The organism is Streptomyces sp. NPDC048584, from assembly GCF_043199595.1.
In the GTDB taxonomy this organism is placed as follows: Bacteria; Actinomycetota; Actinomycetes; order Streptomycetales; family Streptomycetaceae; genus Streptomyces; species Streptomyces edwardsiae.
Genome location: NZ_JBICWF010000002.1, coordinates 469,578 through 525,824, shown reverse-complemented (window position 1 = coordinate 525,824; position 56,247 = coordinate 469,578). Strand labels below are relative to the sequence as shown.

Here is a 56,247-nt window from a genome sequence, read left to right as displayed (position 1 = left end):
CTGGCCGTCGACCTGCGTGATGACGTCGCCGGCCTTGATCCCGGCCTTGGCGCCGGGGCCGCCGGTGCTGACCGGGGGCCCGCCGTCACTGCCCTTGGCGGCGACTCGGGCGCCGTCGCCGCCGTACTCCATGTCGAGGGTGATGCCGATCACCGGGTGGGACGCCTTCCCCGTGTTGATCAGCTCCTCGGCGACGCGCTTGCCCTGGTTGATGGGGATGGCGAAGCCGAGCCCTATGGAACCGGCCTGACCGCCCTCCGGGTCGGCGCCGCCCGCGGCGGAGCGGATGGCCGAGTTGATGCCGATCACATGGGCCTTGGCGTCGAGCAGGGGGCCGCCGGAGTTGCCGGGGTTGATCGGCGCGTCGGTCTGCAGGGCGTCGACGTACGACACGTCGCTGCCGTCGCCCTTCTCGCCGCCGGCCGTGATGGGCCGCTCACGGGCGCTGATGATGCCGGAGGTGACCGTGCCGGCCAGGTCGAAGGGGGCGCCGATGGCGACGACGGGGTCGCCGACGCGCACGTTGTCGGAGTTGCCGAGCGGCAGGGGGGTGAGGCCGCTGACGCCCTTCACCTTGACGACGGCCAGGTCGTAGCCGCTGTCCCGGCCCACGACGGTGGCTTCGGCGGTGTCTCCGCTGTTGAAGGTGACGGTGATCTCGCCGCGGTCGCCGGCGGGTTCGACGACGTGGTTGTTGGTGAGGATGTGGCCGCGGCCGTCGAGCACGAACCCGGTGCCGGTGCCGGCCTCGTCGGCGCCGCTGACATGCAGGGTGACGACGCTGGGCAGGGCCTGTGCGGCGATTCCGGCGACGCTGCCGGGGTCACGCGCGACGTCCTCCTTCCCGGCCTGCGGCAGTTCTACGGTGTCGACGCCGCCGTTGCGCTCCAGATAGGTGCCGATGGCCCCGCCGACACCGCCGGAGACGAGCGCGAGCACGAGCGCGGCCCCGATGAGCACCCGCCGTCCCCGGCGCCGCCGCTGCTTCTCACCGACGAGGGCGGGCTCGGCCTGCTGCAACGGCGCGGCGGCGGCAGCCGCCCAGGGGTCGTAACGCCCCCAGGGATCGGCGTCCGGGCGCGCCTGCGCGGGGATGTGGGGCGCCGTGGGGGCGCCGGGGGGTACCGCGTCCGGGTGCGGGAGGGGGGCAGGGGCGGGGGCCGGGGCCGCACCATGCGGAGCTTTGACCAGGTCCGGGGCGGGCACCGGCGGCACGCCGTGCGCCGGGGCTGGGACTGGGGTCGTGGGCGCGCCGTGTGTCAGGGCGCCGTCCTGCCGCGGTGCGGTGGCCGACTCCGGGGCGGGCACCGGAGGCACGCCGTACGCCGGGTTCGGGGCGGGCTCCGGGGCCGCACCCTGCTGTGGCGCCGCACCGTGTGCCAGGGCGGCACCCCGCTCTGGCGTCGCGGTCGGGTCCGGGACGGGTACGGGGGGTGTGGTGCCCTGGGGTGGCGTCTCCGGGGCCGTGGGAGGGGCCGCTACGGCCATTCCGTGCGCCGGTGTCGTCGCCGGGTGCTGCACGGGCGGCGCGGGCGCCCAGGGGCCCGGCTCACCGTACGGCGGGGTGCTGTAGGGATCCGGGTCGTGCAGCGGCCCACGCCGTTCACCGACGGGCCCCGTCGGCGCGTCGGAGACCCGCGCCCCGGAACCCGCGGGCGCGGGCTCGGCGGGGCACTGGGGCGTGTCGGAACCGTGGGTGGGGGTGCCGGGTGGCACGGGACCGGTGGGCTCCTGGGGACGGTCGAGTTCGTAGTCGCCCTCGTCGGCGGGCCCGGTGGCCCGGTCGCGGGCCGGGTGGGCCAGTTCGAAGTCGCCGTCGGGTCCCTGCGGACGCGTCGTCGGCTCCTCCCCCGATGAGCCCGGCTTCCCCTCGTTCATGCTCTCCCCACGGCTGGACACGGCGGTGGCCGCACCCGGCTGGGCCGGGGCGCGCCCCCTGGATTCAATCAGGTTCGCGCGCCCCTGCGCACTGGACGGCTCAGCGGGATGTCGCCGTGGGTGCCGGTGTGGTGCCGGCGGTGACGAGGCCGGGCTCCTCGAGACCGGCGGAGAGGGCCCACGCGGTCAGCGTGAGCGGCGGGGTCGAGGCGAGCGGCCGTATCAGCGGGGACAAGGCCGTCGCACCTCCCGTCACCGGCGTGCCCGTCGTGGGGTGGTGCTCCGTCGGCGCCGGGTTTCCGGGCAGCAGCGGGGCCGAGACCATGACCGGGGCGGCCGGGGCGTCCGCGAGCGCGCTCTGCCCCGTCAGCTGCCCCAGCAGCGGACCCGCGCCGCGCCGCCGCTGGGAGTCGGGCAGCGCGGCCCCCGTCCCCTGCGTACGCGTCGGCGTGACATTGCTGCCCTTGCCCGCGCCGCGCGCCTCCGCGTCGGCGGGCGTGACCGTGGTCACCCCGCCGAGCGCGATCGCGGCCAGCGACACCGCCCCGGCGGCGACGAACGCGAACCGCAGCCCGCGGGAGGACGGCCGGTCGGTGTCATGGCGGCTGACGTCATGGGCGGCGAAGCCGCCGCCGCCCGCCGCGGACGCCGGCTCGTGCCGCCGGACGGGCGTGTACGCGAACTCGAAGCGCTCGCCGCGCCGGGCCCCGAAGACCCCGAAACCACCGCCGAGCCGCCCCGGCGTGCCGCCCGGCAGTCCTCCGCCGCTCAGCGGGGAGCCGCCGTCGCCGAGGTCTCCCCCGGCCGGCAGGCCCTGGAGACGGGCCAGGAAGCTCTCGGAGGGCGGCGGGGGCGCCGCCTCCGCGAACACGTTCTTCAGCCGGCGCTGCGCGTCCACCTCCGTCTTGCACTTCGCGCAGGTGGCGACATGCGCCAGTACGCGCTCACGCGCGTCATGACCGAGCTCCCCGTCCACCAGGGCGGAGAGTCGGTCTCCCAGGTGCTGCTCTGCGAGGCGTCCCTCGGACGACTTCGGCTGTGAACCGCTCACGCGCTCGCGCCCCCTCCTCCCAGTGCGGGAACACGCGGCACGAAGGAGCGGCGCTCCGCGCGCGCCTGCGGCGAGCGGTGCGCGAGGGCCTTGCGCAGCTGGGAACGGCCCCGGTGGATCCGGGACCGGACGGTGCCGAGCTTGACGCCCAGGGTGGCCGCGATCTCCTCGTACGACAGTCCTTCGATGTCGCACAGGACGACGGCGGCACGGAACTCCGGGGCGAGGGTGTCGAGGGCCTGCTGGACGTCCGCGTCGAAGTGGGCGTCGTTGAAGACCTGCTGGGGCGAGGGCTCCTTGCTGGGCAGCCGCTCGGCGGCGTCCTCACCGAGCGCGTCGAAGCGGATGCGCTGCTTCCTGCGGACCATGTCCAGGAACAGGTTGGTGGTGATGCGGTGCAGCCAGCCCTCGAAGGTGCCCGGCGTGTACGTCGACAGGGAGCGGAAGACACGGACGAAGACCTCCTGGGTGAGGTCCTCCGCGTCGTGCTGGTTGCCGGTGAGGCGGTACGCGAGCCGGTAGACCCGGCCGCTGTGCATGCTGACGATCTCCTCCCAGGTGGGCGGAGTCCACGCCTGCCCGTCCGCGTCGCTGGAGAAGGTCGCGGTCTGGGCCGGGTCGCCGGCGCGGTGATGGTCAGCAGCGGTGTCGTTCACAAATTTCGGCCTGCCCGCCGATCCGAGGAAGCGCCGCAGCACTCCTCCGCGATCCACAGGCGCAGCCGCACCTCCCCTATCGGCTCTGGTGGTGTCCAGTGGAGCCCCTACCATAGCCACCTCGCCCGTTAGCTCCGGATAAGCGGTTTTACGAGAATTTGATCTGGGCTGCCACGGCTCGTACGGCTGCGTCAGCACTTGCTCGGCGTCCTCGTCCACTACCTGCCCCCCGTCATGGCACACGCCACTTCCTCATCCCTTGGAACGACCGGTCCCATCAGCAGGTTCCCGGCGCCAACGGATACAGTCACGCCCAGGCATCCACGGGGACAGGAGAGGGTCATTACCGCCAACCGGCAGACGAGCTGGGCGTTCGCCGACGCCTATGTCGCCGAGGACGAAGCACTGCACTGGGCCCGTGACCGGGCCCGTGACGCGGGGCTGCGCTCGGTGTCGCCCGGCACGGGCGCGGCGCTGCGGCTGCTCGCCGCGAGCGTGGACGCCAAGGCGGTCGCGGAGATCGGCACCGGCTGCGGCGTCTCCGGGATCCATCTGCTGCACGGGATGCGGCCGGACGGGGTACTGACCACGGTCGACCAGGAGCCGGAGCACCAGCAGTCGGCCCGCCAGGCCTTCCGTGACGCCGGTTTCGCCGGCAACCGGGCCCGCTTCATCCCCGGCAGCGCGCTGGACGTCCTGCCCCGTCTCGCGGACGCCGGCTACGACCTGGTGTTCTGCGACGGCGACCGGCAGGAGTACCAGGACTATCTCGCCGAATCGTTGCGGCTGCTGCGCCCGGGAGGCCTGGTCGCCTTCGAAGGCGTCTTCGCGAACGGCCGCACGGTGGACTCGGGGCCGCAGCCCACGGAGGTGCTGCGCCTGCGGGAGCTGGTGCGGGCCGTACGCGAGAGCACGGAACTGGTGTCGTCGCTGCTGCCGGTGGGAGACGGGCTCCTCTGCGCCGTCAAGCGCTGACCCGCGTACCCGTCCCTCGCCCCGCGCCCGTACGGGAAACAGCCGCCCCGGCACCGCGTGCGGCACCGGGGCGGCTGAAAGGGTATGGTCGCTTGCGCGTCAGCCGACGACCTTCTTGAGGGCGTCGCCGAGCGCGTCGGCCTCGTCCGGGGTCAGCTCGACGACGAGCCGACCGCCGCCTTCGAGCGGAACGCGCATGACGATGCCCCGCCCCTCCTTGGTCACCTCGAGCGGGCCATCACCCGTCCGCGGCTTCATGGCCGCCATGCTCGTTCCCCTTCCTGAAACCCGGCTAAACCGTCAGAGCCGACGGCCCACTGAAGGGCACCTGCGGTCCTTGAAGCAGGACACACGCCACCGGCATCGAACACATTGCTTCCAGGCCATTATCCCGCATGGCGGGACCCGATGACCAACATCGGTCGGCATCGCTTGGGCAACGCGCGCGAGCAAAACCACCCAATTCGGCGATGTGACTGCGATACTGCGCCGCCCCACGGACTCCCGGCGGTCGGAAACCCGCGGAAATTGTTTGACGCAGGTCACACACCGGTCACCCGCCACGGCCGGTGATCTCCGTCATGCTGTCTGCCAGACGGGGACGTACTCGCCGGTACGTCCCGAGCCGCCGTACGGAGGGATACGCCATGGCCGACACCGTGCTCTACGAGGTGGGCGACGGACTCGCGACGATCACGCTGAACCGCCCGGAGGCGATGAACGCGCTGAACGTCGCGGCGAAGGCCGCCCTGCGGGACGCACTCCGGTCCGCCGCGGACGACGACGCCGTACGGGCCGTGCTGCTGACCGCGGCCGGGGACCGGGCGTTCTGTGTCGGGCAGGACCTCAAGGAGCACATCGGGCTGCTGGCCGCCGACCGGGAGAGCGGTGCGGGGCAGACGATGAGCACGGTGCGCGAGCACTACAACCCGATCGTGAAGGCGATCGCCGGGGCCGCCAAGCCGGTGGTCGCGGCGGTGAACGGGGTCGCGGCGGGCGCCGGCTTCGGGTTCGCGCTGGCCGCGGACTACCGGATCGTCGCGGAGACGGCCGCGTTCAACACCTCGTTCGCCGGGGTGGCGCTGACCGCGGACTCCGGGATCTCCTGGACGCTGCCGCGCGTGATCGGCGCCGGGCGGGCCATGGATCTGCTGCTGTTCCCGCGCAACGTCCCGGCGCAGGAGGCGTACGAGCTGGGGATCGCGAACCGGGTGGTTCCGGCGGCGGAGCTGCGGGCGGAGGCGGAGAAGGTGGCGCGGGCGCTGGCCCAGGGGCCGACGGTGGCGTACGCGGCGTTGAAGGAGTCCGTCGCGTACGGGCTGAGCCGCTCGCTGGAGGAGGCGCTGGAGAAGGAGGACGAGCTGCAGACCCGGGCGGGGTCCTCCGAGGACCATGTGATCGCGGTCGAGGCGTTCGTAAAGAAGGCGACGCCCCGGTTTGTGGGCCGTTGAACCGGGGACTGGATCGCCGTCGCGGGGTGCGGGTGCGTCGTGATTCCTCGCGCCCCGCGGCGGAGCCGCTAACCGACCGGGCCCCGCGCCCCTGACGGCGCGTTTCTTGCCCCGCAGGTTTCCAGGTGGTCGTTGACCAGGCCGCAGGCCTGCATCAGTGCGTAGGCCGTTGTCGGGCCCACGAAGCGCAGGCCTCGCTTTTTGAGGGCCTTCGACAGCGTTGTCGACTCCGGGGTCACCGCCGGGACGTCGGCGATGGTCTTCGGGACCGGGCGACCGTCCGGGTCCGGGGCGTGGGACCAGATCAGGGTGTCCAGGTCGCCGGGTGCCCAAGTGGCCAGTTCGCGGGCGTTGGCGAGCGTGGCGTCGATCTTGGCGCGGTTGCGGATGATGCCCGTGTCGGCCAGCAGGCGTTCGCGGTCGGTGTCGGTGAACTTCGCGACCTCGGCGATCTTGAAGCCGGCGAAGGCGGCCCGGAAGCCGGGGCGGCGCCGCAGGATGGTGATCCAGGACAGCCCGGACTGGAACGCCTCCAGGCTGAGGCGCTCGAAGAGCGCGTCGTCGCCGTGGACCGGGCGGCCCCACTCCTCGTCGTGGTACGTCACATAGTCCGGGGTGGACAGCGCCCACGGGCAGCGCGGGACGCCGTCCGGGCCGGCCGCCGCTCCCTTGTTCACAGGTGCCCGTCCTCCGGGTGCGCGGCCGGCTTGTCCATGGAGAGGTGCGCCGCGGCGGCACGCGCGCCGGCCAGCGCGGACTCCAGGTCGGCGATCCGGGCGTCGCGCTCGGACAGCTCCGCGCCCAGCCTGCCGAGCGCGTCGTCCACCTCGGCCATGCGGTAACCGCGGGCGGCGAGCGGGAAGCGCAGTCCGTCCACGTCCGCGCGGCTGACCGGCCGGTCCGGCGGCAGGGCGTCCCAGAGCCGCTCGGGCGCGGCCTCGGGCAGCGGGCCGTTCTCGCCGCCGCTCACCACGGCGAGCGTCACCGCGGTGACCACGACGGCGAGCGCGACGACCAGGAACAGGAACATAACCATCGCCGGGGCCCCCACGGTCGGATGAGTCGGTGTCGGATCGGTCGGAGTCGGATGTGTGGCTCCGATCGTGCCATGCGAGTCTGACAGGCGAGGCCGCCGGGCGTGTCACGGGCGGCTCAGGACGGGATCGTACGAGGAAGAGGTCACAGGGGATGCTCAGGCTGGGCAAGCGGGAATTCGGGCCGCAGGAGCGGGTGATCATGGCGATCGTGAACCGGACCCCGGACTCCTTCTACGACCAGGGCGCCACGTTCCGCGACGAGCCCGCGCTCACGCGTGTGGAGCAGGCGGTGGCGGACGGCGCCGCGATCATCGACATCGGCGGCGTGAAGGCCGGTCCCGGCGAGGAGGTCACCGCCGAGGAGGAGGCGCGGCGGACCGTCGGTTTCGTCGCCGAGGTGCGACGGCGCTTCCCGGACGTCGTGATCAGCGTGGACACCTGGCGGCACGATGTCGGCGAGGCGGTGTGCGAGGCGGGCGCGGACGTCCTGAACGACGCGTGGGGCGGGGTCGACCCACGGCTGGCGGAGGTCGCCGCGCGGTACGGCGCGGGGCTGGTGTGCACCCACGCGGGCGGGGCGCGACCGCGGACCCGGCCGCACCGGGTGTCGTACGACGATGTCATGGCGGACATTCTTCGGGTGACCGTGGGGCTGGCCGAGCGGGCGGTGTCGCTGGGGGTGCCGCGGGAGTCGGTGATGATCGATCCGGGGCATGACTTCGGGAAGAACACGCGGCACAGTCTGGAGGCGACTCGGCGGTTGGGGGAGATGGTGTCCACGGGGTGGCCGGTGTTGGTGTCCTTGTCCAACAAGGACTTCGTGGGGGAGAGCCTGGACCGGCCGGTCAAGGAGCGGGTGGTGGGGACGCTGGCCACGACCGCGGTGTCCGCGTGGCTGGGGGCGCGGGTGTATCGGGTGCATGAGGTTGCCGAGACCCGGCAGGTGTTGGACATGGTGTCCGCGATCGCCGGGGAGCGGGGGCCGGCTGTGGGGCGCAGGGGGCTGGCGTAAGGGTTCTGTCGCCCCCGCCGCCCCTTCCCGTTCCCGTCCCCGGGGGGCTCCCGCCCCCCGGACACCCCGGCCTTGGAAGAACCCTTAGCGGCCCGCCTCCTTCGAGACCAGGGCCACTGCCTCGTCCACGTCGTCCGTGACGTGGAAGAGGAGGAGGTCCTTCTCGGCCGCCTTGCCCTGGGCGATGACCGTGTGGCGGAGCCAGTCGACCAGGCCGCCCCAGTAGTCCGTGCCGAACAGGACGATGGGGAACTGGGTGACCTTCTGGGTCTGGACCAGGGTCAGGGCCTCGAAGAGTTCGTCCAGGGTGCCCAGTCCGCCGGGCAGGACCACGAAGCCCTGCGCGTACTTCACGAACATCATCTTGCGGACGAAGAAGTACCGGAAGTTCAGGCCGATGTCGACATAGCGGTTCAGCCCCTGCTCGAACGGCAGCTCGATGCCCAGGCCGACCGAGAGGCCCTCCGCCTCCAGCGCGCCCTTGTTGGCCGCCTCCATGGCGCCGGGGCCGCCGCCGGTGATCACCGCGAAGCCCGCCTCGACCAGTCCCCGGCCGAGCTCGACCCCCGCCGCGTACTCCGGGGAGTCCACCGGCGTCCGCGCCGAGCCGAAGACGCTGATCGCGGGCGGGAGTTCGGCGAGTGTGCCGAAGCCCTCGATGAACTCCGACTGGATGCGCAGCACCCGCCACGGGTCCGTGTGCACCCAGTCCGTGGGCGCGCGCTCGTCCAGCAACCGCTGGTCGGTGGTGCTCGCCTGCACCTGGCCCCGCCGGCGGAGGACCGGCCCGAGCCGCTGTTCGTCCGGCGGCTGCTTCTTCCCCACGGGGTTACCGGTAGCCATGTGCGCTCCCTCCGTCGTGCCAGTCGTTCCACCTCAGCGTAGATCCACTCGGGTTACGTACGAGGGACCTCAGCATGTCCGGCACACAGCGGCCCAAACCCGGCGCGCGTCACGCCGTCAGCCAGGAGCGCAGCCGCTCCTCCCCCGCGAGGATCTTCGCCGTGTCCACGCGTTCGTCCCGCCTGTGCGCCAAGTGCGGGTTGCCGGGGCCGTAGTTGACCGCCGGGATGCCGAGTGACGAGAAGCGGGAGACGTCCGTCCAGCCGTACTTGGGCTGCGGGGTGCCGCCGACCGCCTCGATGAAGGCCGCCGCGGCCGGGTGGGACAGGCCGGGCAGCGCCGCGCCGCTGTGGTCGTCGACGACGAACTCCGTCACCCCGCAGTCCGCGAAGACCTCGCGGACATGGGCCAGGGCCTCCTCCTCGCCACGGTCCGGCGCGTAGCGGAAGTTGACGGTGACGACGCACTCGTCGGGGATGACGTTGCCGGCCACTCCCCCGGTGATGCCGACCGCGTTCAGGCCCTCGCGGTACTCCAGGCCGTCGATCACCGGGTAGCGGGGCTCGTAGGCGGCGAGGCGGGCGAGGATCGGGGCGGCGGCGTGGATCGCGTTGGCGCCCATCCAGCCGCGCGCGGAGTGGGCGCGCTCGCCGGCCGTCTTCAGCAGCACCCGCAGGGTGCCCTGGCAGCCGCCCTCCACCTGGCCGTCGGAGGGTTCCAGCAGCACCGCGAAGTCGCCCTCCAGCCACTCGGGGTGGGCCTCGGCGACGTGTCCCAGCCCGTTGAGGTCGGCGGCGACCTCCTCGTTGTCGTAGAAGACGAACGTCAGGTCGCGGTTGGGGGCCGGGACCGTGGCCGCGATGCGCAGCTGGACGGCGACCCCGGACTTCATGTCACAGGTGCCGCAGCCCCAGAGCACCCCGTCGGCGTCGAGCCGGGAGGGCACGTTGTCCGCGATCGGCACGGTGTCGATGTGGCCGGCCAGGATCACCCGTTCGTCCCGCCCCAGTTCCGTACGGGCGACGACGTTGTTGCCGAACCGGTCGACCGTGAGGTGCGGCAGGGCGCGCAGCGCGCCCTCGATCGCGTCCGCGAGCAGCTTCTCGGTGCCGCTGACGGAGGGGAAGTCGACGAGCCGCGCGGTCAGGCGCGCGGCGTCCAGCGTGAGGTCAAGCGGGGTGTCGGCCATGGCGTCGACCCTAGCGCGCCGGTTCGCGGGTCACTCTTCACACCCGGCACACAGGGAACCGTACTCTCCAGTACCTTGTAGGCGTGCCAGAGCCGTCCCTCACTCCTCAGCGCAGACGTCGCGGCCGCCTTCTCCGTTGCGGGGCGGCCTTCGTCGTATTGTCCGCGGTCGCCGGATACCTGGTGGTGCAGTACGTCACCGGGGGTACCGGCGGGCCGGACTGCAAGGTCGTCTCCGGGAAGGGGGACGGCGCCACGTACGCGTTCACACCCGAGCAGGCGGTGAACGCGGCGACGATCACCGCGGTGGGCACCGCGCGCGAACTGCCCGAGCGGGCCGTGACGATCGCGCTGGCGACCGCGCTGCAGGAGTCGGCGCTGCGCAACATCGACTACGGCGACCGTGACTCGCTGGGCCTGTTCCAGCAGCGTCCCTCCCAGGGGTGGGGCACGCCGAAGGAGATCATGGACCCGGCGTACGCCGCGGAGAAGTTCTACGAGCATCTCGAGGAGGTTCCCGGCTACACCCGGCTGCCGCTCACCGTCGCGGCGCAGAAGGTGCAGCGCAGCGGGTTCCCTCAGGCGTACGCCAAGCACGAGCCGGACGCGGCGCTGCTGGCGGCCGCCCTCACGGGGCGTTCGGCGGCCACGCTGACCTGCGCGGGGCGGCCCGCTGCGACGCCGCCGTCGGGGGCCGACGCGGTACGGGCCGCGCTGGCGCGGGACTTCGGGCGGGACGCGCTGGAGCCGGCGGGGGCGGAGGTGGGGGGTACGCCGTCGCCGTCGCCGTCCGTTTCGGCCTCGGTGGACGCTTCGGCGGGGGTCGTGCGGGTTCCGGTCGCCGATGTCGAGGGCGCCGGCTCCGGGGCGCGGGGGTGGCAGTTGGCGCACTGGGCCGTGGCCAACGCGTCCGAGCTGCACATAAAGCGGGTGTCGTACGCGGGGCGGGAGTGGACCGCCGGGAACACCGACAGTCAGTGGCGGCCGACGGACGGGAAGAACCCTTCGGGTTCGGGGCGTGGCGCGGAGGTCGTCACGATCACGACGAAGCCGTAGGGGTGTGCGGGGGTGATCGTGCAGGGGTGCGGGGTGTCACCCGCAGGGGTTGTACGCGGCCGATAATGCGACGCATTGCCAACTCTTTGCGTTGCCTCGCCGCAACCTTCTCGGTGATCGAGCGGTAGTCACTGCGTCAGCGTCCTCTGCCGTCGAAGGAGCACCATGTCCCTCCCCCTGACCCGTCGGATCGCCCGTGCCGCGCTGCTCGTCGCTGCGGGAGCGGCCGCCGGGGTCGGTGCGGCCGGTACCGCGAGCGCGGCGCCGGCGCTGCCGGCTGCGCCCAACCTCGGCGGGGTGACCGCGCTGGACGGGTCCGCCGTGGACGATGTCGCCCAGTCCACGGGTGCGGCGTCGAAGGTGGCGCCGGTCGGCAAGACCGTGAAGAAGACGGCGGGTTCCCTCACGAAGGGTGCGCCTGTGAAGGGGCTGCCGGTGGGCTGAGGCCCTTGCTCTACGGCGACGGGGTCTGGGGTGCTCCCCCAGGCCCCGTCGCCGTTCCTACATGGGTGCGGTGGCCGTGGGTTGACCGGTTGCCCGGCGTTGGTGGCTGTGCCCACCCGTTCCGCCCTGCGGAACGACTGCCCACAGCCGGGCGGGGTGGCGTGGCTGCCCGCAGCCGGGCGGGGTGGCTGAGTGCAGCCGGGCGGGGTGGCGTGGCTGCCCACAGCCGGGCGGGGTGGGCGGGCGCAGCCGGGCGCGGTGGCTTGGCTGCCCACAGCCGGGCGGGGTGGCTTGGCTGCCCACAGCCGGGCGGCGTGGCGTGGCTGCCCACAGCCGGGCGGGCGGCACAGCCCGGCTGTGGGCCGGGCGCGGGGCCGGGGTGGGGGCTGCCGGGGGTGGGTCAGGGGGTCAGGCGGGTTACCGCCGCCTGGACTCGTTCGTCCGTGGCTGTCAGGGCCACTCTTACGAAGTTCGCGCCCGCGGGGCCGTAGAAGTCGCCCGGGGCGGCCAGGATGCCCAGGGCGGCCAGGTGGGCGACCGTCGTCCAGCAGGACTCGTCCCTCGTGGCCCAGAGGTAGAGGCTGGCCTCGCTGTGCTCGATGCGGAAGCCGTGGGCGAGGAGAGCCTGGCGCAGGGCCGTGCGGCGGGCCGCGTAGCGCTCCCGCTGGACGCGGACGTGCTCGTCGTCGCCGAGGGCCGCGACCACCGCCGCCTGTGTCGGCGCGGAGGTCATCATCCCGCCGTGCTTGCGGATCTGCAGCAGCGGACCGAGCACCGCCGGGTCACCGGCCAGGAACGCGGCACGGTAACCGGCGAGGTTGGACCGCTTGGACAGCGAGTGCACCGAGACGATGCCGTCGTACGAGCCGCCGTTGACGTCGGGGTGCAGCACCGAGACCGGGTCGGCCTCCCAGCCCAGCTCGAGGTAGCACTCGTCGGAGAAGACGAGCACCCCGTGCTCACGCGCCCACGCGACGATCCGCGTCAGCTCCTCCTTGGACAGCACCCGGCCCGTCGGGTTGGACGGCGAGTTCAGCCAGAGCAGTTTCAGACCGGCCGGGTCCAGCTCGGTCGGATCGTCGTACGCGACATGATCCGCGCGGGCGAGGCGCGCGCCGACCTCGTAGGTCGGGTAGGCGAGGCGCGGGAAGGCGACCCTGTCGCCGGGACCGAGCCCGAGCTGGGTGGGGAGCCAGGCGACGAGTTCCTTGGAGCCGACGACCGGCAGGACGTGGTGGTGCGTGACCCCGCGGGCGCCCAGCCGGCGCTCCACCCAGCGGGTGAGCGCGTCGCGCAGTTCCGGCGTGCCCCAGACCGTGGGATAGCCCGGCGAGTCCGCCGCGGCGATCAGGGCCTTCTGGACCGGCTCGGGCACCGGGTCGACGGGCGTGCCGACCGAGAGGTCGACGATGCCGTCGGGGTGCGCCGCGGCCGTCTTCTTGTACGGCTCCAGCTTGTCCCAGGGGAAGGCGGGCAGCCGGTCGGAGACTGCGGACACGTACGGGCTCACTTTCTGGTCCGGCAAACGCCTCGGTCCCGTACGTCGATCGGGAGGATCGGGCCGTACGGGACCGAGGCGGCGCGTCGTTGCGGGGCCGCTTCTCGCGGAACGGCTACGCCTGCGGCGGCAGTGCGGCGATGAACGGGTGGTCCCGCTCGATCAGCCCCAGCTTGCTGGCGCCGCCGGGCGAGCCGAGCTCGTCGAAGAACTCGACGTTCGCCTTGTAGTAGTCCTTCCACTCCTCCGGAGTGTCGTCCTCGTAGAAGATCGCCTCGACCGGGCAGACCGGCTCACAGGCACCACAGTCGACGCATTCGTCCGGGTGGATGTACAAGGACCGCTGGCCCTCGTAGATGCAGTCGACCGGGCACTCCTCGATGCACGCCTTGTCCTTCACGTCGACACAAGGCTGCGCGATGACGTAGGTCACGCTGTCGTTCCTCCTCGATAGGGCGCTGGCGGGCCTCCTCAGGCTCCGCCGCCTGGCGCGCGGGAGCGCGGCGTCGTCGATGCCCGCCCCTAGTATCTCCGTTCTTGGGCATGATCCGAACAGGAGGGGTGAACTGACCTGTGGAAATCTCTGCCGCCGGACGCATCGAGGTCCGTATCACCACTGCTGACGTGGGAAAACGGGTCTCCGTACGGAGCTTGATCGAACATGGTCCCTCGGGTGAGAAGTTCACCGACACGGTCGGCGTTCTCACATCATGGGACGACGGTGTGCTGCGGATCACAAGGAGGAACGGCGAGGGTGTCCGTATTCCGGAGTCCGCGCTGGTCGCGGGCAAGGTGGTCCCGTCGGCTCCGGCGCGGCGCCGAGGTCCGGCGGCCTCGTACGAGGAGCTGGCGCGGGTCTCCGCGCGGGCGTGGCGGCCGGTGGAGAGCGAGCGGCTCGGCGACTGGGAGCTGCGGGCGGCCGGCGGGTTCACCCGGCGGGCCAACTCCGTCCTGCCGCTCGGTGACCCGGGCGTGCCGCTGGACGAGGCGCTGACGGCCGTACGCGACTGGTACACGGCGCGCGGGCTGCCCGCCTACGTGCAGACCGCGACCGGCGCCGAGGGGACGCAGGAGCGGCTCTGTGCGGAGCTGGAGCGGCGGGGCTGGGTGCGCGAGGTGACCGCCGAGCTGTGGACGGGCGGGCTGGCCCCGGTCGCCGACCTCGGCGCGGAGCCGTCCGGGGTGACGCTGTCACGGGAGGCCGACGAGGCGTGGCTGGCGCGGTACCAGCGCAAGGGCGTGGGCGAGGTGGCGCTGCGGGTGCTGGGATGGGGGTCCCCCCGCTCGAGCGAAGCCGAGAGTGGGGGAGGACCCTCGGTGTGGTTCGCCACCGTGCCGGGCGACGACGGTACGGGCGCGCCGGCCGCGATCGGGCGGTGTGTCGTGGACGGGCGGTGGGCCGGGTTCGCGGCGGTCGAGGTCGATCCGGCGCTGCGGCGGCGGGGGCTGGCGACCACCGTGATGGCGGCGCTGGCCCGGCGGGCGCTGGAGGAGGGTGCTTCGGCGGCGTGGCTGCAGGTGGAGGAGGACAACGCGGGGGCGCGGGCGCTGTACACGCGCCTGGGGTTCGCCGCGCACCACGCGTATCACCACCACCGCGCTCCGGAATCGTCCGCTCCGGCAGGTGAGGCGGCGCTGTGAGCGGGCACGAACCGGGTATGCGCGCGCCGCACCCCCCGCCGCCCGAGCGCTCCGCCGAACTGCGCCGGCGGTTCGCCGAGGAGGCCCGCTGCGAGCGGCCGGACCTGACCACGCTGTGCCTGCTGATCGGGGCGGTGGCGGACGGCTCGCTGGACGAGGCGGGCATGGACGCGGTGGAGGTGGAGCTGGACCGGCTGGCCGGTGAGCTGCCCTACCGGCCGGGTTCGCCGCGCGCGTGGGCGCTGGCGCTGCGGGATCTGCTGGGTGAGCGGTACGGGTTCGGTGGCGTGTCCGATGACTATCAGCGGCTGGAGTCGTCGCTGCTGCACGAGGTCGTACGGCGTCGGCGGGGGCTGCCGATCCTGCTGTCGGTGGTGTGGATGGAGGTGGCCCGGCGTGCGGGGGCGCCGGTGTACGGCGTCGCGCTGCCGGGGCATTTCGTCGTCGGGGTCGGGGAGGTGGAGGCGCAGGTGCTGGCCGATCCCTTCGGCGGGGGGCGGGTGCTGACCGGGGCCGACGCGTCTGTGCTGGTCGCGGGGGCTACGGGGGTGCCGTTGGACGCGTCTTCGCTGGCGCCGGCGGGGGTGCTGGACGTGGTGTCGCGGGTGCTGAACAACGTGCGGGCGTGGGCGGAGGCCCGGCCCGAGGAGTCGGGGGTGGGGTTGTGGGCGCTGGATCTGTCGTTGCTGTTGCCCTCGCATCCTGCGCGGTTGCGGTACGAGCGGGCGGTTCTGCTGGTGCGGCGGGGGGAGTTCCTGGCGGGGGCCGGGGAGTTGGAGGCGTACGCGGAGGTGGTGGGGGCGGTGGACGCGGTCGCCGGGGAGCGGGTGCGGGGTGAGGCTCTGGCCGCCCGGGCCATGTTGAACTGAGGGGTTCGCCGCCGCGGGCGAAGGGCTGAACGTCCGCTGCGGTGGCCGGGGGGTGGTGCGCCGCTCGGCGCCCACGAGGCGCCGCCTGCGCCCACCCGTGCCGCCCCAGCGGCACTGCTGCCCGCAGAGGGCGGGCCCGCGGGGCGGGCACTGCCAGCCGTAGAGAGCGCGGCGGGTGTGCTGGGCGCACAGGGCGGGACCGCGGGGCGGGCACTGCCAGCCGTAGAGAGCGCGGCGGGTGTGCTGGGCGCAGAAGGCGGGGCGGGTGCTGCTGAGCGCGAAGGGGGCACCCGGTGCTGGGTGCCCCCTGTACGTGTTGGTACCGGTCAGCTGGGGTCGGTGTCGATCACTGCCAGGCGGTCGGTCTTGTCGACCAGGGCGAGGCGGAGTGCACCGTAGACGTCCTGCGGCGTCACGGCCGTCTTCTTGCCGTTGCCGCGGACGATGAGGACGCCGTCGAAGGCCTGGCCGTACAGCTCCTTCAAGGCCTTCAGGTCGGGCTTCTCGACCAGTTTGCCGTTGACGGCCTGGACGCCGAGGAACTTCCAGAGGGAGTTCTCCGGGCTCATCGGGACGGAGTGCGCCGCGTCGGTCTGCACGGTCACGATGCCGGACATCGCCGGTTCGGCGAACTCCTTCATCATCCGGTCGACCTCGGCCTTGGTGACCTTCGGCTGCTGGTCGGCCGTCGGGACGTTCACCGTGGCGGGCTTGCCGGTCTCGACCTGGGTGCGGTACGCCGCCGTCACCACGTCGGTCGCGTTGGCGACGTCGATGCCCTGGCCGCCCTTGGGGTAGACCGGGACGGCCTTGCCGGACTTGAAGGTGATCGAGCCCTCGGTCACCGAGCCGGCGCCGCCGGCGGCGTCCTCCAGGGCGGCCTGCAGCTTCTCCTCGTCGACGGGCATCTCGGGCTCGACGACCCGCTCGTTGCCGATGAGGGAGCCGATGACGTTGACCGGGTTGTAGTCGCTGGTGGCGGCCTTGCCGACGGTGGCGTCGGTGTCGAACTGCAGGCCCGCCTTGTCCGGGTCCAGCTCTACGGTCCTGCCGTCGACGGACAGCTTCAGCGGCTGGCCCAGCCGCTTCCCGAGGGCGTCGTCGAGCTTGTTCACCGCCTGGTCGCGGGTGCTGCCGCCGATGTCGACGCCGAGCACGGTGGTGCCCTTGGGCACGTCGGAACGGTTCATCAGCAGACCGGCGCCGTAGGCGACACCGGCGAGGAAGACGACGCAGCCGCAGAACAGGACGAGTTTGTTGCGGCCCTTCTTCTTCGCCGGCTTCGAGGAGTTCGCCGGGGGCGGGGACACGGGCTCGGGCAGCTTGGGGGGCGTGTGCGTCCGCGGGCCGTCGGCCGGGGAGCCGGGGGCGTTGAAGTCCGCGCCCGGCGGGATGACCGGGATGCCGCTGGTGACGGTGTGCCCGGAGACGTTGTCGTGGCGCGGCCCGTACCCCGGGGCGCCCGGTTCGGCGAGCTTCTGCGGGGTGAGGATGGCCGTGTCGTCGCTCAGACCGCCGCCGGGGATGCCGGGGACCGCCTGGCCGCCGGGGCGGCCGGGAGCGCCGGGGCCCCTGCCCGCGCCGGGGGCGACCGGGCTCGAGCCGGTCGCGGGTCCGGCGGTCGGGCCCGAGGGGCCCGGCCGGCCGGGGATGGGGGGCGGAGGGGTCCGTCCGGGCCGTCCGTCGCGGCCGCCGGGAGCCTCGTCGGTGAAGTACGGCAGATCGTCGCGGCGCGGCTCACCGCCGGGCGCGGCGCCCGGACGGCCGCCGTTGCCCGCCGGGCCGCCGGCCAGCGCCTCGGTCACGTCGAAGGAGCCCGTACCGCCGCCGTGCCCGGGGGCCACGGGCCCGCCGGTCGCACCGGTCGCGCCGGTGGGTCCCTTCGTGCCGCCGGGGAGGGCGCCGCCCGGCGCTCCCATGGAGCCGGCCACGCCACCGGGGCGTCCGGCGCCCGGCCGCGCGCCACCGGACGCGCCGGCGGGAGCGGAGGGAGCGGCGGGGAGTTGCGGGGGACCGCCCGCGGCGGCACCCGAACCGCCCGCCGCACCCGTGCCGTTGGCCGGGGCGCCGGGCTGACCGCCCTTGCCCGCACCCGACTTGCGCGGCGCGAACCAGTCGCTGGCCGGCTTCTCCTCGGGCGTCCGCGGGGCGGCCGGAGCGGGGGGCTCGGCCGCGGCGGCGGGCGGGGCGGGAGACGGGGCCGGCGCCGGAGCCTCGGGCTCCGCGGCTCTCTTGCTCTCCGCGCTGTTGTCCGCGTCCGCGACGGGCTTGCGCACGACGACCGGCGGAATGGGCCTGGATCCCGGGATGTTGATGCGGATCCGCGTCGTCAGCGTGGTCTCGGTCTTGCGTTCCTCCGGCCGCGCGGCCGGACGGCCCGCGTCCGTACCCTCGTCCGGAATCGCCGGAATCCCGTAGGGCGGGGTGCCCGACGGGTAGGCGGCTCCGCCGCGCCCGTTGGGCCCGGAGGACGGAGTGTCAGTTTCACGACTCAAGGCAGGTTCTCCCGGTTGGCTCCGCCGCCCGTCACGACCTCACGGTGGGAGTCCTCCCAGCTCGGGCGAAGCCGAGGGTTCGAGGGAGGCTCGGCGGCGCGCACCACCTTACTGGCCATATCCGGCCCGCATCCCAGTACCGCCGGGGAAACCCACACCGGACCCGCACGCCCGGCCCATGGCGAAGTGGTACGTCACTTGCCAAGTCGGGCGGGAGCGCCGTCCGGTTGCCTCGCGGAGGCAAGCGTGGCACAGATCACAGCCACGGCGATGCCGCCGAGGAGGAAGAGATAGGAGCCGCCTCCCGCGGCGAACAGGAAATCGCCTTCCGGGCGGCTGGCGGTGAGCAGGATGACGACGAGCACCCACCCGCCCGCGGCCCAGGCACCCCCGGCCCGGCTGCGCAGGACCCGGGTGGCGCCCAGCACCAGCCCGGCCTCACCGGCGAGGGCGAGCAGCAGCCCGCCGGGGAACCAGGCCGGCTGCACCAGCGCCCCGGCCACCCCCACCACGGCGCCGAGCAGGAAGAACGCCAGGCAGGCGACGACGCGCCCGGCGGACGGCGGCCGCAGCGGCTGGGCGAGCGCGGAGGACGACCGGCCGCTCACGACGCCTCCCCGACCCCGGCGAACAGATCGTTCTCCCGCTCTTGGGGGCGTTCGCCGCGTACCAGCTCGTAGTACTCGGTGGTGAAGAGCGGCTGGGCGAGATCGTTGGAGAGCACGAAGTACGGTTCGGCCACGGTGACCTGGGTGGCGTGCGCCGCCATGGCGGCGGCCTTGGCGGCGGCGTGGGCGGTGCCGTCGATCGCGGTGGTGACGCGCCCGTCGTCGACGACCCCGGGTACGTCGTCGAGGACGCCCGCCTTCTCGAACGGCAGCCCGGCGAGGTCCGCGTCGAGCCGCGCGAACGCCTCCTCGCCGACGGACCGGGGCACACGGTTCCAGTAGACCTTGGGAATGTCCCACCCCCGCCCGGCGGCGAGCTCGACGGCTCGCATGGCGACGCGGTGGGCCTGGATGTGGTCGGGGTGCCCGTAGCCCCCGTTCTCGTCGTAGGTGACGAGCACCTGGGGCCGGGTCTCGAGGATCACCTCGACGAGTGCCCCGGCGGCCTGATCGACGTCGGCCTGCCAGAAGCATCCGGGGTCGTCGTTGTCGGACAGTCCCATCATTCCGGAGTCGCAGTACCGCCCGGCCCCGCCGAGCAGCCGGAAGTCCTCGACCCCGAGCGCCCGCATGGCGTCCCTCAGCTCCCCGAGCCGGTGCCCGCCGAGAGCGGCCCCGCTCAGATGCCGCAGCTCCGCCGGAATGACCTCCCCCCGCTCACCGAGCGTGCAGGTGACCAGCGTCACATGGGCACCCTCGGCGGCGTACCGGGCCATGGTAGCGCCGTTGTTGATCGACTCGTCGTCCGGGTGCGCGTGCACCAGCAGCATCCGTCGGTCGGGCAGTTCCGTCATGGGGTTCACCCTATGAGGCGGCGTCCTCGTCCCGGTAACGCGGAAGACCGTCCACAGCCGTGTACGCCGACCGCGGCCGCTCCTCTCAGCGGACTCACAGGCGGCACCGAGCCGGGTCATGGATTACGGCGTCAAGCTGACCCCGGATCGGCGACGGCGCCCCGCTCCTCCCGGACCCGGCGCGGACCCCGCACCACGAGTCACCCCACTGACGGAAGGCACCCGATGCGCAAGCCGAAAGCCCAGCAGACACCCGACGGCCCCGCCTACCAGGGCCGCCTGCTTCCGAACCCCGCGGAGGAGGTCGTGGACCAGGGACTCGGCTTCGACCTGGGCACCCTGTCCCGACGGCGGGCTCTGTCCTTCCTCGGAGGGGTCGGCGGCATGGCGGCGCTGGCGGCGTGCGGCTCGGGCTCCAGCGGCACGGGGAAGGCCACCGCCTCCGCCTCGTCCGGCCTCACCGAGATCCCCGACGAGACCAACGGCCCCTACCCCGCGGACGGCACCAACGGGGTCAACGTCCTGGACAAGGACGGCATCGTCCGGCAGGACATCCGCTCGAGCTTCGGCGACTCGACGACGACCGCCCCGGGCATCCCGCTCACCCTCGAACTCACGGTGCTGGACATCGTGGGCGACGGCAAGCCGCTCGTCGGCGCGGCCGTCTACGCCTGGCAGTGCGACCGGGACGGCAACTACTCCCTGTACTCCAGCGCCATCGAGAACGAGAACTACCTGCGCGGCGTACAGGTCGCCGACGACGACGGCCGGGTGAGGTTCGTCAGCGTCTTCCCCGCCTGCTATCCGGGCCGCTGGCCGCACGTGCACTTCGAGGTCTACCCCGACCTCGACTCCATCACCGACTACGACAAGCGCCTGTCGACGTCTCAGCTGGCCTTCCCGAAGGACGTCTGCGACACCGTCTTCGCCACCGGCGGGTACGAGTCCTCCGTCGAGAACCTCTCGAAGCTGACCCTCAAGACCGACAACGTCTTCGGCGACGACGGCGGCGTCCACCAGCTCGCCACGACGAGCGGCTCGGCGAGAACCGGCTACACGGCGAAGCTAACCGTCCCCATCGACACCGGCACCGAGCCCACCGGCGGCAACGCTCCCGGCGGCGGCGGTCAGCCCCCGAGCGGAGCCCCGACCGACGGCCCCCCGCCCGGCTCCGGGCCCACGGGCAGCCCGGACAGCTGAGAGACCAGCCGTCCGCCCACAGCGGCGGCGGCTGTCAGGGGCTGCCGGGGCCGGCGGCCGCCAGGGCCTCCGCAGCCACCTGCCGCAGTGCACGGGTGGTGATCCAGCGGTTCTTCCCGCCGCCCAGGTACCCCACGGCACGGCCCACCCAGTCCGGGTCGCCGAGCAGATGGAGCTTCCCCTCGGTGGTGAGCAGCCGCAGCAGGTACTCCAGCCGCAGCGCGTCCACCGCCCGGTACGGGCGCGTGTGCTGGTCGAAGCGCAACTGGTGGTCTTCGTACGGGTGACGCAGTGTCGTGTGCAGCCAGCCGCCGTCGCGGGTGGCGACCATGCCCCTCAGCGTGTAGCGGCCTCTGCTGTTCGTGTCCCAGGAGTGCTTGCCCCAGGTGATCCAGATGCCGTTCATGATCCGGGACCACGGGATCAACTGCCCCTCGGAGTCCGGCTTGTGCTGGTAGAGCCCGTCCGGGCGGAACTCCACCCAGTGGGTGTCAGGCCGCGTGGCGTCCCCGACTCCCCAGCGACCGTCGGTCAGTTCCAACGGCCCCAGACATGTGCTGTCCTCCACCATGCGGTCAGTGAATCACGCACCCTGCGAACTCCCGCTGGATCGACTGATGACAGCGTCCGTACCGCCCGCCGTCGCGACAGCTTGAATGATCCCGCCGCGACCGCGACGCCGAATTCGCTCCCTTCCAGGGTCATGTCCCTGACGGGCCGGTCTCCGTCGCACTGTCGCCCCGGTAGAGCGGGAGGCCGTTCGTGGAGATGGTCCACTCGCCGATGGTGACTTCCTCGCCGTAGACGAAATCCTTGCGCACCGCGTAGCGAGGGCCTTCGGGGGTGGCGTGGATGTCGGAGAAGACGGCACCGGTGCCGGTGCGGGGATCGAAGATCGCGTAAACCGGCACTCCCATCAACGGATAGTCCCCCGTCTTGCCCACCCAGTCGTTCTCCGGGTTCGACCTGGACACGACCTCGATGGCGGCGATGAGTGTCCGGGGATCGAAGCTCCCCGGCACCTCCATGTCCGTCCACGCGATCACCATCACATCGGGGCGTCGCATGATGCCCTCGTACTCGTCCTCGACATCGGGCTCCCCCGTGTGAGCGACGACCTCCTCCGGCATCACCTTCTCAAGGCGTTTACGCAGATGCAGGGTGGTCAGCTCGTGCGGGCCGATGGGCGCCGTCATGTCGTGGACGATCCCTTTCGTGGTGATCTCGAACTTGCCCGGGACCGTGTCGGTGTCGTCCAACGACTGAACGACGTCCCGCATGGCCCGGTAAACGTGGGAGCCGCCCCGCCGCGCGTCGTGGGGTGCGATGGTCATGGCGCTCGCTCCTCGTCGTCTGTGCCCAGGGGCAAGGATCGTCACGTTCATGCTAGGCGGCCTCCGGGATGTCGGTCCGGCAGGCGCGGCAGCGGCCCGGGTGAGGGGCGCGGAAGGCGCGGTCGCAGCCGTCGCATTCCTGCACGGAGAGTCGGGGGCGCGCGGGTGGCGGCGGGGCGGCCGGCTCACGGCCGTACGGGGCCGGGGGCGGGAGCTGGGCGGCCAGGCGGTGCGCCAGGAACGCGGCGGGGCGTCGTACGCCGTCGGGCGGCAGGTCGGCGGTCAGGGCACGGCGTACGGCCGCGGGGCTGACGCCACGCTCCAGCCAGGCGGCGACACCGGGGGTCAGGTGGGCCGCGTCGGTGGTGGAGAGGAGCAGCTGCGGGCTGTGGCGGTGCAGGCCGGCGAGGAGGTCGGCGGCGGCCTTGAACACCGCGGGGACGGTGCACTCCGGGCGCGGTACGGCGGGGAGGGGTTTGCGGGCGGGTGGCTGCTCGCAGGCGCTCTCGGGCTCGCGCTCGGGCGCTTCGCGGGGTTCCGGTGCGGCCGGGGGCTCGGGGTGGGGGCGGGCCGCCGTCGGCTGGTTGCAGGAGACCGTACGGCTGACGATGCAGCCGGAGGGCGTGCGGTGGCGCTCGCGGCGCAGATAGCCGTGGCGTTCCAGTTCGCGCAGGGCGGCGGCGATACGGGTCGCACCCTCCGGGAACCGCGCGGTCAGGCTCTTGATGTCGGCCGGGGCGCCCTTGGGCAGCGACTGGAGGTGCACACCGAGCCCGATGGCGAGCAGCGAGAGACGGCCGTGCTGGGCGAGGTGGTTGCCGATCACCGTGAAGCGGGCGGTGTGGGGCGAGTTGTCGTGCTGGAGACCGCCGGTGGTGGTGCGGTGGGGGCGGTGCGGGGTGTTGCTGTCCGCGTTTCGGGCCTGTGCGCGCGGGTGCGCGCTAGGGTTCTGGGTATCCATCTGGAAGGTGCTTCTTCCTCGGTGGTCAGGCCCTCGCAGTGGGATTGGCGTTCCCGGCGGGGGCCGACTCATGTCCGCAGTCGTGTGGTCGTTCCTTGCGCTGAGCGTCGGGCCTGCGAGGTCCGAAAATCCAGCCGGAACGGCGATGTTCACCCGCCCGAGTGAGTACGGCCACGGGCGGGAGGGACGGGTTTGGTGGAGGTGCTTTCCCTCGGAGTTCTTTGTCTTTAGTCGCCGCCGTCACCGCAGCGCGAGGACTCGGGTTCCGGTGGAGAGAAGTCCAGTTCGGCCCAGACCGTCTTCCGGGGGAACCGCCCCTCGGTCACTCCCCAGCGATCGGCCAGCGCCTCCACGAGCAGCAGGCCCCGGCCCGACTCCGCCCCCGCGTCCGGCACTTGCGGCACGGGCATCTCGTCACCGCGTGTGTCCGTGACCTCGATACGGAGCGTGGCCCGGACCACGTAGAGCGTGAGCCGGAAACTACGGCCGGGGAGGCGGCCGTGGGTGGCCGCGTTGGCCGCCAGTTCGGCGATGACGTGGCTCGCCCGTTCATGCGGGAGGCCCCAGCTCCGGAGCGTGTCCACGGCGAGCAGCCGGGCCAGGCGGGCACCGCGCGGGGTCGACGACAGCAGCATGCTGAAGTTGCGTACGCCGGCGTGGGGTTCGGGTCCCGACCCGGGTTCGGCGATTCCCTGAGTTTGCTGATTCACATCACCGAGCGTGGTCGACCGGACATACTGTGATGGGTAATTGAGCTGTTACGTAGAGCTACGGTCCAAGGTTCAACCGGTCGTGTCCAGACTGTCGAAGTAGCTCCCGCGAACAGGTCGGAACAGCACGTCGGAGCATCACGGAGGGGCACACATGTCGGTGAGCGACGAGGCGGTGCGGGTCGGGACCGAGACGGACCAGACGGACGAGCCGGGATGGGAGGTCGACCCGGACGACGACTGGGCGCTGGCCGTCGTGGCCACGGTGGGGCGGCAGTTGCGGCTGCGCCGGGAAGCGGCGGGGATGCGGGTAAACGACTTCGCGGTGGCGGCCGGGTACGGGGCGGATCTGGTGTACAAGATCGAGACGGGGAAGCGGATCCCGAGGCCCGAGTACTTGGACACGGCGGACGAGGTGCTGAACGCCGGTGGGCTCATCGCGGCGATGCAGGAGGACGTGAAGAGGGTCCGGTACCCGAAGAAGGTTCGGGATCTCGCACAGTTGGAGGCTCGGGCGGTCGAGCTTCAGCTCTACGATCCGCTGCACGTCCACGGCTTGTTGCAGACGGCAGAGTGCACGCGCGCCCTGCTGTCCATGCGGCGTCCTGCCTATTCGGCGGAAGAAGTGGAGCGCTTCATCGCAGCCCGCGTGGCACGCAAGGCAATCTTTGAGCGGCCCGCATTGCCGGACCTCAGCTTCGTTCTGGAGGAATGGACCCTCCGGCGGCCGCTGGGCGGAAGGGGCGTCCTGCGCAGTCAGCTCGAGCACCTGCTCGACATGGCGCGGTTGTGTAACGTCGAGTTGCAAGTGATGCCGCTCGAACGCTACGAGCACGCCGGAGTGGACGGCAGCATCGAGGTGCTCAAGTTCGACGATGGTTCCGCGGTTGGGCGCTCGCCAGCAGTAGCCAATGGGCGGCCGGTTTCCGACCTGCGGCAGCTCCGCATCCTGGAACTACGGTATGGCATCATCCGGGCTCAGGCGCTTACGCCACGTGAGTCGACGGCCTTTATCGAACAACTGCTGGGGGAGACATGATCCGTAAGACCTCGTCTGAAGACCCCTCCGACCTGGCCTGGTTCAAAAGCAGCTACAGCAGCGGCAGCGAGGGCGACTCCTGCGTCGAAGTAGCAGGAGCCTGGTTCAAGAGCAGCTACAGCGACGGCAACGAAGGCGACTCCTGCGTCGAGATCGCCACCGCCCCCGCCACCGTCCACGTCCGTGACTCCAAGAACCTCGACGGCCCCCGGCTCGCCTTCGCCCCCGCCACCTGGGCCGGGTTCCTGCCGTACGTGGTCGGGGGCTGATCCCGCCGGTCAGCGGGCTGTGATCATAATGCGCGGGTGACCACACCTCCCGTGCCGTTGCCTGCCGAGCGGATACCGCCCGGCACCGCCGACTGGCGGACTTCCGACGCCCAGCGCTGGCTCGCCGCCGTGCCCGCCCGGTGGGCTCATCCCCTGTGGGCGGTCCTGGCGTTGGTGGTCTCCGTCGTGTGGGAGTTGGAGGCGGGTCCCGTCGCCGCCTGTACGTCGGCCGCGCCGTGCGGCACCGACTGGCCGGGCCTCGGGGTGGCCGCCGTGCTCCTGCTGACCCCGTACTGGGTGTGGCGGCAGCCGAGGCTCGCGGTCGTGGGGCTCGCGGTCGGGCTGGTGACGCTCGCCATGGAGGAAGGTTTCAGCACGTTCGGGCGGCCGTCCGCGCTCGCGTTCGCCCTGGTGGTCGCGTTCACCACCGCGGGAACCGTCCACCGGCTCGCCCTCGCCGGACGGCAGCGGTCGCTGGCCGTGGCGGCGGCCGGGCCGGTTGTGCAGCCGCTGCCCGCCGCCGCGCGGACGTTCCGCCGGGGCCGGCTCTCCCTCGTCCTGGCCGCGTTGGCGCTGGCCGGCGCCGGGTTCGGCTTCTGGCAGGCCCAGGAGGTCGTGGAGGCGTACGAGGAACGGGCCGCGGGCGCCACGAAGCTGTCCGGACGGGTCACGGCCCTGGACCCGGGCGACGAGGACGTTGACGTCCTCACGGTGACGGCCGACAGGCGTACCCATCGCTTCGACACCTCGTACCCCGAGGACTTCCCCGTGGGCAGCCGGGTCGACCTCGTCGTGGACGGCGACTGGGCGGTGCTGGTCGCGGAGCCGTACGACGTCTTCGGCTGGGAGATGCTGGTGCTGGGCGGCTCCGTCGCGGGGCTGGCGTTCCTCGCCAACGGCGTGGCCGGGCGGGTGCGTTCGGGAAGGCTGCGACGCGGGCCGCTGCCGGTGCTGCGGGTGCTGGTGCGGGAAGACCCGGAGGACAGCCGCACCTGGGTGTTCGCGGCCGACGACCCGGGGGGCCTCCGGCCGGTCCTGCACTTCCACTCGCTGTACGCCTTCGAGGGCGAGGACGAGACCACGGACGAGGGCGAGGACGACCCCACGGCCGTCGTCGACAGGCTCAAGGAGGTGTTCCAGGGCGGGGCCCCCACCCCGCCGCTGCGGGAGGCCGTCCTGTACGGCGTCCCCTACGCCGGTGCCGAGGTCGCGTTCGTCGCCCGCGACGACGCGGACGACGACGAGGTGGCGGTGGAGTGCAGCGTCAGCGAGGTGAGGCCGGCGGTCGCGGGGTGGAGGAGACACGGGCCGCAACGCGGCCGACGGAAGCGACCGTCGCGGTCCGCCGACGAGGTCGCCGCCGGGATGACGCGCACGGCGGGCCCGCGGGTGTGGCGGGCGCACGGCTTCTCGCGGGCGGTGGGCCTCTTTCTGCTGCTGGTACAGGGCGGCGGCATCTGGGCGTCGCTCGACGACGGGCCGTCGTGGACCTGGCTCGCCCTGGCCGTGGGGGTGCCGTGGCTGGTCACGGCCGTGGCGACCGCGCTCACCTGGCGGATCACCGCCGACCGGGACGGGCTCTGGGTGGCGGGGGCGTGGCGCGTGCGACGGGTCCCGTGGGACGAGATCACGTCCGTACGGCATGCCGACGACAGCATCCGCATCGGCCGGGCCAAGGACTCCTCCATCAAGGTCTCCCCCGCCGGATGGACATGGCTGGAGCGCCGTCTGGGCCACGAGCCGGGCGCGGAGCGCGTCGCCGAGGAGGTACGGGCGCTGTTCCTCCGGCCGGAACTGCGGCCGCAGGAGGAGGCGCCGGTGGGGCGGCAGGGCATACCGGTGGGACCTCCGCTGGCGGCCCTGTCGGTGCTGTGGGGCGCGGCGGTCCTGCTGCTGCTGTGACCAGGGCCCCTCAGACGTCCTGGAGCCGCCGGAACGGCCGGTCCGCCTCCAGTTCGAACGCCAGCTCCAGCAGCGCGCGTTCCGCGCCCGGGCGGGCCGAGAGCATCACGCCGACGGGGAGGCCGGCGGCCGTCGTGGTCGTGGACGGAAGGGCGAGGGACGGGGTGCCCACCACGTTGTTCACCGGGGTGAACGCCACGTAGTTCAGGAGGCGTTCGATCAGGGTGACGTACGGGACCGCCGGGCTCAGGTGGCCCAGCGGCGGGGTGGTGTGGGCCAGCACCGGGGAGAGGATCACGTCCAGGCCCCGGAAGCCGGCCGCGTATGCCTCGCGGGTGCGCTTCAGTCGGCGCAGGACCGTCGGCGTCGTCCGCCACGACCTCACGTACATCTCGCGCAGGCCCCTGCTCAGCCCGTCCATACGGCGGCGGTCGAAATCCGTGCCCAGGGTCCGGCCGGTGACGCCGATCAGGAACGACAGCAGGCCCCAGTAGGTGAGGAAGTCGTCGGTGAAGTGCGGGTCGATGGCGAGGGACACCGGTTCCACGGTGTGGCCGAGCCCGCTCAGCCGTCGGGCCGTCTCCGTCACCGCCTCCCGGGTGTCCGCGTCGGAGGTGACGCCGTTCGGGGAGTCCACCAGGAGGCCGATGCGCAGACGGCGGGCGGCGGGGCCCTCGACCAGGCCGACGGGCGGCAGCTTCGGGTTCCGCCAGTGCCGTTCGGCCGCCGCCAGGAACGCCGCGCTGTCGCGTACCGAGCGGGTGAGGACGCCGTCCGTCACCAGGTCGATGGGCAGTTGACGGCCCTGCGCGTTCGCCACCACCCGGCCGCGGGTCGGCTTCAGGCCCACGAGTCCGCAGCAGGCGGCGGGGATGCGGATCGAACCGCCGCCGTCGTTGGCGTGCGCGATCGGGACCGCGCCCGCGGCGACGAGGGCCGCGCTGCCGCCCGAGGAGCCGCCCGCCGAATGGTCCGTGTGCCACGGGTTGCGGACCGGGTCGGCGTCCTCGTACTCCGTGCTCGGGCTGAAGCCGAACTCGGGCAGCCGGGTCTTGCCGAGCACCGTGACGCCGGTGCTCAGGAACTGGCGGGTGAAGGGGGCGTGCCGCCGGGCGGTGCGGGGCGCGAAGGCGGCGCTGCCGTGGCCGGTGGGCAGGCCCAGGTAGTCGGTGTTGTCCTTGACGAAGGCCGGCACGCCCGACAGCGCGCCGTCGCCGCCGCCGTACGCCGGGGCGTCGAGGTGGACCTGGACCGCGTGCAGCCGGGACTCCACGGCACGGACGCGCGCGGCCGCGTCACGGGCGGCTTCGGCGGCACCGACCTCGCGCCGCCTGATCGCGTCGGCCAGACCGACCGCGTCATGGTCGCCCAGGGCGTCGTCCCGGAAGACGTGCACCCTGGTCCGTACCTCGCTCTGTTCCTCGGAAGTCGTCACCGTCGGCTCCGCCCCTGAACGCGTGGACAAGTACCCGCCATCATTCCCTACCGGCGGGTAACACGCGAGGGGCCGACGCGACGTGGACTCCGGCCGGCTCCCGGGACGTGCCTCGGGGCCCGGCCGGAAGACGGGCCGCTCAGAAGTTGATGCTGCCGATCATCCCCGCAATGTTGGTCGTCAACTCGCTGATCGTGGGCGCCATCGTCGACGAGGCCATGTAGAAGCCGAGCAGCATGCACACCACGGCGTGCCCTGCTTTGAGGCCCGACTTCTTGATCAGCAGGAAGACGATGATCGCCAGCAGCACCACCGCCGAAATCGAAAGTGCCACGGCGGTTCACCTCCAAAGGTCCCAGGGCGCGGGGGTAAGGGGGACGTAGGAACATGGGGGCAGGGAAAGCGACACAGCAGCCAGCAGGTTCATACCCACTATGCGCTAACGATCATAACTATCCGTACGTGCGCATCGATCGGCGCACGGCCGCACAAGGGGGCGCATGGCCAATATGGTCAAGGCATGACGACCGAGACGGACTCCTTCCCCCGACGGCACGCCCGCACCCTCCGCTTCACCCTCGGCGCGCCGCGTTCGTTCAGCGTGGCCCCGGACGGTTCACGTGTCGCGTTCCTGCGCTCCGGTTCCGGTACGGACCGGGCGAATTCGCTGTGGGTCCTCGATACGGAAGGGGGCGGGGAGCGCGTGGCGGCCGACCCGCACGCCCTCCTCGGCGGGGCCCTCGAGAACCTCCCCGCAGAGGAGCGGGCACGCCGCGAGCGCAGCCGTGAGGGCGGTGCCGGCATCGTCGGCTACGCCACCGACGGAGCAGTGGAGTTGGCGTCTTTCGCCTTGTCAGGGCGGCTTTTCACGGCCGAGCTGCGGGCCGGCACGGCGCGTGAACTGCGGGTCCCCGGACCGGTGATCGACCCCCGGCCCTCACCCGACGGGCGGTACGTCGCCTACTTCTCGCGGGGCGCGCTGCGGGTCGTGGAGGCCGAGGGGGCGGGCGAACGCGCCCTCGCCACCCCGGAGTCGGAGAACGTCACCTACGGGCTGGCGGAGTTCATCGCGGCCGAGGAGATGAGCCGCTCGCGGGGCTTCTGGTGGGCCCCGGAGTCGGACCGGCTGCTGGTGGCGCGCGTGGACGACACGCCGGTACGGCGCTGGTGGATCTCCGACCCGGCGCATCCCGACCGGGAGCCGCAGCGGGTGCCGTACCCGGCGGCCGGCACCCCGAACGCGGATGTACGGCTGTTCGTGATCGACCTCGACGGCCATCGCACGGAGGTCTCCTGGGACCGGGCACGGTACCCGTATCTGGCGCGTGTGCACTGGTCAGCGGCGGGTGCGCCGCAGTTGCTCGTACAGGCGCGCGACCAGCGCGGCCAGCTGATCCTGGCGGTGGACCCGGGCTCCGGGGCGACCCGGATGGTGCACGCCGACGAAGATCCAACTTGGCTGGAACTTTTCCCCGGGGTGCCCTGCTGGAGCCCTTCCGGGCAGTTGGTACGGATCGCGGACGAGGGGGGTGCACGACGACTCGCCGTAGGTGAACGACCGCTCACCGGACCGCAGTTGCACATCCGGGCCGTGCTGGACGTCTCCGACGACGATGTGCTGGTCTCGGCGTCGGCGGGCGAGGAGGCGGCCGATCCGGAACTCGGCGAGGTGCACGTCTACCGGGTGAACGAACTCGGCGTGGAGCGGGTCTCGCAGGAGCCCGGCGTACACTCGGCGATCCGCGCCGGGAGCGTGACCGTACTCGTCTCCGCGACCCCGGACCGGCCAGGTTCGCGGGTCCAGGTGCTGCGTGACGGGAAACCGACGGCGACTGTCCCGTCATATGCCGAAGACCCCGGTATGTCCCCTCGCCTGACCTTGGCCCAGGGGGGCGCACGCCAGATTCCGTGCGCCGTGCTTATGCCTCGGGACTACGCCGGTGACACCCTTCTGCCGGTGCTCATGGACCCCTATGGCGGTCCGCACGGCCAGCGGGTGCTCGCCGCCCACAACCCGCATCTCACCTCGCAGTGGTTCGCCGACCAGGGGTTCGCGGTGATCGTCGCGGACGGGCGCGGCACGCCCGGCCGTTCGCCCGCCTGGGAGAAGTCCGTCCGGGACGACCTCGCCGGCATCGTCGTCCAGGACCAGGTGGACGCGCTCCGGGCACTCGCCGCCGACTTCCCGCTCGACCTGGACCGGGTCGCCGTCCGGGGCTGGTCCTTCGGCGGCTACCTGGCGGCCCTCGCCGCGCTGCGCCGCCCCGACGTCTTCCACGCGGCCGTGGTGGGCGCGCCGGTCACCGACCTGCGCCTCTACGACACCCACTACCAGGAGCGTTACATCGGCCACCCGGACGAGCAGCCCGAGGTGTACCGCCGCAACTCCGTCATCGACGACGCGGGCCTCGTGGACGCCGCCGCACCGCACCGCCCGATGATGATCATCCACGGCCTCGCGGACGACAACGTGGTGGTCGCCCACTCTCTGCGGCTGTCCTCCGCCCTGCTGGCGGCCGGCCGCCCGCACGAGGTGCTCCCCCTGTCCGGCGTCACCCACATGACCCCGCAGGAGGAGGTCGCCGAGAACCTCCTCCTGCTCCAACTCGGCTTCCTGAAGCGCTCGCTGGGGCTCGCGGACGGGGACGAGACGCGTTAACGCACACGCAACCCCACGGAAGCGGTACCGATATACGGACACGGCACGCTGATCAGCGTACGGCCGTGCGGGTGCCGTAAACGGGCCGGGGTGCCGCCATGTCACCCCGGCCCGTCGCCGTCCTTCTCCACCGGTCCGCCGCCGCGTCTCTCCCCCGGCCCGTCGCCGTCCTTCTCCACCGGCACGACCTGTTTCTCCGCCGCGAAGTGGCAGGCCGAGTCGTGCGCCGCCGGGCCGCCCGCCTCGTCGAACCAGGCCGGTACCGCGAGCGCCGGCACCTCCAGGGCGCAGCGCTCCTGTGCCTTCCAGCAGCGGGTGCGGAAGCGGCAGCCGGAGGGGATGTTCGTCGGGGACGGGACGTCGCCGGTGAGGATGATCCGCTCGCGGTGCTCCCGCGCCTCGGGGTCCGGTACGGGGACGGCGGAGAGCAGGGCCTGGGTGTACGGGTGCGTGGGGTGTTCGTAGATCTCGGTGTCGGTGCCGGTCTCCACGATCCGGCCGAGGTACATCACCGCGACCCGGTCGGAGATGTGCCGGACGATCGAGAGGTCGTGCGCGATGAACACGTACGCGAGACCGAACTCGCTCTGCAGCCGGTCCATCAGGTTGACGACCTGGGCCTGTACCGACACGTCCAGCGCGGAGACCGGCTCGTCGGCGACGATCACCTCGGGGCGCAGCGCCAGCCCCCGGGCGATGCCGATGCGCTGGCGCTGGCCGCCGGAGAACTGGTGCGGATAGCGGTTGACGTACTCCGGGTTGAGGCCGACGACGTCCAGCAGCTCCTGCACCTTCCGCCGCCGGTCCCCCTTGGGCGCGACCTCGGGGTGGATGTCGTACGGCTCCCCGATGATGTCGCCCACCGTCATACGGGGGTTGAGGGAGGTGTACGGGTCCTGGAACACCATCTGGATGTTGCGGCGTACCGCCTTCAGCGCACGGCCCGAGAGACGGGTGATGTCCTCGCCCTTGTAGCGGATCGAACCGCCCGTCGGACGTTCGAGGTTGACCAGCATCTTCGCGACCGTCGACTTGCCGCAGCCGGACTCTCCGACGATGCCGAGGGTCTCGCCCCGGCCGAGGGCGAAGTCCACGCCGTCGACGGCCCGTACGGCGCCGATCTGCTTGCGGAAGAGGATGCCCTGGGTCAGCGGGTAGTGCTTGACGAGGTCACGGACCTCCAGGATCGGCTCAGCCATTCAGGCACTCCCTCCAGAAGTGGCACGCGCTCCCCCGCGTCGCCGAGACCTCGTACAGCGGCGGCTCGTCGGTGCGGCAGACGTCCCGGGCCAGCGGGCAGCGGGGGTGGAAGGCGCAGCCCGGCGGGATGTGGATGAGGCTGGGCGGCAGGCCCTTGATGGCGTAGAGCTCCTGGCCCTTCTGGTCCAGGCGGGGGATGGAGTCGAGGAGGCCGCGCGTGTACGGGTGGGCCGGCGCCTTGTAGATGTCGTGGACGGGGGCGGACTCGACGATCCGGCCCGCGTACATCACGGCGATGCGGTCGGCGACGTCGGCGACCACGCCCAGGTCGTGGGTGATGAGGATGAGGCCCATGCGCAGCTCGCGCTGGAGTTCCGCGAGCAGTTCCATGACCTGCGCCTGGACGGTGACGTCGAGGGCCGTGGTCGGTTCGTCGGCGATGATCAGGGCCGGTTCCAGGGCCAGCGCCATGGCGATCATGATGCGCTGGCGCATACCGCCGGAGAACTGGTGCGGGTACTGCCTGACCCGCTCCCGCGCGGCCGGGATGCGTACACGGTCCATCAGCTCGACGGCCCTCGCCCGCGCGTCCTTCCGGGACATGCCCCGGTGCACGGTGAACATCTCGGCGAGCTGGTCGCCGACGGAGATGACGGGGTTCAGCGACGACAGCGCGTCCTGGAAGATCATCGCCATCTCGGCGCCGCGGACCTTGCGCCGCTCCTCCTCCTTCAGCTTCAGCAGGTCCCGGCCCTGGAAGATCACCTCGCCGCCGGTGATCCGGCCGGGCGGGATGTCGAGGATGCCCATGACGGCCTGCGCGGTCACCGACTTGCCGGAGCCGGACTCGCCGAGCACGGCGAGGGTCTCGCCCGCGTCGACGCCGTAGCTGACGCCGTTGACGGCCCTGGCGATCCCGTCCCGGGTGCGGAACTCCACGTGCAGGTCGCGCACTTCGAGCAGCACGGCCGCTCACCTCAGCTTCGGGTCGAGGGCGTCGCGCACCGCGTCGCCGAGCATGATGAACGCCAGGACGGTGATCGCGAGCGCCCCGGAGGGCCACAGCAGCGCGTGCGGGGCGTTGCGGACGTACGGGGAGGCGGCGGAGATGTCGATGCCCCAGGAGACGCTGGGCGGCTTCAGACCGACGCCGAGGTACGACAGGGTCGCCTCCAGCGCGATGTAGGTGCCGAGCGCGATGGTCGCGACGACGATGACCGGGGCGACGGCGTTGGGCGCGATGTGCCGCAGCACCAGACGGGAGTTGGAGGCGCCGAGCGCCCGCGCGGCCTGCACGTAGTCGTTCTGTTTGGCGGTGATGACGGCGCCGCGGGCGATGCGGGAGATCTGCGGCCAGCCGAGCAGCACGATGAAGCCGATGACGGGCCAGATGGTGTTGCTGGTGATGACGGAGAGCAGCACCAGTCCGCCGAGGACGACGGGGATCGCGAAGAAGACGTCGGTGATGCGGGACAGGACGGAGTCCGAGACGCCCCCGAAGAAGCCCGCCAGGGCCCCCAGGACGCTCCCGAGGACCGCCACGCCCAGGGTGGCCAGCACGCCGACGGCGACGGACGTACGGGCCCCGTAGACGGTCCGGGTGTAGACGTCGCAGCCCTGGCCGTCGAAGCCGAAGGGATGGCCGGACTGGGAGCCCTCCTGGGCTTTGGACAGGTCGCACTTGAGGGGGCTGCCGGAGGTGATCGCCGAGGGCCACAGGGAGATGAAGACGAGGAAGAGGATGACGAGGCCGGAGAGGATGAAGACGGGGTTGCGGCGCAGGTCGCGCCAGGCGTCGGACCACAGGGAGCGGGGTTTGTCCTCGGGCCCGGCGCCGTCCGGGCCCGGCCGCTTCTCCAGCGTCTCGGCCTCGTCGACGCCCAGGTCCATGGTGCCGCCCATTCCGGTCCCGGCGATGGCCTGTTCCTCTTCGTGGCGTCCGTCAGGCATAGCGGATCCTCGGGTCGAGTACGGCGTAGAGCAGGTCGACGACGAGGTTGGCGACCAGGAAGACCAGGACGAGCACGGTGACGAAACCGACGACGGTCTGGGTGTTCTGCCGCAGGATGCCCTGGTAGAGCTGGTAGCCCACGCCGTGGATGTTGAAGATCCGCTCGGTGACGATGGCGCCGCCCATGAGGAAGCCGATGTCGGCGCCGATGAACGTGACCACCGGGATGAGGGAGTTGCGCAGCAGGTGCCGGACGACCACCCGGCGGCGGGGCAGTCCCTTGGCGATGGCGGTACGGACGTAGTCGGAGCGCCGGTTCTCGGCGATGGAGGTACGGGTCAGCCGGGTGACGTAGGCCAGGGAGACGGAGGCGAGGACCAGGCCGGGCAGGATCAGCTCGTCGAAGGGCGCCTCGGAGGAGACCGAGGGCCGGATCCACCCCCACTTCACGCCGAGCAGCAGTTGCAGCAGCAGGCCGGTGACGAAGGTGGGCACGGAGATGACGACGAGGGTGAGCAGCAGGACGCCGGTGTCGACGGGGCGGCCCCGGCGCAGTCCGGTGACCACGCCGAGGGTGATGCCGATGACGATCTCGAAGAGGATCGCGATGAGAGTGAGCCGGATGGTGACGGGGAACGCCGTCGACATCAGCTCGGTGACCTCCTGGCCGTTGAACGCGGTGCCGAAGTCGCCGGTGAAGACGTTCCCCATGTAGGTCAGGTATTGCTGCCATACGGGCTTGTCGAGACCGAACTCCCGCTCCAGCTGTGCGGCGGTGGCCGGGTCGCAGCGGCGTTCACCGCACAGGCCCGCGATGGGGTCGCCCATCACGTTGACCATGAGGAAGATCAGCAGCGTGGCCCCGATGAACACCGGGATCATCTGGAGCAGCCGCCGGACGACATAGCGCCCCATGGCGGCTCAGCTCACCTTGATCTGGTCGTAGACGGGGACGCTGAAGGGGTTGAGCTTGACGTCGGAGAGCCGGTCCGACCAGCCGGCGCTGCCGTTCTGGTACCAGAGCGGGATGGCGGCCATGTTGTCGCGGACGACCTCCTCGGCCTGCTGGAACAGGCCGATGGCCTTGGGCTGGTCGGTCTCCCGGTTGGCCTGGTCGACGAGGCCGTCGAACTTCTCGTCGGACCATTTGCCGTCGTTGGAGGAGGCGTTGGTGTAGTAGAGCGGCTGCAGGAAGTTCTGGATGAGCGGGTAGTCCATCTGCCAGCCGGCGCGGAAGGGGCCGCTCATCTTCTGCTGGGTGATCTGGTTGCGGAAGTCGGCGAAGGTGCCGACCGGGTTGCCGGTGCAGGCGCGCTCGTTGTCCAGCGCGTTGTTGATGGAGTTGCAGACGGCGTCGACCCATTCACGGTGCGAGCCGGTGTCGGCGTTGTAGGTGATGGTCACCTTGCCGCCGGGCAGCCCGCCGCCCTCCTGGATGAGCTTCTTCGCCTCGTCGGGGTTGAACTCGCAGAACTCGCCGCACAGGCCGTCCTGGAAGCCGCCGTCCTTGCCGAGGACGGGTGAGGTCCAGTCGGTGGCGGGGGTGCGGGTCTTCTGGAAGATCGTGTCGGTGATCTGCCCCCGGTCGATCGCCATCGACAGGCCCTGGCGGACCTTCGCCGAGCCGGACTGGTTCCAGGCGTCGTCGTAGAACGGGAAGGCGAGGGTCTGGATGATGCCGGCGGGGGTGTTGAGGTAGCGGTCGCCGAGGTCGTTCTTGACGTTCTTCAGCTGGGCGGCGGGCACGTCGTCCACCAGGTCGAGGTTGCCGGCCAGCAGATCGGTGTAGGCGGTGTTGTTGTCGGTGTAGACCTTGAGGTCGACGCCGCCGTTCTGCGCCTTGTCGGAGCCCGGGTAGTCGTCCCACTTGCGCAGCGCCATCTGGGAGCCACGGGTGTACGTGTCGACCAGGTAGGGGCCGTTGCCGACGGGCTTCTTCACCCAGGCGTCGTGGTCGTCGAAGAAGGCTTTCGGCAGCGGGGCGAAGGCGTTGTAGCCGAGGGTGTCGGGGAACGTCGAGAACGTCTGGGTGAGCTTGACGGTGAAGGTGAGGTCGCCGGTGACCTTCAGCCCGGACAGGGTGTCCGCGGTCTGCTCGCCGCCGTCCTCGGGGTGGACCTTGTCGTAGCCCTCGATGTAGCCGAAGAAGTACGAGTTGCGCTGGTTGTTCTTCAGACTCGCGCCGTAGTTCCAGGCGTCGACGAAGGACTGGGCGGTGACCTTCTCGCCGTTGCTGAAGGTCCAGCCGTCCTTGACGGTGACGGTGAAGTTCCGCGAGTCGGAGGTCTCGATCTTCTCGGCGAGCATGTCCTTGGCCTCGCCGGTGACGGGGTCGTACCGCTTCAGCCCCCGGAAGATCATGTCGAGGACCTTGCCGCCCTGGACCTCGTTGGTGTTGGCCGGCTCCAGCGGGTTCTGCGGGTCGCCCCAGGAGGCGCTCAGTACGGCACCGGCGTCCCCGCTGCCGCCGTCCCCGCCGCCTCCGCAGGCGGTCGCGGCCAGGGCGACCGCCACCGCGCAGACGGCCCATCCGGCGTGTGTGGCTCCGCGCATGGGTGCCTCCTCGTACGTGTGCTGAGTACGCGCGCTGATCCTTTCCGCCAATATCGGGGCAAGGGGGGTGGCACGCACGTGCACGGCACCTGTACGGGGCGGACTCCAGCCGTTTGCACGAAAACGGCGGCTGCCGTCCACCCCCGTGAGGGGCGGGCGGCAGCCGCCGTGTCCGACGCCGGGTCAGTCCTTCTTCGCGGCGGTCTCCTCCAGGGCCTTCAGCGCCGGGTCGAGGACGACGTCCTCGCCGCGCGCCTCCGTGCTGGGGTCCTCCGGGAAGTGGCAGGCCGTCAGGTGACCCTCACGGTTGCCGGAGATCTGCAGCAGCGGCGGCTCCTCCGTCGCGCACTTGTCCTGCGCCTTCCAGCAGCGGGTGCGGAAGCGGCAGCCGGACGGCGGCGAGATCGGCGAGGGCACGTCGCCGTAGAGCCGGATGCGCTCCCGGTTCTCCGCCTCGTCGTCCATCGCCACCTCGGGCACGGCCGACAGCAGGGCGTGCGTGTACGGGTGCCGGGGCCGGTTGTAGATGGAGTCCCGGTCACCGACCTCGACGACCTTGCCGAGGTACATCACGGCCACGCGATGCGAGAAGTGCCGGACCACCGCGAGGTCGTGCGCGATGAACAGGAAGGCGATGCCCAGCTCGTCCTGGACCTTCTGCAGCAGGTTGACGACCTGCGCCTGGATCGACACGTCGAGCGCGGAGACCGGCTCGTCCGCCACGATCAGCTTCGGGTTCAGCGCGAGCGCGCGGGCGACGCCGATGCGCTGGCGCTGACCGCCGGAGAACTCGTGCGGGAAGCGGTTGTAGTGCTCGGGGTTGAGGCCGACGAGCTCGAGCAGCTCGCGGACCTTCTTCTCCCGGCCGCCCGCCGGGTCGATCCCGTTGACCTCCATCGGCGACTTGATGATGGTGCCGACGGTCTGCCGCGGATTCAGCGACGAGTACGGGTCCTGGAAGATCATCTGGATCTCCGACCGCACGGACGCCATCTGCCGCCGCGAGGCGTGCGTGATGTCCTGGCCCGCGTACTCGATCCTGCCGCCGGTCGGCTCCAGGAGCCGGGTGATGAGCCGGCCCGTGGTCGACTTGCCGCAGCCCGACTCACCCACCAGGCCGACGCTCTCGCCGACGCCGACGGTCAGGTCGACGTTGTCGACGGCCTGGACGGCGCCGACCTTCCGTTTGATCGGGAAGCCGCCGTAGATCGGGAAGTGTTTGGTCAGGCCCTCCACCTTCAGCAGCGTCTCGCTGGACGCCCCGGTGGAGCCCTGCTGTGCGGGGAGGGTGAGGTTGTCGCTCATGTCTCGGATCTCTCCCTAGCGCAGCCGGGGCTGGATCGTGTCGAAGAAGATGGTCTGCTTCTGCTCCGCCGTCAGATGACAGGCGGCGGCGCGGCCCTCGCCGAGCGCCGGGCGCTCGGTGCTGCAGCGGTCCCCCGACACCTGGTCCGTGAAGGCGCAGCGCGGGTGGAAGGGGCAGCCGGAGGGCGGGTTCAGCAGGCTGGGCGGGGACCCGGGGATCGGGTTCAGCGCCTGCTCGGTGTCGCCGCCGAGGCGCGGCATCGAGCTGAGCAGACCCCAGGTGTAGGGGTGCTTGGGCTCGCGCAGCACCTCACGGACGCTGCCGCGCTCCACGGCCCGGCCCGAGTACATCACCAGCAGGTCGTCGGCCATGTCGGAGATGACGCCGAGGTCGTGGGTGATGAAGATGATCGCGGAGCCGAACTCCTGCTGGAGGTCCTTGAGCAGATCGAGGATCTGCGCCTGGACCGTCACGTCGAGGGCCGTGGTCGGCTCGTCGGCGATCAGCAGGTCGGGGTCGCAGACCAGCGCCATGGCGATCATGGCGCGCTGGCGCATACCGCCGGAGAACTGGTGCGGGTAGTCGTCCACACGCGTCTTGGGCTGCGGGATGCCGACCTTGGTCAGCATCTCGATGGCCCGCGCCCGCGCCTCCTTCTTGGAGGCGCCGGTGTGCTTCATGTACGGCTCGGCGATCTGCCGGCCCACCGTGTAGTACGGCGAGAGCGCCGTCAGCGGGTCCTGGAAGATCATCGCGACCTTGTTGCCGCGGAGCTTCTCCATCTCCTTCTCGGAGGCGGTGACCAGGTCCTGCCCCTCGAGGAGGATCTCGCCCTCGACGGTGGAGGACTTGGGGTTGTGGAGCCCGAGCACGGTCAGGTTGGTCACGGACTTGCCGGAGCCCGACTCGCCCACGATGCCGAGGGTCTTGCCGCGTTCGACGTCGAAGGACAGTCCGTCGACCGCCTTGACGATGCCGTCCTCAGTGGAGAACCGCACCCGCAGGTCGCGGACCGAGAGGAAGGAGTCCGGCCCGGTCGGGACCTTCTCCCCTTCGGTCTTGGTCAGAGTGGTCACGGGGTTACTCCTAGCTGAGCCGCACGCGCGGGTCGATGAACGCGTAGGCGAGGTCGACGAGGATGTTCAGAAGCAGGATGAAGAACGCCCCGAACAGCATGACGCCCATCGTCACCGGCAGGTCCTTCGTCAGCGAGGACTCCACCGCGAGACGGCCGATGCCGGCCAGGTCGAAAGTGAACTCCGTGACCACCGCTCCGGAGAGCAGCGAGCTGAGGTCCATGCCCAGGATGGTCACGATCGGGATCAGCGAGCCCCGCCATGCGTAGCGGAAGAAGACGTACCGCTGACGCATGCCCTTGGCGCGCGCGGTGCGGACGTGCTCCTCCTGGAGCTGCTCGATCATGGTCGAGCGCGACATACGAGTGTACTGGGCGGTGAAGATGGTGGCCATCACTATCCAGGGGATGAGCAGGCCGAGCGCCCAGGTGGCCGGGTTGTCGGTGAACTCGTGGTACTTGGGGAATTCCAGGATGCCCGAGCTGTAGACGAAGATGCCGAGGATGATCGGGCCGAGCAGGTAGATCTGGAACGAGCTGAGCACGATCGAGGAACCGGAGACGAGCTTGTCGACCATGGTGCCGCGCTTCCAGGCGGCGAGCAGACCCGAGCCGAGACCGATGATCAGGAAGATCACCAGACCACCGACGGTCAGCGACAGCGTCAGCGGGAAACGGTCCATGATCGAGTCCCAGACGAACTCGTTGGTGTCGAAGGACTGCCCGAGGCAGGGCGCGGAGCAGTGTCCCGTAGCAAAGTCGCGGCCGGACACGATGCCCGACATGAACTCCCAGAACTGGGTGGTGATGGGCTTGTCCAGGCCCAGGTTCTCCCGGATCACCGCGAGGTTCTCGGGCGAGCAGTTCTTGCCGCAGGACAGCGCAGCGAAGTCCTGGGGGACCGTATAGAACAGGAAGAACGTGAAGGCGCCGATCAAAAACAAGATGACGAGGGCGCCGATCAGCCTGCGGATGAGGAACTGAAGCATGGCGGGTGAATGCTCTCTTCGAAACGCGGCGGCGGGGAGGGGGAACCGTCCGCGGGGGTGCGCTCCGCCTGGCGCGCACCCCCGCGGTCAGCCGAACTGACGGCTTACGGCTGCTTCAGGTACAGATCGTTGATGTCGATGTAGCTCGACTCGGTGCTGTACTTGGCGCCACCGATGTTCGATCCGAAGAGCTGGATCTGCTTGGAGTAGTAGACCGGGGCAGCCGGGTTGATCTCCTCGACGATGCGCTTGTGCGCCTGCTCCCAGGTCTTGGCGGCCTCCTCCGGCTCCTGCGTCAGGGCCTTCTGGATCAGCTCGTTGACCTGCTCGTCGTCGATGTGCGAGTAGTTCGACGCACCGTCCTGGACCTGCGTGCCGTCGTAGACGGGCGTGATGACGGTGGACGGCGACGACCAGTCCTGGCCCCAGCCGGTCATGTAGATGTCGTACGGGTTGTCCAGCTTGCCGACCTGCTCGTAGAAGCTGGCCCGGTCGATCTCCTTGGCCTGGACGTCGAAGCCGATCTTGGCGAGCGCGTCCTTGATGATGACCTGCTGGGCCTGGCCGCGCGGGGTGTTGGAGTAGGCGTAGGTGAGCTTCGTGCCCTCCTTGACACCCGCCTCCTTCAGCAGCTCCTTCGCCTTCGCGATGTCACCGTTGGGCTTCTTCAGCTTGCCGAACGGGTCGTAGGTCGGGTCGAAGTTCGGCAGGGTCGGGGCGAGCAGACCGCCGGCGACCTCACCGCCGTAGCGGCCACCGTCCGCCTGGACCATGGACTGGTTCGGGATGGCGTAGGTGATCGCGTCGCGGATCTTCTTGTCCTTGACGCGGTCCAGGTTGAAGGTCAGCTGCCACACGTAGGGCTGGTAGCCCTGGATGGTGCGCTTCTTGCTCTCCGCGTTGCTGATCACCGCGGACATCTGCGCCGGGTCCACCGAGTCGGTGAACTGGATGGCGTTCTTGGCCTCGCCCTGGTCGGCCACCAGACGCTTGGTCTGGCTGGCCTGCGCGACGGTGCTGGTGAAGTTGTAGCCGTCGACGTACTGGTGGCGCACCGAGTCCGTCTTCGGGTCCCACTGGTCGTTCTTGACCAGCTTCATCGACTTGCCCGGCTTGTACTCGGCGATCTTGTAGGGGCCGAGCGCGGCGGGGGCGTCGTCGTACTTCTCCTTCGTGTCCTGCTTCTCGGGCACGATGGCGTAACCGGCCATGGCCATGGCCTGCGGGAGGTCCGGGCGCGGCTGGTCGAAGTGGAAGACGACCGTCTTGTCGTCCGGGGTCTCCAGCACGGAGTCCGGCAGGTGCTTGCCCTTGTACGGGCCGTCCGGCAGCGCCTTGCGGTAGTCGGCGCCCGACAGCCAGGTCTGGACGTACGTCGGACCGTCGAAGATGACCTTCGAGTACTGGCGCTCGATGGTGTGGCGGACGTCGGCCGAGGTGATGGCGTTGCCGTCCTCGTCCTTGACGCCGTCCTTGAGCGTGTACGTCCAGGTCTTGCCGCCGTCGGAGGACTTGCCGGAGTCGGTGGCTATGTCACCGACGACGGTCAGGTTGCCCTTCTCGTCCTCCTGGTAGTTCGTCAGGCCGCGGTGGACCAGGTTGGCGAACTGGCCGGCGTCGCTGACGTAGATCTGACCCGGGTCCATGTGGGACAGGTCCGACTGCATGTAGACATTGATGAAGCCACCGGGCTTGGCGCCGGCGACCTCCTCGGCGGGGCCGTTGGAGGCGGCGGCGTCACCGTAGGCGACAGGGTCCTGCTGCTCGGCGGCGTCCTTCTGCTGCTTCGAGTCGTCCTTGCCCTTGCTGCCGCCGCCGTTGTCGCTGGAGCAGCCGGTCAGAGCCAGAGAACCAGCCACGATGGCCACAGCGATGGCACGCGCGGTGCGCGTTCTGATGGGCTTCATGATGCCGATGCACCTACCTGTCGTTAGTTGTCCACGAGTGCTGCCTGACGGTCCGGTGTCCCGGCACGGGGGCGGCAGCTCCCCCACCACCAATGGACGATTACCGTCCGGTCTTGGGGTCGAAAGCGTCCCGGACGGAGTCTCCGAGAAGGTTGAAGGCTAGAACGAAGATCACCAGCGCCGCTCCCGGGAAGAGCAGGAACATCGGGTCCTGCTCGTACACCTCGGTGCCGGTCTTGAACATCCGGCCCCAGTCCGGTGTCGGCTCCACGAAGCCGACACCGATGAAGGAGAGGAAGGCGATGGTGAGGATCGTGCTCGGGAGGATGTAGGTGGCCTGCACCAGGATCGGTGTGACGATGTTCGGCAGGATCTCCTTGCGCACGATGCGCGTGGGAGAGGCACCGGACACCTTGGCCGCCTCCACGAACTCCCTGTCAGCCAGCGACAGCACGGAACTGCGCACCAGACGGGACAGGCCCATCCAGCCGAGGAACCACATCACCAGGATGATCGCGACGGCCCGCAGGTAGGTGGGGGTCTCGTCCTGCGGGTCGACGAACATCGCGGTCACGACAGGCATGAAGGCGATGAAGAACAACTGCTGCGGGAAGCCCAGGAAGAAGTCCGTGACCCGGCCGAGCCAGTAGTCGACCCGTCCGCCGAAGTAGCCGCCGACCATGCCGATGATCACGCCTGTCAGCACGCTGAGCAGCGTCACGACCACGGCCATGTACAGCGAGGTCCGCATGCCGTACAGCAGCATGGTGAACACGTCACGGCCGAGCTTGGGCTCCACGCCGAACCAGAAGTCTCCCGACATGCCACCGAAGGAACCGGTGGGCATGGCGAAGTCGTCCAGGAGGAACGGGAAGTCCGGCTCCTGGGCGTACAGCGTGTAGGGGTTCTTGCCGTACGCCTTCGCGATGAGCGGGGCGCAGGCGGATACCACGAAGAAGAAAATCACCACACACGCGGAGACGACTCCGGTACGGTCGCGCTTGAAGCGCTGCCACATCAACTGGCCGGGGGAACGACCCTCGGGCTGCTTGACGCCCTTGGCGACCGTGTTTTCGGTGGTCGCCGCGAGCTCAGGGTCCAAGACAGCCGCGGACCCGGAGTCCTCGGCCTTGATTGGACTGGTCATCGTGTTCGTCCCCCGGGGGGTTGGAGAGTTGAGCGCAGCACAGATACCGGCAGGTTCTGTGGTTTGGGGGAACTTTCGCCAAGACAGTCAACGCGCGTCAAGGGCGGAAGGCATAGGGATCTCCCTACCGTTCATATTTTGAGCGAAAATTGCAAAGATTGACACCTACGCGCGCTTGACACCCTCAGAGAGAAAACGGCAATTCGGACAATTAGGTACACCTTTTTGTTTACATGTCCGAAACGTGTTCGCGCGCACACCGATATCCGAACAGCACTTTACGGTCCTCCCGTGACGCGTGGGGCGCCAGGGAGCGCGACGGCGGACGCCGCGACGGCCCCGTACCATGGAGTGAGGCCGTGGTGTTCAGCCCGGCAGGGCCCGCACACCACAGACGCTCGTGCGGGGCATTCCTCAGCACTCCGGGAGTACGCCTTTTATGGCACCGTCTCTGACTCGTCACGACATCCGTAACGTCGCCATCGTCGCGCACGTCGACCACGGCAAGACCACCATCGTCGACGGCATGCTCAAGCAGGCCGGCGCCTTCGCCGCGCACCAGCTCGACCAGGTCGACGACCGCATGATGGACTCGAACGACCTGGAGCGTGAGAAGGGCATCACGATCCTCGCCAAGAACACGGCGGTGAAGTACCACCCCAAGGACGGCGGGGAGCCCATCACGATCAACATCATCGACACCCCCGGCCACGCCGACTTCGGCGGCGAGGTCGAGCGCGGCCTGTCGATGGTCGACGGTGTGGTGCTGCTGGTGGACTCCTCCGAGGGCCCGCTCCCCCAGACCCGCTTCGTACTGCGCAAGGCGCTGCAGCAGCGGCTGCCGATCATCCTGTGCATCAACAAGACGGACCGCCCGGACGCCCGGATCGACGAGGTCGTCAACGAGACGTACGACCTGTTCCTCGACCTGGACGCCGACGAGGAGCAGATCGAGTTCCCGATCGTCTACGCCTGCGGCCGTGACGGTGTGGCCTCCCTCACCAAGCCCGAGGACGGCACGGTGCCGGCGGACTCCACCAGCCTGGAGCCGTTCTTCTCCACGATCCTGCAGCACATCCCGGCCCCGACCTACGACGAGGGCGCCCCGCTCCAGGCCCACGTCACCAACCTCGACGCCGACAACTTCCTCGGCCGTATCGCCCTGCTCCGCGTCCACCAGGGCGAGCTGCGGAAGGGGCAGACGGTCGCCTGGATGAAGCGTGACGGTTCCGTCTCCAATGTGCGCATCTCCGAGCTGATGATGACCGAGGCGCTCACCCGCAAGCCCGCCGAGAAGGCCGGGCCCGGTGACATCTGCGCCGTCGCGGGCATCCCCGAGATCATGATCGGCGAGACCCTCGCCGACCCGGAGAACCCGGTCCCGCTGCCGCTGATCACGGTGGACGAGCCGGCCATCTCCATGACCATCGGCACCAACACCTCCCCGCTGGTCGGCCGCGGCGGCACCGGCAAGGGCGCCGACAACAAGGCGGCCGTCAAGGACCGCAAGGTCACCGCCCGCCAGGTCAAGGACCGCCTGGACCGCGAGCTGATCGGCAACGTCTCGCTGCGTGTCCTGGACACCGAGCGCCCCGACGCCTGGGAGGTGCAGGGCCGCGGCGAGCTGGCGCTGGCCATCCTGGTCGAGCAGATGCGCCGCGAGGGCTTCGAGCTCACCATCGGCAAACCGCAGGTGGTCACCAAGGAGGTCGACGGCAAGGTCCACGAGCCGGTCGAGCGGATGACCGTCGACGTCCCCGAGGAGCACATGGGCGCGGTCACCCAGCTCATGGGCGTCCGCAAGGGCCGGATGGACAACATGTCCAACCACGGCTCCGGCTGGGTGCGCATGGAGTTCGTGGTGCCCTCGCGCGGTCTGATCGGCTTCCGTACGGAGTTCCTGACGCAGACCCGCGGTACGGGCATCGGCCACTCCATCCACGAGGGCCACGAGCCCTGGTTCGGGCCCCTCACCACCCGTAACAACGGCTCCCTGGTCGCCGACCGCGCCGGTGCGGTCACCGCGTTCGCGATGACCAACCTCCAGGAGCGCGGGGTGCTCTTCACCGACCCCGGCACCGAGGTGTACGAGGGCATGATCGTCGGTGAGAACTCCCGCTCCGACGACATGGACGTCAACATCACCAAGGAGAAGAAGCTCACCAACATGCGGTCGTCCTCGGCCGACTCCTTCGAGGCGATCGTCCCGCCACGCAAGCTGTCGCTGGAGCAGTCCCTCGAGTTCTGCCGCGACGACGAATGCGTGGAGGTCACCCCGGAGGCGGTCCGTATCCGCAAGGTGAACCTGGACGCCCGCGAGCGCGCCCGCGCCGCGAGCCGCGCCAAGCACGGCTGATCCGAGGCACACACGAGAGCGGCACACCCCCGGCGGGGGGTGTGCCGCTCTCGTGTGCGCGCGTCAGTCCCCGGCCGGCGACGCGCCGCTCCCCTCGCCCGGGGAGCCCTTCGGTCCCGGTGCGGACTTCTTCAGGAAGCCCATGTCCTCGTACACCGGTGTCCGCAGACCGAACGCTCCCGTGTTGACCAGGTCCTTGCGGACGGCGGTGAGCTGGGGGCGCTGGTAGAGGGGGATGGAGCCGGCCGCCGCCCAGATGCGGGAGTCGGCCTTGCGGAGCAGGGCGCCGCGCTCGGAGGCGTCCAGCGTGGTCATGGCCTGGTCGAAGAGCTGGTCGACCTGGTCGGTGCCGACGCGGGTGTAGTTCTGCTCCACGTTCAGTGAGCCGTCGGCGGCCGGGACGGGCTTGGCGTAGACGGGGCGGGCGTCGGTGGCGGGGTAGGCGGTGGCGGGCCAGGAGTACAGGGCGAGGTCGTAGTCGCCGGAGGCGATGTGGTCCTTGAAGTAGCTCTCGTCGTCGACCTTGGTGATCTCCGTACCGATGCCGATCCGGTCCAGCATCCCCGCGATGCGGTCGGCCACGGTGCGCAGGGTGTCCGAGCCCGGCCCCGAGGGGAGCACGAAGCGGAGGGTGAGCGCCTTGCCGTCCTTCGCCAGGCGGGCGCCGCCCGCGCGGGCCGGGGCGGCGGTGCCCTTGGGGGCGTAGGCGCCGGGGGCGCCGCCCTGCCGGGTGCCGGTGCCGGAGTCCCGCGGGCTCTTGTCGTCGGCGCCGGAGTCGCCGTTGCGGTTGTCCTCGCCGACGATGTACGTACCGTCGTCGCCGCCCTCGGAATCGGACTCGGACTCGCCCTCCGGGCCGGCCGCCTCCTCCTCCGTCTCCTTCTTCTTCTCCTTCACCGGCCCGCCGGGTACCCAGCCCGCGTCCGTGAGGAGCGCCCGCGCCTCCTTGGCGTCCTGCTTGCCGAGGGCGCCGCTGCTGTCGGCGTAGGCGGCCTGTCCTGCCAGCGCGAGGTGGCTGCCGAGGGGCACGGCGGGCAGGCCCAGCGGCTTCAGGACCGCCTCGGCGATGTCCTCGCGGTCCAGGGCGCGGGCCACGGCACGGCGGACCCGCTCGTCGGCGAGGGGGCCCTCGGAGCCGTTGAGGGCGAGCTGGGTGTAGGCGGGCTCCAGCGACTTGCGTACCTCGAAGCCGCTGAGGGCCTTCTGCTGGCGGGCGTACTTCTCGGCCTTCCTGCGCAGCTTCTTACGGGCGGAGAGCTCCTCGTCGGCGGCCTCCTCGTCGGAGCCGTTGGCGACGGCCCAGGAGCGCAGCGCGTCCGCGGCGGACCGGTGGGCGCCGGGGCCGGCCAGCGGGCTGCTCTCGCTCTGCGGCAGCGCGGCGGCGGTGACACGGGCGGCGGCGGAGGGATCGATCTCGGCCAGATCGACGGTGCCGGCGCTGAGCGCGGAGACCCGCTTGTCGCGGGGCACCTCCCGCAGCACGATCTTCGACAGCTTCACCGGGTCGCCCCACCAGCGCGCGTTGCGGACGAGAGTGACCTCGTCCTCCTCGGTGTCGACCTTCTTCACCGTGAAGGGCCCGGCGGTGACCTTGAGCTTCTTGCGGGCGCCGTCGTTGAAGGCGTCCGGGGTGCCCATGACCTCCTTCGGGTACAGGGGCGTGAACAGCGACCTCCAGTCGGCGTAGGGGCGGCTGAAGGTGACCTTGACCTCGAGGTTCCCCTTGCCGCGTTCGATCTTCTCGATGCGGTCGTAGCCTGCGTTGCGGGCGGTCCAGTAGGCGGTGTCCTTGCCGGACAGGGCGCGCCACTGGGCAGCGAAGTCGGCGGCGCCGATCTCACGGCCGTCGCTCCAGACGGCCTGCTGGCTGAGCTGGTAGAGCACCACCTGCTTCGGCTCGGTGTCGACTACCTCGGCGGAGTCCAGATAGTCGGGGTCGCGCACCGGCCGGCCGCGGCTGTCCATCCGGTACATCGACGGCAGCACGGCCTGGGCGATCCGGGCGGTGGTGGTGTCGGCGTCCGCCTGGAAGGTGTTCAGGGTGTCGGGGACGGTGTCCACGGCCCAGCGCAGGGTGCCCCCGTCGGTGATCCGGGCCCGGTCCGCGCGTGCGATGTCCGCGCGTGCGAGGGGCTTGCCCGCCGGGTCGTCGTCGGAACCGCATCCGGCCAGCGCGGGCAGCGTGAGCACGCCCGCCGTGAGGAAGGCGACCGAGCGCAGAGCGGCGCGCGGGGCGACGCCGTCGTAGGACATCTCTGGGTACCTCCGGGAAGCGGCGGGCGTTACGATCACTTTTGGTGGTATTTGGAGCTCATCCGATGTATGCGGCCCACTGAAGAGGAAAGGGTTCGGCAACTCCGGGCGACACGGCGTTCACGGGCGGCAAGCCCACCCGTGCGGCGCAAAGTGTCGAACGGAGCACTCGTACGCCCCGATCAATCGATGCACATCCCTTCACAGCGCAAGGTGTGACGCGCAACACTCGCAGGCGCATGAACGTTGCCGCCTTGGGCCTCGAAGGACCCGTGGAAGTGAGGGCAAGTCATGTCCGTGCACGACGAACTGACATCGGTCCAGCGCTGTCTCGACGACCTGATCCGGTCGGTGGGGCGCCTGGAGAAGGAAATGGGCAGCGGCGGACTGGAGATGCGCCGCGTCCGCTCCGACACCAACCATCTGCGCGAGAGCGTCGCGCTGCTGCGGGAGGCGGCCCCCGCCCCGGCGGCCCCGCAGCGGCGCCCGGACCTCGTGACCATCTCCGACACGCCGTACGACCCCTCGCTGTGGGTGGACACGGACGACGAGGGTCTCGGCGCCCGCGACCGTCGCGCTCCCTGACCCCCGCCGAACGCGGTCTCCCCCCGACCCCTACCGGAGTGGACCAGTGGCCACAGGCACGGAACCTCCTGCCACCGAACCCCGTCCCCGAACCGGCGGCGTGCGTACCGGCACGCGCGCCGCGATCGCCGCCCCGCATCTGCGGACCGACCGCTGGTGGCTGGCCCCGGCCGCCACCGCGGCCGGGCTGCTCGCCTTCATCGTCTACTCGACCTGGCGGGCCTTCGCGAACACCGACTACTACGCGGCGCCGTACGTCTCGCCGTTCTACTCGCCCTGCCTCGCGGAGAACTGCGAGCCGATGCGGTCCGGGCCGAACTGGGAGCTCTTCGGGAGCTGGTGGGGCATCTCACCGTCGATCATCATCCTGATCTTCCCGCTCGGCTTCCGGCTGACCTGCTACTACTACCGCAAGGCCTACTACCGGGGCTTCTGGGCCTCCCCGCCGGCCTGCGCGGTGGCCGAACCGCACGCCAGGTACACCGGGGAGACCCGCTTCCCGCTCATCCTGCAGAACATCCACCGGTACTTCTTCTACGCGGCGATCCTCGTCGCCGGCATCCTGACCTACGACACCGTGCTCGCCTTCCGCGACGAGCACTACGCGTGGGGCCATATGGGTCTGGGCACCCTGGTCTTCCTGCTGAACATCGCGCTGATCTGGGCGTACACCCTCTCCTGCCACTCCTGCCGGCACATCGTCGGCGGCAAGCTGAAGCACTTCTCGAGGCATCCGGTGCGCTACCGGATGTGGCAGTGGGTGGGGCGGCTGAACGCCCGGCACATGCAGCTCGCCTGGGCGTCGCTGCTGAGCGTGGCGCTCGCCGACTTCTATGTCTACCTCGTCGCGTCCGGTGTCTTCGACGATCCGCGCTTCTTCTAGCTGGGGGCTTTGACTGATGTCCGTGGTCGACCGACAGGAGTGGGACGTCGTCGTGGTCGGGGCCGGCGGCGCCGGTCTGCGCGCCGCGATCGAGGCACGCGAGCGGGGCGCCCGTACGGCGGTGATCTGCAAGTCGCTGTTCGGCAAGGCGCACACCGTGATGGCGGAGGGCGGCATCGCGGCGGCGATGGGGAACGTCAACTCCGGCGACGACTGGAAGGTCCACTTCCGCGACACCATGCGCGGCGGGAAGTTCCTCAACCAGTGGCGGATGGCCGAGCTGCACGCCCAGGAGGCGCCGCAGCGGGTGTGGGAACTGGAGACCTGGGGCGCGCTGTTCGACCGTACGAAGGACGGCCGGATCTCGCAGCGCAACTTCGGCGGCCACGAGTACCCGCGCCTCGCCCACGTCGGCGACCGTACGGGCCTGGAGCTGATCCGCACCCTCCAGCAGAAGATCGTCTCGCTGCAGCAGGAGGACTTCCGCGAGACCGGGGACTACGAGTCCCGGCTGAAGGTCTTCCAGGAGTGCACGGTCACGCGCGTGCTGAAGGACGGGCCGGCTGTCTCGGGCGTCTTCGGCTACGAGCGCGAGTCCGGACGCTTCTTCGTCATGGAGGCGCCCGCCGTCGTCGTCGCGACCGGCGGGATCGGCAAGTCGTTCAAGGTGACGTCGAACTCGTGGGAGTACACCGGCGACGGGCACGCGCTGGCGCTGCTGGCCGGAGCCCCGCTGCTGAACATGGAGTTCGTGCAGTTCCACCCGACCGGGATGGTCTGGCCGCCGTCGGTGAAGGGCATCCTCGTCACCGAGTCGGTGCGCGGGGACGGCGGGGTGCTGCGCAACTCCGAGGGCAAGCGGTTCATGTTCGACTACATCCCGGACGTCTTCAAGGAGAAGTACGCCGAGTCCGAGGACGAGGGCGACCGCTGGTACGACGACCCCGACCGCAACCGGCGCCCGCCCGAACTGCTCCCCCGCGACGAGGTGGCCCGCGCGATCAACGCCGAGGTGAAGGCGGGCCGCGGCTCGCCGCACGGCGGGGTGTTCCTGGACGTGTCCACACGGATGCCCGCCGAGGTCATCAAACGCCGGCTGCCCTCCATGTACCACCAGTTCAAGGAGCTGGCGGACGTCGACATCACGGCGGAGGCGATGGAGGTCGGGCCGACCTGCCACTACGTGATGGGCGGCATCGCCGTCGACTCCGACTCGGCGGCGGCCCGCGGGGTGCCGGGGCTGTTCGCGGCCGGTGAGGTGGCCGGCGGGATGCACGGCTCCAACCGGCTCGGCGGCAACTCCCTGTCCGACCTGCTGGTGTTCGGGCGCCGGGCGGGATGGCACGCGGCCGAGTACGCGGGCGGGGCGGCACGGCCCCGGGTGGACGACGCCCAGGTCGACACGGCCGCCGCGGAGGCGCTGCGCCCCTTCTCGGCGGAGGGCGAGGAACCCGTCGAGGGGCCGCCGGAGAACCCGTACAGCGTGCACCAGGAGCTCCAGCAGACGATGAACGACCTGGTCGGCATCATCCGGCGCGAACACGAGATGGAACAGGCCCTGGCCAAGCTCGCCGAGCTGCGGGTACGGGCCCGGCGGGCCGGTGTCGAGGGGCACCGGCAGTTCAACCCGGGCTGGCACCTCGCCCTGGACCTGCGGAACATGCTGCTGGTCAGCGAGTGCGTGGCCCGGGCCGCGCTGGAGCGCACCGAGTCGCGCGGCGGGCACACGCGTGAGGACCACTCCGCGATGGAGCGTTCCTGGCGCAACGTGAACCTGCTGTGCGCGCTCACCGACCCCACCGGCGGTCTCGCCGGCACCGACTCGGTGCGCGGCCAGATCGCCCTCACCCGTGAGACCACCGAACCCATCCGTCCCGGCCTGCTCGCCCTCTTCGAGAAGGACGAGCTGGTCAAGTACCTCGCCGAAGAGGAGCTCCACGATTGAGCAGCTACGAGGCCCGCTTCAAGGTGTGGCGCGGGGACGTGCAGGGCGGCGGCCTGGAGGACTTCGCGGTCGAGGTGAACGACGGCGAGGTGGTCCTCGACATCATCCACCGCCTCCAGGCCACCCAGGCCCCCGATCTCGCCGTCCGCTGGAACTGCAAGGCGGGCAAGTGCGGTTCGTGCTCGGCGGAGATCAACGGGCGCCCCCGGCTGCTGTGCATGACCCGCATGTCGGTGTTCGACCGCGCGGAGACGATCACCGTGACGCCGCTGCGGGCCTTCCCGGTGATCCGGGACCTGGTGACGGACGTCGGCTTCAACTACACCAAGGCCCGCGAGGTCCCGTCCTTCGTACCGCCGAAGGGGGTGGCGGCGGGCGAGTACCGGATGACGCAGGAGGACGTGGACCGCTCGCAGGAGTTCCGCAAGTGCATCGAGTGCTTCCTGTGCCAGGACACCTGCCATGTGGTCCGCGACCACGAGGAGAACAAACCGGCGTTCGCGGGCCCCCGCTTCCTGATGCGGGTCGCGGAACTCGACATGCACCCCCTGGACGCGGCCGAGGAAACCGGCCTGGACCGCAAGCGCACGGCCCAGGACGAACACGGCCTCGGCTACTGCAACATCACCAAGTGCTGCACGGAGGTCTGCCCCGAGGGCATCCACATCACGGACAACGCCCTGATCCCCCTGAAGGAACGCGCGGCGGACCGCAAGTACGACCCGCTGGTATGGCTGGGCTCGAAGATCAGGAGGCGGTAGGGCGTCGCCAGCCCTCCTTGAACTCCCTCCAGTTGGTCTCCGATGCCGCGAAGTCGATGTAGGGGGCGAGGCCGAAGAGTTTGCGGTCGGGGTCGGTTCGGGAGAGGCCGAGACGGGCGCCTCGGACGGCGGCGGCGACGGTCTCGGCGTGGCCCCAGTGGCTGAAGTCGCTCTCGTAGTAGAAGGGCAGCCCCATCAGCAGGTGGGTGGTGGGCGGGGTGACCTCCAGGGCGAGGGAGGTCTGCTGGGCCACGTAGCCGCCGTAGGTGCTCTCCAGGGGGCGCGCGGTGTCGTACGACATCACGGCGATCTGGTCGACGCGCCGGGCGACCTGGCCGAAGAACTTCTGGGACCACCACTTGGGGTGGTCGGCGAAGAGACCGGCGACGGTGTGGAGGCCGGGCAGCGGGTCGATCTGGTGGGCGGCGACGGACAGTTGGGCGTCCTGGGCGCGGGTGACGGTGCGCAGGCCGTCCAGGAGGGCGAGGTAGTCCTGGTCGTCGGAGTGCAGGGGCTCCAGGTCGAGGTGGACGCCCTCGTAGCCGGCGTCGAGCACCTGGCGGGCGGAGGTGACGACGGCGGCGCGGGTGGCGGCGCGGTCCAGACGCATGCCGTCGGGACCCTCGGTGGCGAGGACATCGCCGAGGAAGGCCTGGACCCGGACGCCGGGCAGCTCCCGGTGCACGGCGTCGATCAGCCAACGGGCGCGGGGGTACTTGGACTTCGGCAGGGTGCCGTCGTGCTCCAGCGGCCCGGAGTGGACGTACAGGTCGCGGATCCCGGTGTCCTCGAGCCGACGGGCGAGCGCGGTGACGTCCGCGTCCTTCTTCCGTCCGTCGACCCAGGCATGCCCGAGCCACATGGCGTCCCGGTCGCGGCTGTACGCGGTGTCCGCCGGGTCTCCCATGTAGTTGATCCGCAGGGCGGTCTCGATGGCGAGAAGCGGCACGACCAGGAGGAGCACGACCGCGAGGGCGCCGCGCCGGACCCATCGGACCCAGGGTCTGCGGCGTTTGCCGGGCCGCTCCTGGGGCTCCGGTTCCGGGGTGGTGGCGTCCGCCCCGGTCGCCGGTTCCTGCGGTTCCGTGCGTTCCATGCCGGCTCCCCTTCGCCCGTCGACTCCCTCGGGGCAGCCGCGTGTTCGATGTTGAGGGGGAGGACGAGGGGAACAGGCGTTCCGGTTGCGATCATGTGGCGGGGGGCGCCTCCCGTATGTGCCGGTGGCCGTCCAGGGGGAAGTCCGGCGGAGCGGCGGGGAGCAGGCCGGACAACGCGAACCCGCTCTTCGCCGCGACCCGGCAGGAGGCCGTGTTGTCGACCTGGTGCAGCAGGTCCAGGCGGGTCAGGCCGTCCCGGGCGAAGGTGGTGAAGGCCCAGTCGGCCAGGGCCGTCAGGGCGCGCGGGGCCACTCCCCTGCCCCGCGCGTGGGCCGCCGTCCAGTAGCCGACCTCGGCCGTGGCGGCGGTCGTGGCCGGCCGTTTGAGTACGACATGGCCCGCCGGCCGGGCGTCCTCCTCCACGGCGAACGCGAGGCGTTCGCCGGTCTCCCAGCCGTGCCGCTGCTCCGCCAGCCAGCGCGCCGCGCTCGGCCCGTCGTGCACGGGCGCGCTCGTCCAGCGGCGCAGGGCCGCGTCGTCGTACAGCGCCGCCAGCACGGCCGCGTCCTCGGGCGCCCAGGGGCGCAGGACGAGCGGACCGGCCGTCAGACGGACCGGGGTGATCGGGACGGTATGCATGGCGCGAGCGTACGCGCGTCCGCGCCGACGGCCGTCAGAACAGGCTCAGCAGGGCCTCCGCCGGGTCGGTGAGGGTGGTGTCGGGTCCGGGGAGGGGGAGTTCGAACCAGACCGTCTTGCCGCGGGGGGTGCGGCGGGAACCCCAGGCCGCGCTGAGCAGGCCGACGAGCTGGAGGCCGCGGCCGCCCTCATCGGTGTCCCGGGCACGGCGGCGGCGGGGCTGGACCAGGCCGGAGTCCCAGACCTCGCAGACCAGGGTGCGGTCGAGGAGGAGACGGAGTCTGATCTCGCCCTCGCCGTACCGCAGCGCGTTGGTGACCAGCTCGCTGACCAGCAGCTCCGTGGTGTCGACCAGCGGCTCCAGGTCCCAGGCCAGCAGCTGTGTGCGGGCGTACTCACGGGCCCGGCCCACGCTGCGGGGCTCGCGGGGCAGGGTCCAGTCGCCGACGGACTCGGCGGGCAGTCCCTGGACGCGGGCCATCAGCAGGGCGATGTCGTCCTCGCCGTGGTGGGTGTCGAGGGTGTTGAGGACGTGGTCGCAGACGTCCTCCAGGGGCGCGGAGGGGTCCGTGAGGGCGTTCACGAACGCCTGGAGGCCCTCGTCGAGGGGGTGGTCGCGGCTTTCGACCAGTCCATCCGTGTAGAGCGCGAGAAGGGCACCCTCGGGCAGTTCGACCTCCACCTCCTCGAAGGGTTCACCGCCGACACCGAGCGGCATCCCCGGAGGTACGTCGAGCATCAGCGCGGGCTCGCCCGGTTCGACCAGGACGGGCGGCAGATGGCCCGCGTTGGCGAAGGTGCAGCGCCTGGTCACCGAGTCGTAGACGGCGTACACGCAGGTCGCCAGGTACACCTCGGACAGGTCGGCCTCGCGGGGGCGCCGGGCGGCCCTGGTGGCCTGCTGGATGCCTCCGGGCGCGCCGAGACCGCGGGCGATCTCATCCAACTGTGAGAGCACCTCGGCGGGTTCCAGATCGAGCTGGGCCAGCGTCCGTACGGCGGTGCGCAGTTCACCCATGGCGACGGCGGCACGCAGTCCGCGCCCCATGACGTCGCCGACGACCAGCGCGGTGCGGTGGCCGGGCAGTTCGATGACGTCGAACCAGTCGCCGCCGACCTCACTGGGCCGGCCGGTGGCCACATGGCCGGGCAGATAGCGGCAGGCGATGTCCAGGCCGGACGCCTCGGGATCGCCGGGCGGCAGCAGGGACCGCTGCAATATCAACGCGCGTTCGTGCTCACGCCGGTAGAGACGCGCGTTGTCGATACAGACGGCGGCGCGCGCGGCCAGCTCCACCGCGAGATCACGGTCGCGGTCGCCGAAGGGCTCACTGCCCTTGGTGCGGGCGAACTGGGCCAGTCCCACGACCGTGTCGTGGGCGACCATCGGCACGGCGAGCGTGGACTGCACCAGACCCCCCTCGCCGCCGGGGACGCTCTGCGGGCGGGCCGTACGCAGGGCGTCCGCGCAGGGCGAGTTGAACGGGTAGTGGTGGACGGCGCCCAGCTTCACCGGCTCCCCGGTGACGCTGAACGGCGCGTCGGACACGGCGCTGGCGAAGGCGACACGGCGTACCTCCGCGCTGCCGTCGGCGAGGCCCGGCGGGGTCTCGTCGCCGGCCAGCAGCCCCTGGTAGAGGTCGACGGTGGCCAGATCGCAGAAGCCGGGGACGACGACGTCGAGGAGTTCGCGGGCGGTGGTCTCCAGGTCGAGGGAGTTGCCGATCCGGGCGCCCGCGTCGTTGAGGAGGGCGAGATTGCGCCGTGCGGCGGCGGCCTCGCGGGCGGCGGCACGGCGGGCGGTGATGTCGGTTCCGAGCCAGGCGACGCCGATGGGCCGGCCGCTGCCGCTGTGCACGCGGTACAGGTTGATGGACCAGTGACGGCGTTCCTCGGAACCCGGCACGAAGCCGGTGACGTGCATGTCCGTGATGGAGTCGCCGGTCTCCAGCACCCGGCGCAGGGTCGCGGCGACCCGGTCGGCCTCACCGCGCGGCAGATAGTCGCGCACCCCCTTGCCGCGGTGGTCGTCGGGGGAGCCGCCGAAGATGGACGCGAACCGCTGGTTGGCGCGGCGTACCCGCAGATCGGGGTCGATCAGCAGGAAACCGAACGGAGATTGGCCGAAAATCGCCTGCGAGGCGGCGAGATCGGTCTCGATCCGGCGCAGCGTACGGACGTCGACGACGATGCAGACGGCTGCCTTCTCGCCCTCCTCGGTGCGCGTCGGCATGACGTAGACCTCGGCGAGGCCTTCCCGGTCGCGCTCGTCCGCCGCAAGTCCGGCCGGCAGCCGGAACGGCACCACCCCGGTCCATTCACGGCCGTCGAGGATCTCGGCCATCTTGCGCTGGCCGCGCTCCCGCCGGACGGGTTCGATGAACGCCTCGATGGGATCCATGCCGAGGGCGCGCTCGGCGGGGATGCCGAAGATCTGCTCCGCGCGCAGGCTCCACTGGTCGACCAGCCCGTCCGGGCCGATGGAGAAGGACGCCACCTTGATGTAGTCGTAGATGGAGCCGGGCGGACTGCTCT

Annotated in this window: 50 protein-coding genes (2 of these 50 running past the window's edge); 17 read left to right on the top strand and 33 right to left on the bottom strand. The window is 71.1% G+C overall.

Annotation, left to right across the window (positions count from 1 at the left end; all coding sequences use genetic code 11):
• From ACGFR9_RS06660 to sigE, 3 genes are all read right to left on the bottom strand, one after another.
• A protein-coding gene (locus ACGFR9_RS06660) for a trypsin-like peptidase domain-containing protein (RefSeq protein WP_393203567.1) crosses the window boundary here: on the bottom strand, nucleotides 1–1,878 show its 5' portion. 135 nt of this gene lie to the left of the window's left edge; only the first 1,878 of its 2,013 coding nucleotides appear in the window; it begins with the start codon at nucleotides 1,876–1,878; its stop codon lies off the left edge, out of view.
• Nucleotides 1,879–1,978: 100 nt separating this feature from the next.
• Entirely contained in the window at nucleotides 1,979–2,929 is a 951-nt protein-coding gene (locus tag ACGFR9_RS06655) for an anti-sigma factor family protein (RefSeq protein WP_393203565.1), read from the bottom strand.
• Complete coding sequence (gene sigE, locus ACGFR9_RS06650) at nucleotides 2,926–3,585, bottom strand: RNA polymerase sigma factor SigE (RefSeq protein ID WP_030220125.1); 660 nt, start codon at nucleotides 3,583–3,585, stop codon at nucleotides 2,926–2,928. Before sigE ends, ACGFR9_RS06655 begins: the two co-directional genes overlap by 4 nt.
• A 234-nt stretch (nucleotides 3,586–3,819) precedes the next feature.
• Between sigE and ACGFR9_RS06645 the strand changes: the two genes are divergently transcribed.
• Complete coding sequence (locus ACGFR9_RS06645; protein ID WP_393203563.1) at nucleotides 3,820–4,560, top strand: O-methyltransferase; 741 nt, start codon at nucleotides 3,820–3,822, stop codon at nucleotides 4,558–4,560.
• A gap of 99 nt (nucleotides 4,561–4,659) precedes the next feature.
• Here the strand turns inward: ACGFR9_RS06645 and ACGFR9_RS06640 are convergent, their stop codons facing one another.
• Nucleotides 4,660–4,827 carry a DUF3117 domain-containing protein gene (locus ACGFR9_RS06640; RefSeq protein WP_003966491.1) on the bottom strand — a complete coding sequence of 56 codons (168 nt, stop codon included), beginning with the start codon at nucleotides 4,825–4,827 and terminating at the stop codon, nucleotides 4,660–4,662.
• 380 nt (nucleotides 4,828–5,207) lie between these two features.
• On the opposite strand from ACGFR9_RS06640, the gene ACGFR9_RS06635 reads away from it, so the two are divergent.
• Nucleotides 5,208–6,011, top strand: a complete 804-nt coding sequence (locus ACGFR9_RS06635; protein WP_393203561.1) for an enoyl-CoA hydratase/isomerase family protein — start codon at nucleotides 5,208–5,210, stop codon at nucleotides 6,009–6,011.
• Nucleotides 6,012–6,079: 68 nt separating this feature from the next.
• Here ACGFR9_RS06635 and ACGFR9_RS06630 read toward each other — a convergent pair whose 3' ends face one another.
• Nucleotides 6,080–6,688: a DNA-3-methyladenine glycosylase I gene (locus ACGFR9_RS06630; RefSeq protein WP_393203559.1), complete on the bottom strand. Its 609-nt coding sequence runs from the start codon at nucleotides 6,686–6,688 to the stop codon at nucleotides 6,080–6,082.
• Nucleotides 6,685–7,041: a DivIVA domain-containing protein gene (locus ACGFR9_RS06625; protein ID WP_393204015.1), complete on the bottom strand. Its 357-nt coding sequence runs from the start codon at nucleotides 7,039–7,041 to the stop codon at nucleotides 6,685–6,687. The genes ACGFR9_RS06630 and ACGFR9_RS06625 overlap by 4 nt, the downstream gene beginning before the upstream one ends.
• A 158-nt stretch (nucleotides 7,042–7,199) precedes the next feature.
• Between ACGFR9_RS06625 and folP the strand changes: the two genes are divergently transcribed.
• Entirely contained in the window at nucleotides 7,200–8,060 is an 861-nt protein-coding gene (gene folP, locus ACGFR9_RS06620; RefSeq protein WP_393203557.1) for a dihydropteroate synthase, read from the top strand.
• Between the two features lie 84 nt (nucleotides 8,061–8,144).
• Here folP and ACGFR9_RS06615 read toward each other — a convergent pair whose 3' ends face one another.
• Both ACGFR9_RS06615 and dapE read right to left on the bottom strand, forming a co-directional pair.
• The gene (locus tag ACGFR9_RS06615; protein ID WP_311646957.1) at nucleotides 8,145–8,903 is read right to left on the bottom strand and encodes a TIGR00730 family Rossman fold protein; all 759 of its coding nucleotides are present in this window, start codon (nucleotides 8,901–8,903) and stop codon (nucleotides 8,145–8,147) included.
• 109 nt (nucleotides 8,904–9,012) lie between these two features.
• Complete coding sequence (gene dapE / locus ACGFR9_RS06610; protein ID WP_393203555.1) at nucleotides 9,013–10,092, bottom strand: succinyl-diaminopimelate desuccinylase; 1,080 nt, start codon at nucleotides 10,090–10,092, stop codon at nucleotides 9,013–9,015.
• Between the two features lie 83 nt (nucleotides 10,093–10,175).
• Between dapE and ACGFR9_RS06605 the strand changes: the two genes are divergently transcribed.
• Both ACGFR9_RS06605 and ACGFR9_RS06600 read left to right on the top strand, forming a co-directional pair.
• A complete protein-coding gene (locus ACGFR9_RS06605; RefSeq protein WP_393203553.1) occupies nucleotides 10,176–11,147 on the top strand; it encodes a heavy metal transporter in 972 nt (323 codons plus the stop codon).
• Nucleotides 11,148–11,312: 165 nt separating this feature from the next.
• Nucleotides 11,313–11,591: an ATP-binding protein gene (locus ACGFR9_RS06600; RefSeq protein WP_393203551.1), complete on the top strand. Its 279-nt coding sequence runs from the start codon at nucleotides 11,313–11,315 to the stop codon at nucleotides 11,589–11,591.
• Between the two features lie 400 nt (nucleotides 11,592–11,991).
• Here the strand turns inward: ACGFR9_RS06600 and ACGFR9_RS06595 are convergent, their stop codons facing one another.
• The gene (locus ACGFR9_RS06595) at nucleotides 11,992–13,089 is read right to left on the bottom strand and encodes a bifunctional succinyldiaminopimelate transaminase/glutamate-prephenate aminotransferase (protein ID WP_393203549.1); all 1,098 of its coding nucleotides are present in this window, start codon (nucleotides 13,087–13,089) and stop codon (nucleotides 11,992–11,994) included.
• 115 nt (nucleotides 13,090–13,204) lie between these two features.
• Nucleotides 13,205–13,522, bottom strand: coding sequence for a ferredoxin (fdxA, locus tag ACGFR9_RS06590; RefSeq protein ID WP_004926152.1), 318 nt, complete (start codon nucleotides 13,520–13,522; stop codon nucleotides 13,205–13,207).
• 140 nt (nucleotides 13,523–13,662) lie between these two features.
• Between fdxA and ACGFR9_RS06585 the strand changes: the two genes are divergently transcribed.
• Nucleotides 13,663–14,730 (top strand): GNAT family N-acetyltransferase, encoded by a 1,068-nt coding sequence (locus ACGFR9_RS06585; RefSeq protein ID WP_393203547.1) that lies wholly within the window; start codon nucleotides 13,663–13,665, stop codon nucleotides 14,728–14,730.
• Nucleotides 14,731–14,747: 17 nt separating this feature from the next.
• Nucleotides 14,748–15,599 (top strand): transglutaminase-like domain-containing protein, encoded by an 852-nt coding sequence (locus ACGFR9_RS06580; RefSeq protein ID WP_393203545.1) that lies wholly within the window; start codon nucleotides 14,748–14,750, stop codon nucleotides 15,597–15,599.
• A gap of 326 nt (nucleotides 15,600–15,925) precedes the next feature.
• Here the strand turns inward: ACGFR9_RS06580 and ACGFR9_RS06575 are convergent, their stop codons facing one another.
• From ACGFR9_RS06575 to mshB, 3 genes are all read right to left on the bottom strand, one after another.
• Nucleotides 15,926–18,094, bottom strand: coding sequence for a hypothetical protein (locus tag ACGFR9_RS06575; RefSeq protein WP_393203543.1), 2,169 nt, complete (start codon nucleotides 18,092–18,094; stop codon nucleotides 15,926–15,928).
• Between the two features lie 194 nt (nucleotides 18,095–18,288).
• Nucleotides 18,289–18,702, bottom strand: a complete 414-nt coding sequence (locus ACGFR9_RS06570; RefSeq protein WP_393203541.1) for a DUF6113 family protein — start codon at nucleotides 18,700–18,702, stop codon at nucleotides 18,289–18,291.
• Complete coding sequence (gene mshB / locus ACGFR9_RS06565) at nucleotides 18,699–19,556, bottom strand: N-acetyl-1-D-myo-inositol-2-amino-2-deoxy-alpha-D-glucopyranoside deacetylase (RefSeq protein ID WP_393203539.1); 858 nt, start codon at nucleotides 19,554–19,556, stop codon at nucleotides 18,699–18,701. The genes ACGFR9_RS06570 and mshB overlap by 4 nt, the downstream gene beginning before the upstream one ends.
• Nucleotides 19,557–19,781: 225 nt before the next feature.
• On the opposite strand from mshB, the gene ACGFR9_RS06560 reads away from it, so the two are divergent.
• Nucleotides 19,782–20,756: an intradiol ring-cleavage dioxygenase gene (locus ACGFR9_RS06560; RefSeq protein WP_393203537.1), complete on the top strand. Its 975-nt coding sequence runs from the start codon at nucleotides 19,782–19,784 to the stop codon at nucleotides 20,754–20,756.
• 34 nt (nucleotides 20,757–20,790) lie between these two features.
• On the opposite strand, the gene ACGFR9_RS06555 is transcribed toward ACGFR9_RS06560, so the two are convergent.
• The 4 genes from ACGFR9_RS06555 to ACGFR9_RS06540 form a co-directional block, all read right to left on the bottom strand.
• Nucleotides 20,791–21,327, bottom strand: a complete 537-nt coding sequence (locus tag ACGFR9_RS06555) for a hypothetical protein (RefSeq protein ID WP_393203535.1) — start codon at nucleotides 21,325–21,327, stop codon at nucleotides 20,791–20,793.
• Between the two features lie 130 nt (nucleotides 21,328–21,457).
• Complete coding sequence (locus tag ACGFR9_RS06550) at nucleotides 21,458–22,090, bottom strand: Uma2 family endonuclease (RefSeq protein WP_393203533.1); 633 nt, start codon at nucleotides 22,088–22,090, stop codon at nucleotides 21,458–21,460.
• 52 nt (nucleotides 22,091–22,142) lie between these two features.
• Nucleotides 22,143–23,051, bottom strand: coding sequence for a helix-turn-helix domain-containing protein (locus tag ACGFR9_RS06545; protein ID WP_393203531.1), 909 nt, complete (start codon nucleotides 23,049–23,051; stop codon nucleotides 22,143–22,145).
• A gap of 227 nt (nucleotides 23,052–23,278) precedes the next feature.
• Entirely contained in the window at nucleotides 23,279–23,761 is a 483-nt protein-coding gene (locus ACGFR9_RS06540) for an ATP-binding protein (protein WP_393203529.1), read from the bottom strand.
• 154 nt (nucleotides 23,762–23,915) lie between these two features.
• Here ACGFR9_RS06540 and ACGFR9_RS06535 point away from each other — a divergent pair, with 154 nt between their 5' ends.
• The 3 genes from ACGFR9_RS06535 to ACGFR9_RS06525 are packed head-to-tail and all read left to right on the top strand — an operon-like array spanning nucleotide 23,916 to nucleotide 26,971.
• Nucleotides 23,916–24,800 (top strand): helix-turn-helix domain-containing protein, encoded by an 885-nt coding sequence (locus ACGFR9_RS06535; RefSeq protein WP_393203527.1) that lies wholly within the window; start codon nucleotides 23,916–23,918, stop codon nucleotides 24,798–24,800.
• On the top strand, nucleotides 24,797–25,069 hold the full coding sequence (locus tag ACGFR9_RS06530) for a DUF397 domain-containing protein (RefSeq protein ID WP_393203525.1): 273 nt from the start codon (nucleotides 24,797–24,799) through the stop codon (nucleotides 25,067–25,069). The genes ACGFR9_RS06535 and ACGFR9_RS06530 overlap by 4 nt, the downstream gene beginning before the upstream one ends.
• Before the next feature lie 36 nt (nucleotides 25,070–25,105).
• Complete coding sequence (locus ACGFR9_RS06525) at nucleotides 25,106–26,971, top strand: hypothetical protein (RefSeq protein ID WP_393203523.1); 1,866 nt, start codon at nucleotides 25,106–25,108, stop codon at nucleotides 26,969–26,971.
• A 10-nt stretch (nucleotides 26,972–26,981) separates the two neighbouring features.
• Here ACGFR9_RS06525 and ACGFR9_RS06520 read toward each other — a convergent pair whose 3' ends face one another.
• Nucleotides 26,982–28,406 (bottom strand): amidase, encoded by a 1,425-nt coding sequence (locus ACGFR9_RS06520; RefSeq protein WP_393203521.1) that lies wholly within the window; start codon nucleotides 28,404–28,406, stop codon nucleotides 26,982–26,984.
• Between the two features lie 139 nt (nucleotides 28,407–28,545).
• Nucleotides 28,546–28,740, bottom strand: coding sequence for a hypothetical protein (locus ACGFR9_RS06515; protein WP_103541817.1), 195 nt, complete (start codon nucleotides 28,738–28,740; stop codon nucleotides 28,546–28,548).
• A gap of 186 nt (nucleotides 28,741–28,926) precedes the next feature.
• On the opposite strand from ACGFR9_RS06515, the gene ACGFR9_RS06510 reads away from it, so the two are divergent.
• Nucleotides 28,927–31,065: a prolyl oligopeptidase family serine peptidase gene (locus tag ACGFR9_RS06510; protein ID WP_393203519.1), complete on the top strand. Its 2,139-nt coding sequence runs from the start codon at nucleotides 28,927–28,929 to the stop codon at nucleotides 31,063–31,065.
• A 101-nt stretch (nucleotides 31,066–31,166) separates the two neighbouring features.
• Here the strand turns inward: ACGFR9_RS06510 and ACGFR9_RS06505 are convergent, their stop codons facing one another.
• From ACGFR9_RS06505 to ACGFR9_RS06460, 10 genes are all read right to left on the bottom strand, one after another.
• Complete coding sequence (locus tag ACGFR9_RS06505; protein WP_393203517.1) at nucleotides 31,167–32,264, bottom strand: ABC transporter ATP-binding protein; 1,098 nt, start codon at nucleotides 32,262–32,264, stop codon at nucleotides 31,167–31,169.
• Nucleotides 32,257–33,231 carry an ABC transporter ATP-binding protein gene (locus ACGFR9_RS06500; protein WP_393203515.1) on the bottom strand — a complete coding sequence of 325 codons (975 nt, stop codon included), beginning with the start codon at nucleotides 33,229–33,231 and terminating at the stop codon, nucleotides 32,257–32,259. The genes ACGFR9_RS06505 and ACGFR9_RS06500 overlap by 8 nt, the downstream gene beginning before the upstream one ends.
• Nucleotides 33,232–33,237: 6 nt before the next feature.
• Nucleotides 33,238–34,215, bottom strand: coding sequence for an ABC transporter permease (locus ACGFR9_RS06495; RefSeq protein WP_393203513.1), 978 nt, complete (start codon nucleotides 34,213–34,215; stop codon nucleotides 33,238–33,240).
• Complete coding sequence (locus ACGFR9_RS06490) at nucleotides 34,208–35,131, bottom strand: ABC transporter permease (RefSeq protein WP_393203511.1); 924 nt, start codon at nucleotides 35,129–35,131, stop codon at nucleotides 34,208–34,210. Before ACGFR9_RS06490 ends, ACGFR9_RS06495 begins: the two co-directional genes overlap by 8 nt.
• Before the next feature lie 6 nt (nucleotides 35,132–35,137).
• Nucleotides 35,138–36,769, bottom strand: coding sequence for an ABC transporter substrate-binding protein (locus ACGFR9_RS06485; protein WP_393203509.1), 1,632 nt, complete (start codon nucleotides 36,767–36,769; stop codon nucleotides 35,138–35,140).
• A 183-nt stretch (nucleotides 36,770–36,952) separates the two neighbouring features.
• Nucleotides 36,953–38,074, bottom strand: a complete 1,122-nt coding sequence (locus ACGFR9_RS06480; protein ID WP_393203507.1) for an ABC transporter ATP-binding protein — start codon at nucleotides 38,072–38,074, stop codon at nucleotides 36,953–36,955.
• Between the two features lie 15 nt (nucleotides 38,075–38,089).
• A complete protein-coding gene (locus tag ACGFR9_RS06475) occupies nucleotides 38,090–39,151 on the bottom strand; it encodes an ABC transporter ATP-binding protein (RefSeq protein WP_393203505.1) in 1,062 nt (353 codons plus the stop codon).
• A gap of 10 nt (nucleotides 39,152–39,161) precedes the next feature.
• Nucleotides 39,162–40,139: an ABC transporter permease gene (locus ACGFR9_RS06470; RefSeq protein WP_393203503.1), complete on the bottom strand. Its 978-nt coding sequence runs from the start codon at nucleotides 40,137–40,139 to the stop codon at nucleotides 39,162–39,164.
• A 104-nt stretch (nucleotides 40,140–40,243) separates the two neighbouring features.
• A complete protein-coding gene (locus ACGFR9_RS06465) occupies nucleotides 40,244–42,046 on the bottom strand; it encodes an ABC transporter substrate-binding protein (protein ID WP_393203501.1) in 1,803 nt (600 codons plus the stop codon).
• Between the two features lie 100 nt (nucleotides 42,047–42,146).
• Nucleotides 42,147–43,193: an ABC transporter permease gene (locus ACGFR9_RS06460; protein WP_393203499.1), complete on the bottom strand. Its 1,047-nt coding sequence runs from the start codon at nucleotides 43,191–43,193 to the stop codon at nucleotides 42,147–42,149.
• Nucleotides 43,194–43,632: 439 nt separating this feature from the next.
• Here ACGFR9_RS06460 and typA point away from each other — a divergent pair, with 439 nt between their 5' ends.
• Nucleotides 43,633–45,549 (top strand): translational GTPase TypA, encoded by a 1,917-nt coding sequence (typA, locus tag ACGFR9_RS06455; protein WP_393203497.1) that lies wholly within the window; start codon nucleotides 43,633–43,635, stop codon nucleotides 45,547–45,549.
• A 63-nt stretch (nucleotides 45,550–45,612) separates the two neighbouring features.
• On the opposite strand, the gene ACGFR9_RS06450 is transcribed toward typA, so the two are convergent.
• Entirely contained in the window at nucleotides 45,613–47,802 is a 2,190-nt protein-coding gene (locus ACGFR9_RS06450) for an ABC transporter family substrate-binding protein (RefSeq protein ID WP_393203495.1), read from the bottom strand.
• 291 nt (nucleotides 47,803–48,093) lie between these two features.
• Between ACGFR9_RS06450 and ACGFR9_RS06445 the strand changes: the two genes are divergently transcribed.
• From ACGFR9_RS06445 to ACGFR9_RS06430, 4 genes are read left to right on the top strand one after another with little or no spacing between them, the layout of a single operon-like run.
• Nucleotides 48,094–48,387 carry a hypothetical protein gene (locus ACGFR9_RS06445; RefSeq protein WP_393203493.1) on the top strand — a complete coding sequence of 98 codons (294 nt, stop codon included), beginning with the start codon at nucleotides 48,094–48,096 and terminating at the stop codon, nucleotides 48,385–48,387.
• A gap of 46 nt (nucleotides 48,388–48,433) precedes the next feature.
• Nucleotides 48,434–49,270 (top strand): hypothetical protein, encoded by an 837-nt coding sequence (locus tag ACGFR9_RS06440; protein ID WP_393203491.1) that lies wholly within the window; start codon nucleotides 48,434–48,436, stop codon nucleotides 49,268–49,270.
• 16 nt (nucleotides 49,271–49,286) lie between these two features.
• Nucleotides 49,287–51,215 carry a fumarate reductase/succinate dehydrogenase flavoprotein subunit gene (locus ACGFR9_RS06435; RefSeq protein WP_393203489.1) on the top strand — a complete coding sequence of 643 codons (1,929 nt, stop codon included), beginning with the start codon at nucleotides 49,287–49,289 and terminating at the stop codon, nucleotides 51,213–51,215.
• Nucleotides 51,212–51,976 carry a succinate dehydrogenase/fumarate reductase iron-sulfur subunit gene (locus tag ACGFR9_RS06430; protein ID WP_393203487.1) on the top strand — a complete coding sequence of 255 codons (765 nt, stop codon included), beginning with the start codon at nucleotides 51,212–51,214 and terminating at the stop codon, nucleotides 51,974–51,976. Before ACGFR9_RS06435 ends, ACGFR9_RS06430 begins: the two co-directional genes overlap by 4 nt.
• Here ACGFR9_RS06430 and ACGFR9_RS06425 read toward each other — a convergent pair.
• From ACGFR9_RS06425 to ACGFR9_RS06415, 3 genes are all read right to left on the bottom strand, one after another.
• Nucleotides 51,963–53,072 carry a hypothetical protein gene (locus tag ACGFR9_RS06425; RefSeq protein ID WP_393203485.1) on the bottom strand — a complete coding sequence of 370 codons (1,110 nt, stop codon included), beginning with the start codon at nucleotides 53,070–53,072 and terminating at the stop codon, nucleotides 51,963–51,965. The two genes, ACGFR9_RS06430 and ACGFR9_RS06425, sit on opposite strands and share 14 nt — an antisense overlap.
• Nucleotides 53,073–53,163: 91 nt before the next feature.
• Nucleotides 53,164–53,712 (bottom strand): GNAT family N-acetyltransferase, encoded by a 549-nt coding sequence (locus tag ACGFR9_RS06420; protein ID WP_393203483.1) that lies wholly within the window; start codon nucleotides 53,710–53,712, stop codon nucleotides 53,164–53,166.
• Between the two features lie 34 nt (nucleotides 53,713–53,746).
• Nucleotides 53,747–56,247, bottom strand: partial view of a SpoIIE family protein phosphatase gene (locus ACGFR9_RS06415; protein ID WP_393203481.1) — the 3' portion only. Its footprint extends 115 nt past the window's final position; only the last 2,501 of its 2,616 coding nucleotides appear in the window; its start codon lies beyond the right edge, outside the window — the gene reads right to left on this strand; its stop codon occupies nucleotides 53,747–53,749.

Coding starts and splice junctions, on each gene's coding strand:
- ACGFR9_RS06645 (WP_393203563.1), top strand. CDS start 3,820: ATGGCACACGCCACTTCCTCATCCCTTGGAACGACCGGTCCCATCAGC.
- ACGFR9_RS06640 (WP_003966491.1), bottom strand. CDS start 4,827: ATGGCGGCCATGAAGCCGCGGACGGGTGATGGCCCGCTCGAGGTGACC.
- ACGFR9_RS06635 (WP_393203561.1), top strand. CDS start 5,208: ATGGCCGACACCGTGCTCTACGAGGTGGGCGACGGACTCGCGACGATC.
- ACGFR9_RS06625 (WP_393204015.1), bottom strand. CDS start 7,041: ATGTTCCTGTTCCTGGTCGTCGCGCTCGCCGTCGTGGTCACCGCGGTG.
- folP (WP_393203557.1), top strand. CDS start 7,200: ATGCTCAGGCTGGGCAAGCGGGAATTCGGGCCGCAGGAGCGGGTGATC.
- ACGFR9_RS06615 (WP_311646957.1), bottom strand. CDS start 8,903: ATGGCTACCGGTAACCCCGTGGGGAAGAAGCAGCCGCCGGACGAACAG.
- dapE (WP_393203555.1), bottom strand. CDS start 10,092: ATGGCCGACACCCCGCTTGACCTCACGCTGGACGCCGCGCGCCTGACC.
- ACGFR9_RS06600 (WP_393203551.1), top strand. CDS start 11,313: ATGTCCCTCCCCCTGACCCGTCGGATCGCCCGTGCCGCGCTGCTCGTC.
- ACGFR9_RS06580 (WP_393203545.1), top strand. CDS start 14,748: ATGCGCGCGCCGCACCCCCCGCCGCCCGAGCGCTCCGCCGAACTGCGC.
- mshB (WP_393203539.1), bottom strand. CDS start 19,556: ATGACGGAACTGCCCGACCGACGGATGCTGCTGGTGCACGCGCACCCG.
- ACGFR9_RS06560 (WP_393203537.1), top strand. CDS start 19,782: ATGCGCAAGCCGAAAGCCCAGCAGACACCCGACGGCCCCGCCTACCAG.
- ACGFR9_RS06555 (WP_393203535.1), bottom strand. CDS start 21,327: ATGGTGGAGGACAGCACATGTCTGGGGCCGTTGGAACTGACCGACGGT.
- ACGFR9_RS06550 (WP_393203533.1), bottom strand. CDS start 22,090: ATGACCATCGCACCCCACGACGCGCGGCGGGGCGGCTCCCACGTTTAC.
- ACGFR9_RS06545 (WP_393203531.1), bottom strand. CDS start 23,051: ATGGATACCCAGAACCCTAGCGCGCACCCGCGCGCACAGGCCCGAAAC.
- ACGFR9_RS06535 (WP_393203527.1), top strand. CDS start 23,916: ATGTCGGTGAGCGACGAGGCGGTGCGGGTCGGGACCGAGACGGACCAG.
- ACGFR9_RS06530 (WP_393203525.1), top strand. CDS start 24,797: ATGATCCGTAAGACCTCGTCTGAAGACCCCTCCGACCTGGCCTGGTTC.
- ACGFR9_RS06510 (WP_393203519.1), top strand. CDS start 28,927: ATGACGACCGAGACGGACTCCTTCCCCCGACGGCACGCCCGCACCCTC.
- ACGFR9_RS06505 (WP_393203517.1), bottom strand. CDS start 32,264: ATGGCTGAGCCGATCCTGGAGGTCCGTGACCTCGTCAAGCACTACCCG.
- ACGFR9_RS06495 (WP_393203513.1), bottom strand. CDS start 34,215: ATGCCTGACGGACGCCACGAAGAGGAACAGGCCATCGCCGGGACCGGA.
- ACGFR9_RS06490 (WP_393203511.1), bottom strand. CDS start 35,131: ATGGGGCGCTATGTCGTCCGGCGGCTGCTCCAGATGATCCCGGTGTTC.
- ACGFR9_RS06485 (WP_393203509.1), bottom strand. CDS start 36,769: ATGCGCGGAGCCACACACGCCGGATGGGCCGTCTGCGCGGTGGCGGTC.
- ACGFR9_RS06480 (WP_393203507.1), bottom strand. CDS start 38,074: ATGAGCGACAACCTCACCCTCCCCGCACAGCAGGGCTCCACCGGGGCG.
- ACGFR9_RS06470 (WP_393203503.1), bottom strand. CDS start 40,139: ATGCTTCAGTTCCTCATCCGCAGGCTGATCGGCGCCCTCGTCATCTTG.
- ACGFR9_RS06465 (WP_393203501.1), bottom strand. CDS start 42,046: ATGAAGCCCATCAGAACGCGCACCGCGCGTGCCATCGCTGTGGCCATC.
- ACGFR9_RS06460 (WP_393203499.1), bottom strand. CDS start 43,193: ATGACCAGTCCAATCAAGGCCGAGGACTCCGGGTCCGCGGCTGTCTTG.
- typA (WP_393203497.1), top strand. CDS start 43,633: ATGGCACCGTCTCTGACTCGTCACGACATCCGTAACGTCGCCATCGTC.
- ACGFR9_RS06450 (WP_393203495.1), bottom strand. CDS start 47,802: ATGTCCTACGACGGCGTCGCCCCGCGCGCCGCTCTGCGCTCGGTCGCC.
- ACGFR9_RS06445 (WP_393203493.1), top strand. CDS start 48,094: ATGTCCGTGCACGACGAACTGACATCGGTCCAGCGCTGTCTCGACGAC.
- ACGFR9_RS06435 (WP_393203489.1), top strand. CDS start 49,287: ATGTCCGTGGTCGACCGACAGGAGTGGGACGTCGTCGTGGTCGGGGCC.
- ACGFR9_RS06425 (WP_393203485.1), bottom strand. CDS start 53,072: ATGGAACGCACGGAACCGCAGGAACCGGCGACCGGGGCGGACGCCACC.
- ACGFR9_RS06420 (WP_393203483.1), bottom strand. CDS start 53,712: ATGCATACCGTCCCGATCACCCCGGTCCGTCTGACGGCCGGTCCGCTC.